Consider the following 57,519-nt stretch of genomic DNA (forward strand, 5'->3'; position numbering starts at 1 on the left):
TCCTCAATCACAGACCTGAATCCTTACAACTGAGGAAAGGTTTATTGAGGATACTTTTAACAATGAACCGGGCGGTCGTCTTTATAAAACAGGTGACTTAGCTCGTTATCTTCCCGACGGTAATATTGCCATTATTGGGCGCAGTGATTACCAAGTCAAAATTCAGGGACACCGAATTGAATTAAAAGATGTTGAAGCAGCCTGCTTCGATAATCCTGCGGTGAAGGATGTGGTCGTGGTTGTTAGTAATGATGCTCATGGACACGATTACTTAGTTGCTTATGTGGTGTTGTATTCACAAGCATTAAAGCAGAGTTCAGCAGGCTTCCGAGCAATGCTAAAAGAAAAATTGCCTGAGTACATGATTCCTGCGCTTGTGGTCTTTATGGATGCTTTGCCATTAACACCTAATTGTAAAATAGATCGGCAGGCACTACCGACACCAACTCTTGATAATGTTGAAACAATTGTTGCTCCACGCACGGAAATAGAGAAACAATTGGTTGAAATTTGGACTGCTGTTTTAGGAGTGCAAATTGGTATCCATCAAAACTTTTTTGAGTCAGGCGGCAATTCATTACGCGCCGCCTTATTACTAAATCGACTATCGCAAGCTTTCCCAGTAGAATTGTCTTTAGATTGCCTGTTTAAATCTCCGACAATTGCTGGATTAGCTGAAGTAATTGAGGCTGTGCGGTCTTCGGGATCTACGGCAATTTTTGAAACAAATAGTGCTGACTTATCGGCTGATGCAGTCTTAGATGAAACTATTCACCCATTCACAATTACCAGATTTAGACCGAAGCACATTTTCTTGACAGGGGCAACGGGTTTTGTTGGTGCTTTTCTATTGCACGAATTGTTGCTGCATCATCCCCAAGCGACTATTTATTGTTTAGTTCGTGCGGATAATTTGGAAACCGCGACCTCTCGACTGCGTAGCACTCTGCAAAATTACGAAATTTGGGAAAAAGAATTTAGTAGGAGAATTATCCCCATAATTGGAGATTTATCAAAGCCATTTTTGGGACTATCGACACCAAATTTTAGTGAATTAGCAGATATCGTTGAAGTGATTTATCACTGTGGTGCTTATGTCAATTTGGTTTATCCCTACACGGCGTTACGGGATGCCAATGTGGGTGGGACAAAGGAGATATTGCGTCTAGCCACCATGACTAAAATTACACCTGTCCACTATATTTCTACTCTGGATATCTTTCAAGCGTCGAACTATGATGGTATGAAATTAATTGCTGAAACAGACGATTTACTTAGCGCTGAAGGATATTCCGATGGTTATGCTCAAAGTAAATGGGTGGCTGAAAAATTAGTTATGGCTGCCCGCAATCGCGGTTTACCAGTTTCCATCTATCGTTTGGGAATGGTGACAGGTCATAGCAAAACAGGTGCTTTTCAACTCAGTAATACGATTTGTTTGATAATCAAGGGGTTGATTCAATTAGGGTATGGCCCTGAATTAGATATCAAGATGAATCTCGCTCCTGTGGATTATATAGTTCAGGCGGTGCGGTATTTATCGCATCAACCAGAGTCTTTTAACAAGACATTTCATGTATTAAGTCCCCATGTATTAACAATGAACGAACTTATCTTGAATCTTAATACCCTTGGTTATGTCCTCCCTTCTATTCCTTACCCGCAGTGGCAGGCAAAACTACTGAATATGTCTCCCGATAATGCTTTAACTCCCATGGTTTCTCTCTTTATGAAAAAAATAAATAATAGCCAAAAAACTTTTATCGAAACCACATCTTTTGTATGTCAAAAATTTGATGACCGCAACACTCAGGATGGACTGGTAGCTACTGATATTATCTGTCCTCCCATTAATCATTCTGTATTAAATGCTTATTTATCCTACTTCCGTCGTCAAGGTTTTCTGTGATCTATTACCACTCAATGATTTGTGCAAATATTGTAGGTAGTGATCGGTGCATACCCCATTAATGGCAAAAAATACGGGGCAGTTACCATACAAAAATCTCACAATTAATTGAGAGTATTAGAGAATAAAGAGAATAAAAGTTTGACATAGTTTGATGGAAATTTACTAAAATACAAAAAATGAAAATACATTGGTTCCAAAAAATAAAATTATCTGACTCTATCATCTCCCAAAATCGTAACAAAAAAAATAGACCCCAAGAATCCCTGACCAAACAAACACTCTTGAAGATAGCTTTTGGCATGGGGATGGTTGTTATCGCATCCACCGCTATTAGCTACTTCCAAATAATCTCAAGGATTACTGCTAATTCACTCACGCAGTTAGAGCAATACATCAAATTACGCTCCAAACGCGAAAGAGCAATATTTACCTTAGCTGAAGATAACCATAAGTTGCTCAAACAAGCTTTATTAGATCAACTAAAAGCAGAAGCAGATAGCGATCCAAAAGTGGAATTTGATCAAAACTTTGTCAAATATCCAGATGGCTCAATTCGCAATCGGCCTGAACTATTTCAAATCGACAAAACTGGGGGCCTTTTCCTCGGAAAAAATGTTAATGTTGATACTGAGATGCAGCGAAGAATAGTGGCTTTATATAAAACAATAAATGCTTATGGCCCAGCATGGCGCAATCGCTTTGCTAACACCTATACGCAAATTCCTGAGAATGGTATGATTATGTATATGCACCAGTATCCCTGGTCGCTAAAAGCACCTTCTAGTGAATCGTTCCGCGTCACAGATGACGAGTCATTCCAAATTACCCGCCCTATCTACGATCCAGAACGCAAAACAGTCTGGACAGGCATTTATTACGACCAAGTAGCTGTAGCTTGGATGGCATCCTGTGTGACACCATTAGATGTGGATGGCAAGCATATTGCTACACTAGGCCATGATATTTTAATAGATGATTTGCAGAAACGCACTATTAATGAAGGACTGAAAGGCACATACAATATGATTTTTCGAGCCGATGGGCGGCTAGTAGCTCACCCAGAACTTATGCAAAATATTCAAAAGGGAAATGGGCAATTCTCCATCGCCCAATCAGGAGATGCTCATCTGCGGCGAATTTATGAATTAGTCAAGACTCATAAACAGGACAATATGATTATTGACAATCCTGACTATGATGAATACTTGGGTGTTACTAGAATTGATGAGCCAAATTGGTACTTGGTCACAGTTTTCCCTAAATCTCTACTCACCCAAGAAGCCTTGGCTACTGCTCGTATGATTCTAGTGCTAGGGCTAGGTGCATTACTGATTGAAATTATTATTGTGTTCTTAATTTTAGGGAGAGAAATTTCTGCACCCCTCAATAAATTAATGGCAGCAACTGAGAGTATAGCTGCTGGAAATCTTGATGTTCAAGTTAATGTAAACCGCCAAAATGAATTGGGCCGTTTGGGATATTTATTTAACAAAATGGCTCAGCAAGTCCGCGAATCTTTTGCTGCGCTTGCGAAAACTAATGAGGAATTGGAACTGCGAGTTGAAGACAGAACTGTAGAGCTTAAACACGCGAAAGAAGTGGCGGATACTGCTAACCGTGCTAAGAGTGAGTTTCTAGCTAATATGAGCCACGAACTGCGGACACCTCTCAATGGTATCTTAGGGTATGCCCAAATTCTCCAGCGCTCGAAACACATAGTTGAGTCAGATCAAAAAGGAATTAATATTATTAACCAATGTGGCTCCCACCTCCTGACTCTGATTAACGATATCCTTGATTTTTCTAAAATCGAGGCCGAGAAAATGGAAATATATGCTACAGATTTTCATTTTCCCGCTTTTCTGCAAGCAGTAGTTGAAATTTGTCGGATCAGGGCTGATCAAAAGGGAATTGATTTTATCTATACCATCGAAGGTGAACTCCCACTTGGGATTTTTGCGGATGAAAAACGATTGCGACAGGTATTGATTAACTTATTAGGCAATGCTATTAAGTTTACGGAACAAGGTAGCGTGAAATTTATAATTAAATCAAAACTCTTGGAAGATGAGTTTAGGGAAGTACCTTTATATCGAATTATATTCCAAGTTGAAGATACAGGAATTGGGATATCGAGCAATCATGTTAAAAATATATTTTTGCCCTTTGAGCAGTCTGGTACTATAAAAAAGCAATCCGAAGGGACTGGACTAGGATTAGCTATCAGCAAAAAGATTGTTGATATGATGGGCAGTACATTGGAAGTTGAAAGTGAATTAGGAAAAGGTAGTGTTTTCTGGTTTGAGATAGATTTACCCCAAGCTAAGGAATGGGCAAAAACTTCTAAAAGTTCTGAGCAGGGTGTTATTATTGGTTTTAACGGCGATCAGCCCAAAGTTCTAGTAGTAGATGACCATTGGGAAAACCGTTCTGTTATTGTTAATTTACTCAGCCCTATTGGGTTTATACTTTTTGAGGCTGAAAATGGTCAAGAAGGACTAGATAAAATTGCTGAGGTTCAGCCAAATCTGGTTATTACGGATATTGTTATGCCGATTATGGATGGCTATGAAATGGTGAAAAGTTTGCGAAAATTAGCATCATCTGCTAATTTATCAGTTATCGTATCTTCAGCCAGTGTATTCGAGTCAGATATGCAAAAAAGTATAGAGATTGGAGCTAATGAATTTTTGCCCAAACCTATCGAAGCTGATAGCCTCTTAAATACGATCAAATCTCTCCTGAAATTAGAATGGATATATGAAGATAAGTTACAACCGCAAACCACAAGAGAATTGACAAAACAAGTGGTTGAGATTGTGCCACCTTCCCATGATGACTTGCTAATCTTGTATAATCTTAGTCGTAAGGGATTGATTAACGATTTACTACAAGAGTTGACGAGGATTGAACGTATAGACAAGCAGTTTATCCCTTTTATTCAAAATCTGCGCGAATTGGCTAAAGCTTTCAAGCTTAAACAGGTGCGAACTTACATAGAGAAATACCTAAATACTCCCTAACCCCAAAAATGTTGTAAATTTATGTATCCCATCCCCAGTAAATTATGTATGACTGAAAACTTAGACAATCAATCTATTTTGATTGTAGATGATAATCCCAATAACCTAGAAGTTCTAGCCCACATATTGACCGACGTGGGTTATCAAGTTTCCGTTGCTATTGATGGTGAAACGGCGCTTGAACAAGTAGAATATCACCCGCCCGAACTAATTTTATTAGATATAATGATGCCGCCCGGTATTGATGGCTTTGAGACTTGCCGGCGATTGAAAGCTAATCCCTTAACCTGCGAAATTCCAATAATTTTTTTAAGTGCTTTATCAGATTCACATAATAAAGTCAATGGATTATCTGTGGGAGGCGTAGATTATATTTCTAAACCTTTCCAAAGTGAAGAAGTTTTAGCGAGAATTAGAATTCATTTAAAATTATATAATTTAACTAAAAAGCTCGAACAACAGAAGCAACTCCTAGAAGAAAAAGTTGAATTACGGACTGTGGAATTATTAGCAGCTAAAGAAGCCGCCGAAGCCGCAAACATTGCCAAAAGCCAGTTTCTCGCCAACATGAGCCATGAACTTCGTACCCCTCTCAATGCGATTATTGGCTATAGCGAAATGTTGCAAGAAGAAGCCGAAGATTTAGAGCAAAAATTTTTTATCCCAGATCTGAAAAAAATTCACGGTGCAGGCACACATTTACTTGGACTAATTAACGACATTCTTGATTTGTCCAAAATTGAATCTGGGAAGGTTGAACTTTACTTAGAAACCGTTAATATCTCAGATTTAATTAGGGAAGTCATCATGATGATTAAGCCACTGGTGGAGAAGAATGCTAATATATTGGTAGTTAACTATGAAGACAATTTGGGAGATATGAAAACCGACTTAACTAAGGTACGTCAGAGCTTATTTAATGTGCTTAGTAACGCCAGCAAATTTACCAAAAAAGGTCAAATTACTATTAAGGTAGAAAAAAAATATAGAAAATCTGGAATAGCCGAGGGAGAAGAACTGAAATCAGCCATTCCCTATATTTTATTTAAGATAAGTGATACTGGCGTTGGTATAGCTCCAGAACGAATAGAAAAACTGTTTCAACCATTTACCCAGGCTGATGCTTCAACTACACGACAGTATGGGGGTACTGGATTAGGGTTAGCAATTACTAGAAATTTGTCTCGGATTATGGGTGGAGATACGTTGGTTGAAAGCGAGGTTGGTAAGGGTTCTACTTTTACTATTATACTGCCAGCAGAAGTGATACTCCCAAAGTAAAACGAGTGTTCATACTTTCACTGTAAAAAACAATTTTTAGAAAAGTGCGTACTTGATATCCCGCCATTCTTATGACCATCAGCGATTTTTAAGAAATCGGGCACAACAGCAAGGTGCGTGTCAAAGTCCATTCCAGCAGAAACGTTTTGAATAATTTTAATAATTTTCTAGCAGGCCCCGAATTAGACTGATTAAGGTCTTTTGTTCTGAGATGAACTGTTGGTGAGGAGCGTAGCGAACCACTAAGAGTAAAAATCCTCTATGCTAGAGTAAGCTGCTAAATGCCATAGCTCTCGCTTTTGACTGCTTGGTTGTGGCAATCGTTGCGAAATTTATGAGGATTTATCAAATTTTTAAAACGAATTTTATTGATTGTTACCGTCTTGTGATAGCTGAGAGATTGGTTAATTCTTGCCTGTTTAACTCGTTCTCCAGCTAGGAGTCCAGAACACAAACAGGACGGGAAAAAACTACCCTGGCTTTCATCCCACCGCTAAGATGAGTACAGTTATAGCGGGACACTTCCCGCCGAGTAAGTTAAATAGGAAGAGAATTGTATGTTGTCGAAAAGAATTTTACCTTGTCTGGATGTGAAAGCCGGTCGCGTGGTCAAAGGTGTCAATTTTGTCAACCTTAAGGATGCTGGCGATCCGGTAGAAATGGCTCAGGTTTACAATGATGCGGGTGCTGACGAGTTGGTGTTTCTGGATATTACAGCGACTCACGAAGACCGGAATATTATGATCGATGTGGTGTACCGAACGGCCGATCGCGTATTTATCCCTTTGACGGTGGGCGGCGGTATCCAATCCTTAGACACAATTAAAAGTTTATTGAGGGCGGGCGCAGACAAGGTGAGTATTAATTCGGCGGCGGTGCGCGATCCGAGTTTAATTGACAAAGCCAGCGATCGATTTGGTAATCAGTGCATTGTAGTGGCGATCGACGCTCGCAAACGGAAAGACGCAGATAATCCTGGTTGGGACGTGTACGTGCGCGGAGGGCGAGAAAATACCGGAAAAGATGCGATCGCCTGGGCAAAGGAAGCCGAACAGCGCGGCGCCGGCGAAATTCTGGTGACAAGCATGGACTCGGACGGCACTCAAGCAGGTTACGATTTGGAATTAACTCGAAGCATTGCCGAAATGGTCGAAATTCCCGTCATTGCTTCCGGTGGCGCCGGCAACTGTCACCACATCTACGAAGCCGTGACTGAGGGCAAAGCAGAAGCAGCCCTGCTGGCTTCCCTGCTGCATTACGGGCAACTCAGTGTAGGAGAAATTAAAACTTATCTAGCAAAATATCAAGTTCCCGTGCGACAGCAGCAGCCATTGGTTATTAGTCATTAGTCAGTGGATAGTCGGGCGCATCTCATATCTTGTATCTTGCAATATTTTCAACAAACCCCTCTGCGGGTTCACTCAAGCGCCCTCTCACATTGCAAACAGGCTAAATAAACCCGCCCCCACGCCACGATAAAACCAGTTACTGAGATTGATACCGCTATGTGAGGCGCATCCGAAGGCACTTATAGAGAATTTTTTTGATTCTACACAAGTGCCTTCTACATAAAGGTCTTGGGGCGACCGACGCCAGTCATCTAGAAATATTCCCTGAGAAGGATTTCAAATACCAGCTTTTTCAGCTAAATATTATATATTAGCTCAGTTTGAAAGAAAGCAACGGTTGCTTTTATCAAAATTGAGTTAAAGATTGTGCAGAATATGAGTGAGCTTCAGCCTGTTAACAATCTTAGCGATCAAAACTTCTAAAAACGGAGAAATTTTGTATGTCTTTTATCAGCTTTAACTTCCCTGCCAAGCGTTTAGTCCGCACTTTAATAGCTGTTTGTTTTTGTGCCTTGATGTTTGTTTCTAATGCTTTCCCTGCTTTTGCAGTTACTAGCAGCCCCACCAAAGGTGAAGACCAACTTTTAGGAATTGAAAAAGAATCTCAAGAAGCTGTACTGAAAAAACCAATGTCCTTGGAAGAAACTCAAGAAAAAGCCAGCAAAGGACCCAACGAAGTTCAGGGAGACGCTGACATTGAAAAAATGAAAAATCCTTCCAATACACAAGCTACATCCTTTGAGCAACAAGTCAAAAAAGCTGTCAACAAAATTAAAGACTAACTCAGCGCGCAGTAGTCAGCGGACACTTGTCAGTATAAAAGATTAGGGACACGGCGCGGTGCCGTGTCCCTAGATTTTTTTTGTAGAGACACCGCACCGCGCCACATTCTTGGAAAGGCAGTATCCAATCTAAATTTAGCTTGAGTTTTCAGAATTGCTCTTAGATGGAATAAAAAAGTGGAAAGGACTTGGCATCTTTCGGCTTTACGAACACTCTTTGCTGGGGCTGCAAGTTCAAACTATCGAATCTTTCTCTAGTCAAATTAGCGTTTACTACTTGACCGTCATCTAAGGTTAATTCTACCTGAATTTCCCATCCCAAATGAATCAAGCGACTGATTCTTGCAGGCACTGTTGCGCTATTTTCTGTAGTTTCAATTACTACGTCGTGAGGGCGCAAGAAAATCTCTGGGTTGGCTGAGTCAAAGCCGTTGTCTTGAAACATTCTTGAACTGCTGGGCAATACATTGACGGGACCGATAAAACTCATTACGAAAGCACTAGCGGGATGGTCGTAAATTTCTGCGGGTGTGCCGACTTGTTCGATTTTACCTTTATTCATTACTGTAATTCGATCGGCAACTTCCATCGCTTCTTCTTGATCATGCGTCACAAAGACTGTGGTAACGTGTACTTCGTCGTGCAGTCGCCGCAACCAAGCACGCAAGTCTTTGCGAACTTTGGCATCGAGAGCTCCAAAAGGTTCGTCTAGCAGTAACACTTTCGGTTCCACAGCCAGGGCTCTGGCGAGGGCCACCCGCTGTCGCTGGCCTCCTGAAAGTTGCGACGGGTATCTATCGCCCAATCCTGCCAATTGCACTAAATTCAACAATTCTTCTACCCGGGATTTGACTTTCGCGGGTGGTGTTTTCTGAATTTGCATCCCGAAAGCGATGTTTTTTCGCACTGTCATGTGCTTGAATAGCGCGTAGTGCTGAAACACGAACCCAATTTTGCGGTCTTGGACGCTAGTATTGGTCGCATCTTGGCCTGTCAGCCAGATTTTGCCGGAGTCGGGCATTTCTAAACCCGCAATCAGTCGCAGCAGTGTAGACTTGCCGGAACCAGACGGGCCAAGCAATGCGACTAGGGAACCAGATTCAATTTCTAAGCTGACTCGATCGAGTGCTTGGAAACTGCCAAACTGTTTTGATACGTTTTCTACAACTATGCCCATAGGAAGTTCGGCAACGAAGCCGTGTACAAGATTTAACAGATTTAACGGATGGATGTTGAGCTTCGAGGTTCGAGCTTCGAGGGAAAAATGTTAATCTCCGGTTTGGGGATGGGTTAAAGTAAGTTTTTTATAGCACGATCGCACATCAGTTTGTTAATTTTAGGGTTTTGGCGATCGGTCAAACAGCCGAAAATTAACAAAAATGCACCTCCAAAACAAAACAACACAATTCTTTGCCACCAAAGTTGGCGTTTGGTACTACAATGCAGCAAAAGTTCAAGCGTTTTTGACTTCAAAGGCTGAGGGGATAAAGGAAAATGGGAGATGTTGGACGTGTGCCTGTAGGAATTATCGGCGCTTCAGGGTACGGCGGCGTGCAACTTGTGCGACTGCTGGCAGATCACCCAGCGGCTGAAGTAGTCTATTTGGGCGGGGATAGCAGTGCGGGAAAACCTTTTTCCAGCCTTTATCCGCATCTGACTAACTGCATTGATTTGACAGTCGAGGCGATCGACCTCGACAAAATAGCGGCAAAATGTGAAGTTGTGTTTCTGTCCCTGCCGAACGGTTTAGCTTGCAAAATGGCACCGACGCTGATAGAAAAAGGCTGCAAAGTCTTAGATTTGTCGGCTGACTACAGATTTGAAAACCTGGAAACTTACAAAGCTTGGTACGGCGGGGATCGATCAGACGCTGAACTGGCTGCAACGGCTGTTTACGGTTTGCCAGAATTGTATCGCGATCGAATTAAAGATGCTCAGTTAGTAGGCTGTGCCGGCTGCTACGTCACTGCTAGTTTGTTAGCCCTGGCACCTTTGCTCAAACAAGGCCTCATTGTGCCAGAAACAGCAATTATCGACGCCAAATCCGGTGCTTCGGGAGGGGGCCGCAAAGCCGAAGTTAATCTCTTGTTGGCTGAAGCAGAGGGTTCTCTGGGCGCTTACGGCGTTGGCCGCCACCGCCACACACCAGAAATCGAGCAAATTTGCAGCGATTTAGCGGGACACGATATTAAAGTTCAGTTTACTCCCCACCTCATTCCGATGGTGCGGGGAATTCTGGCGACTGTGTACGCAACTTTGCGTGATCCAGGTTTGGTGCGGGAAGATTTAATCACAATTTTCAGCGCTTTTTACCGCAATTGTCCTTGGGTAAAAGTGTTGCCTGCTGGAGTTTATCCGCAAACAAAATGGGCTTGCGGCACGAATCTTTGTTATATCGGCATCGAAGTCGATCCGCGTACTGACAGGGTGATTGTGCTATCGGCGATCGACAATTTAATTAAGGGACAAGCCGGTCAAGGCATCCAGTGCATGAACTTGATGATGGGTTGGGAAGAAACTTTGGGTTTGCCACAATTGGCTTTCTATCCTTAATTGGTAATTGGGCATTGGGCATTGGGCATTGGGCATTGGGCATTGGTGATGAAAATTAAAAACTAACCGATTACCGATTACCAATTACCCATTCCCAATTACCGATTACCAATTACCCATTCCCAATTACCGATTACCAAGTGTTATTTTGGCCCGTAACCGATCGACCCAGCATAAATTGCCCGATCGCCCAATTGGTCCTCAATCCGTAACAAACGGTTGTATTTAGCCACCCGTTCGCTGCGACACAAAGAACCAGTCTTGATTTGACCGGCGCGAGTCGCTACCGCTAAATCTGCAATTGTGGTATCTTCAGTTTCACCGGAACGGTGGCTGATGACCGCTCGATAGCTGTTCCGTTTGCCGAGGTCGATCGTATCCAAAGTCTCTGTCAAAGAACCAATTTGATTCAGCTTAATCAAAATCGAATTGCTAGCTTTCAAATCAATTCCTTTTTGCAGCCGCGTGCGATTAGTAACAAATAAATCGTCACCCACCAATTGAACCTTGCTGCCCATTTTCTGCGTCAGCGCTACCCAACTTTCCCAATCGTCTTCATGCAAACCATCTTCAATGGAAACAATGGGATATTGACTCACCAAACCATCCAAATAATCGATTAATTCTGCCGGCGAATGAGCCACACCGTCGTAAGTATACTGCCCATCTTTGTAAAATTCGCTAGCAGCAACATCCAAAGCTAAAGCAACTTGTTCACCCGGTTTGTAGCCAGCTTTTTCAATAGCTGCAATCAACAAATCCAAAGCTGCTTGATTGGATTTAAGATTAGGCGCAAAACCCCCTTCATCACCCACACCAGTCAGCAAACCCTCAGCTTTTAAGACTTTACTCAAGGATTCAAATACCTCTGCACCCCAGCGTAAAGCTTCTTTAAAAGAAGGCGCGCCCACAGGGACAATCATAAATTCTTGAATGTCCACATTATTGTTAGCGTGAGATCCCCCGTTGATCACGTTCATCAGTGGTACGGGCAAAACGTTTGCCAAGGGCCCGCCCAAGTACCGGTAAAGGGGGAGCCCTAAAGTTTCGGCTGCCGCCTTTGCTGTGGCTAAGGAGACTCCGAGAATGGCATTTGCGCCGAGGTGGGATTTGTTCGGGGAACCGTCCAAGTCAATCATGGTTTTGTCTACCAGCGCTTGGTCGATCGCATCTAGATTAGCCAAAGCGGGGGCAATTTTGTGCTCGACGTTATCGACGGCTTTTAGGACTCCTTTGCCGCCGTAACGTTTGTTGTCGCCATCGCGGAGTTCGTGGGCTTCAAAAGAGCCTGTAGAGGCGCCGCTGGGGACTTGGGCGAGTCCTACAACACCGTTGGCTAGGTAAACTTCAGCTTCAATGGTGGGGCGGCCGCGGGAGTCGAGGATTTCTCTGGCTTGAATAGATTCGATCGCAGTGTCTAGCATATTAATTATTCCCGACTTAACTCAAGGTTTCATGACAATTAGCAGTCTCTGGGTTTTCCCACGCTGACTGCTGACGGGTAATAGAGTACGCGATCCCCAGAATTATTGGTATACAGTTCAAAATATTTGCGGATTTGGACGCGCAGATTGGTGTCAATAACCTAGGCTTGTTGAATAAAGACCTCCGGCAACTTTGACAATAATTGGATTGTTTTAACCCCTGATTCCCGCATATTTCTTAATTGGAACCTTTGTTAAAATCAGAATATCAACAAAGTCAATCAAAAAAGGAGAAAATTAGGATGTTAGAAACAAATCTCGGAGAAATTAGAGCATTAGCTGAAAATTCAGACCCAATTATTGCTGATCCCCCAAACACCAAATTACTCACAGGGCCATTGCCAAATCCAGCCAGCGACCCCAACTTTTTTGACTTAACTCCCACTGACGACGTATTTCAATTAGCAAATGGAATTCTGCGGAATACTCCCGGAGGTTTGCGGGCCTTAGCTGGCAACGATTTTGTCAGAGGTTCCGGTGGTGCGGAACTGATGAACGGTAACAGTGGCACAGATACTTTAATCGGAGGTTGTGGCAGCGATACTATTCGCGGCGGCCAAGATTTTGACATTGTTTATGGAGAATGTGGCAGCGATTTTGTCAGCGGAGATCAAGGTGATGACTACGTTTATGGAGGCACAGCCAATGACTTTATTCGCGGCGGTAAAGGGAATGATGCTTTAGTAGGAGAGAGTGGAAATGATACTCTAATCGGTGATGCTGGAATTGATAGACTTTGGGGAAGTGAAGGCGCAGATATGTTTGTCCTCCGCACAGAAGTGGGAGCAACTTCGGGGGAAATTGGTTCGCTTCAACCGCCTCCTAGTGGAAATTTTGATGTAGAGGAAGTGCCCGCAGATTTTATTCTCGATTACAATCCGGCTGAAGGTGATGTAATTGGATTGGCGGGAGGATTGACGGGAAATGATATTGCTTTGAGCGAAAGGTTTTTAACAATTGGTGATGCCAGAGCTTACGACAGTAGCGGGCCTTATCCTCCGGGAACCCCTCAAACTCTGGAGTTTAGACTGTTGAATACTAAGGCGACGGTGATTAGAGAAGCTAGCACCGGCAATATCTTGGGTTTGGTGAAGGATGTTTCGCCGGATCAACTTCAGTTTATATCTGTATCGGAGGGGGCGCTCTAGGATAATTACCAACTGGTGGGCAAGGCTAATCTGTATAGCACGGAGGGGCGGAACGAAACGCCCATCCGACAACAACAAGGCTCTCAATCCTCGTTCCCAGGCTCAGCCTGGGAAGACATATCAGCGAGGCTCTGCCTCCCGATTCCTGACATAAATTAAACAATATTTAAGATTCCCAAAAATCCGCCAGATCATATCCCAGTTTGATTGTTTTAACCCATGATTACCGCATATATCTTAATTGGAACCTTTGTTAAAATCAGAATCTCAACAACGTCAATCAAAGCAGGAGAAAATTAGGATGTTAGAAACAAATATCGGAGAAATTAGAGCATTAGCTGAAAATTCAGACCCTATTATTGCTGATCCCCCAAACATCACATTACTCACAGGGCCATTGCCCAACCCAGGCAGCGACCCCAACTTTTTTGACTTAACTCCCAATAACGACGCATTTCAATTAGCAAATGGAATTCTCCGCAATACCCCCGGAGGTTTGCGCGCCTTAGTTGGTAACGATTTTGTCAGAGGTTCAGGTGGTGCGGAACTGATGAACGGTAACAGGGGCAAAGATACTTTAATCGGAGGTTGTGGCAGCGATACTATTCGTGGCGGTCAAGATTTTGACAAACTTTACGGAGAATGCGGCAGCGACATTCTCAGCGGCAATCAAGGCAATGACTACGCCTACGGAGGAACGGCAAATGACTTTGTTAGAGGCGGTCAAGGAAATGACAATTTAGTAGGAAACAGCGGCAACGATACTCTGATTGGTGATGCGGGAATTGACAAACTTTGGGGAAGTGAAGGTGCAGATTTATTTGTCCTCCGCAGAGAAGTGGGAGCAACTTCGGGGGAAATTGGTTCGATAGAGCCGGATTTTAATCTAGATAGAGTGCCGGCAGATTTTATTCTAGACTACAATACGGCTGAAGGTGATGTAATGGGATTGGCGTCTGGATTGACGCTAAATGATATTGTTTTGAGCGAAAGGTTGTTGAAGGTTGCTGATGCTAGAGATTTCGATAGCAGTGGCCCTTTGCCTCCGGGACAGGATCGAACTCTGGATTTTAGAGTGCTGAATACTAAGGCGACGGTGATTCGAGAAGCTAGCACCGGAAATATTCTGGGTTTGGTGAAAGATGTGTCGCCGACTCAACTTCAGTTTATATCTGTATCCGATGGGACGATCGCCCTTGGATAATCATCGTAGGTTTGTAGTAAGGACTAAAGTCCTGAGAGAAAATCTAAAGTCCTGACTACAAACCATTTCATTCGTTTCCAAATTCTGCATTTCAAGACCAAAAATCCGCCACATCATATCCCATTTCGGTGAGCATTTGTCGCAGCAGAGGTAAGCTCAAACCAATCACATTTGTGTGACATCCTTCGATTTGTTCCACAAAAAAGCCGCCTTTACCTTCCAGTGCAAAACAGCCTGCACAGGCGAGGGGCTCTCCGGTAGCGACGTAAGCCGCTATTTGGCGCGAGGTAACTTCCGCAAAATAAACTTTTGTAACTTGGCAGCGAATGACCGATCGCGACCTAGCCTGATCAAAGTCATCGAATCTAGTATCAATTAAAGCATGACCCGTATAGAGTTCGCCCACCTTACCGCGCATTTTCTGCCAGCGCGAGATTGCTTCTTCCGCATCCTTGGGTTTGCCGTGAATTTCGCCATCTATGAGCAAAATTGAATCACATCCCAACACCAAACACGATTTGGGATTGGAGATTTGCGGGTGAGAATTAGCCAGTAAAAACTTAGCTACAGCCTCAGCTTTTCCCTCTGCTAAAACCTGCACTAAATTAGTGGCATCTTTCATTTGTATTTGCCCTTCATCAAAGTCGCTGGGGCAAATCACAGCTTGAATGCCGGCATTTTCTAGCAGGCGGCGGCGCGCTGGAGAAGCTGAAGCTAATACAAAAGTTGGAATTTTCATAAGTTAAGAAGTTCAGTTGACAGTTGACAGTTGACAGTTGACAGTTGACAGTTGTCAGTTGTCAGTCAACTGTGGTGAGGTTTCCAGCGAAGAGTCAACAGTCAACAGCGAACAGTCAACAGTCAACTGTCAACAATCCCCCATGCACCATGCCCAATTCCCAATTCCCAATTCCCTAATAAACAGAGAAAGATTTAACAACTTTCTCAAAAGCTTCTTTTACCTTGGGCCAGCGTTCTTCGGTAGTGGAAACGTTAAGCGTAAAAAGTTTGCCACGGCTGACGGCTACACTCGCTAAGTTGTGGCGTTCTTGGTTTGGCAACTTAACGGCGTATTCTAAAATGTAATAGTTTTTCGATCGCGATTCACGAGCTTCTGCATTGACTAATTCAGCTTCGCGGCCCGAATCAGCCGGGGCGATCGCACTTTTGCTGAGCTTGTATCCCACATCCGTCGGCGTTCCCAAATCCGCCAGAGTTTTGTCCTTCGCGACTGGACTGATTACCACGCTGACGTTCTCGGTTTGCTGAATCAAATCGCGGAACACCACATCGGGCCCGTTAGAAACCGCGATCGGCAGCCAGCCGTTAGGATAGAGAAATTGATAGCCGTCGCCAGTATCAACGTAGCTTTTGAGTCCGGTGACTTTAGACACACAACCGGTTAATGTGAGGCTTAGAACCACCAGAAGTATTGCCGCAATTCGTTTGAGCATTCTTTTTACGGGTAGGGTAAAACAAAAATATTTAATTTTAATTGTCTCACCAAACCTTGCCCCTAAAAATAGTTAAGCTATGGATCGCTGTTTGTGTAACGCCAGCCATCCATAGCCATATAGTTTAATTGTTAACAAAATCATTACAGGTGAGTCAGCCAGCTAATCAGCCCGTGCTTGGTCGAAACTTCTAAAGCCAAGAGAGAAACAAAGCCAATCATGGCAAGGCGGCCGTTTAAGCGTTCTGCGTAGGGGGTAAAGCCGGTGCGGGGTTCGTCATCGATGTATACTGTCGGCTCGATCGCAAAATTGTTCATTTTGCCTTGGTCGTCCAGCATTAAGCCTCGGTTAGTCATCTTTTTTTTCCTAAATGGTTTTTAGTGTACTGTAAATAAATGTAACAGACTTGTGAAGATATGTAAAGGATTGTGAGAAATTTTTTTAAAAGACCTCGCTCTGACACCAGTTTTAAAAAAAATGCAACTGTAGGCAAGCTCTAAACCCTTATATAGTCAGTCTTTCCCAAGTCTAAAATCTAAAATCTAAAATCTAACAATGGTATGACTGTGGGTAGACTCTGGGCCCCGGAGGGGGGAGGATAGAGTGGAGAGGCACAAAAGTCGATGGTGTATGGCAAATCCAGTCTGGGTTTGACGAAAATTGTGGAACGGAGGAAAAATTTATGCGGGCCAGTCTGGAAATGCGGTGGTTTTATAGCGGTGCACTGCCAAAATCGCTCAATCAATGGTTTGGAAGCGAGAGTCTCGGCGCGTATCTTTCGCCTCCTGAAGAACGGGAAGACATATATTTGCTAGTACCTAACTGCGACTACTTGGGAGTGAAGCTGCGTGGGAAAACCTTGGAGGTAAAGTGGCGTCAGGCAGAGTTAGGGACGATGCAGTTCGCCAATCGCTGGGAAGGCAAAGCCGAAAAGTGGCTGAAGTGGGTTTGTGCGGACACCATGGCGCCGATACCGGCGGATATTGTGGCGACAGGAAAGTGGGTGGGAGTCAAGAAAAAGCGAGCGCAACGTCTTTATCAAGTTTCGGCCCCTGGTGTCCTGATATCTGTGCCTGTCGAAGCCCCAATTCCCCAAGGTTGCAGCGTAGAACTTACTCAGTTGAACATTAACGGCAGCGCGTGGTGGACTTTGGGATTTGAAGCGTTTGGCAGCGAAAGTTGTTTAACAGAAAGCCTGCAAACAGTTGCTAGTTGGACTAGCAAGAGTTATCAGGCCCAAAAGTTGAAAGCTGAGGATTCTTCTGCTTATCCGATTTGGCTGGGCAGCAAGTAATATCAAATCCGGCAATAATACCTCCTGTATTCTTTAGTCCTCCTATGCTGGGACGAGAAGCAAGTGTAGACGCAGTTTCAACCGCCGAGTCTGGCCGTCCTGGGCGCAACTGGCATATATGGTAAGGTGCTCTACTACCGGTAATCTTCAATAATCTTTCAATAACGAAGTCTGAGGCACCTGAGATGTGGCACCATTTTCAATTAGGTTTTTTACGGGCGGGCAGGATGCCCACCCCACAAGAAAACTCACTCTTTGTGGAACACGCATCTTGCCTGTTCTTGAGAATGGTGCAAGATGCACCCTAAAAATTGATCGTCCTGTGACAGTTAGCCTTAGTCTGATCTAATCGAGGGGGTTTCTAACTATTCCCCCTCTCTCCCATTCACCCCCTCTCCTCTTCTTCCCACTCGGTCAGCACTTCTGAGAATTTGACAAGCCAAAATCGCAGCCCCAAATCCATTATCAATATTCACCACACCCACACCAGCGGCACAAGAATTGAGCATAGTTAAAAGAGGAGCAATCCCGCCAAAACTCGCGCCGTAACCTACACTCGTCGGCACAGCAATCACCGGACAATCTGCCAAACCCGCAACCACACTCGCCAAAGCACCTTCCATGCCCGCAACCGCAATCAACACATCAGCACCGGCAATGACGTGCCGGTTGCTCAGCAAACGGTGAATGCCGGCAACTCCGACATCCCACAAACGTCGCACCTGAAAACCGCAAAGTTCCGCAGTAATTGCCGCCTCTTCCGCTACAGGCAAATCCGCCGTTCCCGCACTGATAATAGTCACAGTACCCGGATGCTGCGGAGTTGGGGAATTAGGAGAAATTGCACAAATTCGAGCCTTTTGGTAGTAGCACAAATCGGGTATTTTTTGTTGCAATTGCTCGAAAACTTCCGGTTCGATTCGCGTCGCCATCACCGCAGAATTTCGCCCGCGCATCGCCTCGATAATCTCAACAATTTGGTCGGGCGTTTTCCCCGGGCCCCAAATTACTTCAGGAAAACCCGTTCTTAAAGTACGGTGGTGGTCAATTTTGGCAAAATCGCCGACTTGTTCAAAGTCAAAATGCTTTAATTTATCCAAAGCTGCGATGGGGCTAATATCGCCGGCAGCCACAGATTCGAGTAACTTCTGTAAAATTTTAGGTTCCATTAATTAATGACTGACTAATGACTAATAACTGCTGACTATTCTGTTATTTGCAACTCGTACAAATTCCAAAAAGCACCGCCCAGAGCACTGTAGCGAATTCCCGAAACGCGATCGCGCACCGCCTCAAAAGTCAGCGGATTTACCATATAAACAAAAGGAACTTGTTCCGCTATAATCCGCTGCGTTTCTCCATAAAGCTCCTTGCGTTTCGCCTCATCAAGCTCCTGAGAAGCCTTCACATAAAGGTCATCGATTTTCTGCTCCCAGTCGTACACTTCCCAACCTTTAATCGGGGGTTCTCCGGATTGCGGGCCCTGGTTGAAACTGTGCAAAGTGCCATTGACTGACCAAATATTGTAGCCGCTGTGCGGTTCAGTACCTCCCGTAAAACCACCGAGGTAAGTATCCCAATTCCGCGTCAATCGCAGTTTTTCCACATAAGTGTTAAAACTGAGAAACTGCGTATCAATTTGCATCCCCAGTTTGCCTAAATCTTGCTTAATTTGCGTTCCCATTTGTTCCCGAACTTTTTTACCGGCCGCCATCAACAAAGTAAATCGTACCTTGTTGCCTTCAGCATCCAACAATTCGTTGTTACTATTATACTTGAAACCAGCACTTAACAGTAACTCTTTGGCTTTTTGTCGATCGTAACTGTAAGTTTTCAATCCCTGTTCTGGGGACAGGTAGAACGGGCTTTGCGCCGGAATTGGGGAATGCAGTGGCGCGCCAAGTCCGCGATAGATATTGTTAGTCATCGCCTCGCGGTTGATGCCATAGGCGATCGCCTGCCGAAATTCCTTACTCGCGAACCACCGAGACTTAATTGGGTCTACAAACGGCTGATTTTGAGCATTGCGCCCCTTATTCAGATTGAAACACACAAAGACGCTGCCAGTATCCGGGCCGCCGTTGAAGACCGTATATTTGCCGCGTTTTTCCTCCCGTTTCAGCAGGGGAAACACTTCCGGTTCCACGTTCAGAGTATCCAAATCGCCCGATCGAAAATTCAGCAGTTGATTGTCAGTATTTTCGATAATTTGCCAAACAATTTGCTGGATGTAAGGCTGGACATTTCCCTCAGCATCTTTGCGCCAAAAATACGGATTTCTTTCCAAAACCACGCGCTGATTGGGAGTGTAGCTCAGCATTCGATATTGACCATTCCCCACAATTTTTTTAGGGTCAGTATCCGTCCCCCAAGTAGTCAGGAATTTAGGCTGACCATCGGCATCTGTATTTTCGACAGCTTCCTGTAAAATATGAGCTGGTAAAATTGGGATTCCCCCAGCATATCTAATAAATGGAGCAAAGGGTTCTGCAACGGAAAATTCAACGCGGCGGCTGTCTATTTTTTTTACTTTTGGGAATTGGCGACTCATCCCAACCCTCAGATTATCTTTCAAACCGCTAGGAATTTTATCATTGAAATAAATCTTTTCATAGCTGAAGATAATGTCATCAGTAGTCATCTGTTCGCCGTCCGACCATTTCAAACCCTCTCGCAGGGTGAAGACAATCTTTTTGCCATCTTTAGAAACTTCCCAGGACTCGGCTAAACCGGGTTCTAACTCCGAGGTCAAGCCGTTTTCGTTAATCAATCCCTCGTACATATAGCCAAAAACGCTGTATGCAGATTGGTTTAGCGGGTAGTTAAAGGTACCCGGGCCGCTGGGGGTAGGAACGATGAGTCTGTCTACTAAGTTAGTTGATCGCACGGGACTACAAGCTGAGAGAGCGATCGCTGCAATTGCAGCCAGGAGAACAGCCAGCCAGCGGCGCTTTGAATGTAAAATAGGGAAATTTTTCATAATAATTTACTGTACCACCTGCGTGCAATTATGACTGAGATTGTAGCCAACCTAGAAAGTTTTTAGTGACAGAGAAATACTTTGTAATCCGGGCTTCTCGCAAAACATCTTGAACTTCCGGTAGACCAAATTCTTTGACGTTACCGCTGAGAAATACTTTTGTTTCTGTAGAATGCGAGCGTGCATGACTGAGGATACAGTGTAGAATCAAATTGTCTGTTGGGTCTTTTTCGATCAAAGTTTCGTTTAAGCTTGCTTCGACAATTTCTGGATTTAATGCAATCATTTCTGCATTTCTAGACATCCTACTTATCGCTTCACGCCAGCGAAATTTCATTTCATCTATTCGTTCTACATAGTAGAGTAATGACTCTTCTAAGTGAAAAAATAGAGATGCAGCCTGTTCAGATGTTACATCTCGCTTTGTTTCGCTAATTTGGCGGTTTAGCTGTTCCTTAAAATATTTTCGTCGCTTCAACTCGTCCTCGAAAGCTGACAAAGCCTCCATGTAACAAATGGTGGGTATGACCAACTGAACAGATGAGGACAAATCTCTGAGCAACATAATTGCTTCAGCCTCACGCCCTGTAGTAATACTCATCAGAAAGGTTGTCTCGATATATATAATTGCCACCTAATTCAACTCCTGATTTTGTTGTACCACCTGCGAGTAACGGGAGCAAACCGATGGCTGCTATCTCCTCTGATGCTGGCGGAATTTGGGATTTCCAGTTATAATCTAAGTCATGCAGCCACGACTGAATCACCCCCTCATTGGTACTTTCAGAGATCCATTTACTGCCAAAACTCGGCATATAATAGCGACATATTTCACCAGTATTGAGAGTGCAAACAGCCTCCGATAAATTCACACCATCCCATTTAAAAATCAGAATTTGTTCCGCGTCAATAAACATAGCATAGGGAACGATCGCGTTTTTTTCAGACAGCTTAGCTAACGTAGCTTTCAGCAAATCGAGCGCGCGATCGACAATTTTCTGTTTTGCGTCTGCTTCTTGAGCTTGAATAATTTTAACCTCAATTAGCACGACTATGCGATCGTCCTTATCCAACGCGATGACATCCGCGTCTACAGGAAATTGTAATTCCCAGGTGTCAGTGTCCATGATTTCAGGCTTCCTAGCGATTTTGGATTAAAGAATTGTAGAGTTCTATTTTTTGCCCAGCAAAACTACAGCGTAGGCTGCAATTCCTTCTTCTCTCCCCACGGGGCCTAACTTTTCGTTGGTAGTAGCTTTGATGCCGATTTGGTCGGGTTTTAATTGTAGGACAGTAGAAAGCTGAAACCGCATTTGCTCAATATGCGGTTTCAGCTTTGGACGTTCTGCCACCACCACCGAATCAATATTGCCGATTTCCCAGCCTTTATCTAATATTAACTGATTCACTTGTGCCAGCAATACGAGACTATCAGCACCTTTCCATTTCGGGTCAGTTGGCGGGAAATAAAGACCGATATCTCCTAAGCTGAGAGCTCCGAGCATCGCATCCATGATAGCGTGGGTAAGTACGTCGGCGTCGCTGTGTCCTAATAAGCCTAATTCGTGGGGAATGTGCACGCCGCCGAGGATGAGGGGGCGTTCGGGAACTAAGCAGTGAATGTCGTAGCCGTTGCCGATGCGGATGTTCATGTAAAATTTAGGTTTTGGAAGTATACCAAAAGACAATTATTTCATATTTGCGGGGAGATAGGTGAAAAAGTATGGTCTTGATTTACGGACTCTGTGGGAATTGTGACCAAGACGTACTGATGTTGGTTGGTCAATCAGTTTTTGACAAAAAAAGTTGTCTGGTATCTATCTTATAGCTGCTCTCATTGTGAGCAGGCAATCGAGTTAGAGAATAATGATGCTATGCCTAACGAAATGAGAGAAGAGATTTTAGCAAAAGCAACGACTGGGAACTTGATTGTATGGGAAAAAGAACCAGGTGCAACAGTTGTAACAAAAATTATGCGTGAGGCTATGTCGTTGTTCTTAGCTGAAGCTATGAAGCTAAAAAAGAAGATGCCTGGTTCTGTTTTGATCGGAACTCAATCTGAGACATATCGACTAAAACAGCTTTTAGCTGCTGAAGGTTTGAAAGCTTCAATCAGCAGAAGTGTTACAACAATCGGCGTTGTCGCTCAAATTGGGTTCTGAGTTTGCCCCCTAAATCATATGGGATAACTTCTTCTTTCTCCCTTCTCCTATTCTCCCCTTTCCTCCAACCACCGATCGTACAAATCCAGCCGGCGCGATCGAGTTCTTTCAATTTGCTGTTGCTTGCGCCAGCGAGCAATTTCTGCGTGATTACCAGACAGCAACACGTCGGGCACCTTCAATCCCCGAAAATCCGCCGGTCGAGTGTACTGCGGATAATCCAAAAGTCCGTCCTCAAAACTCTCAAACTTTAGGGAATCTTCCTTCGCCACAGTTCCTCGCAGCAATCGCAAAACCCCATTAATCAAAGCCAAAGCCGGAATTTCGCCCCCCGTGAGCACAAAATCCCCCAAAGACACCTCGCGAGTGACCAAATGCAGAACTCGATCGTCCACACCTTCATAATGACCGCAAATCAACACCAACTGATCGCGATCGGCCGCCAACTCCCGAAACATCGCCTGCTGCATCGGTTCCCCCTGGGGAGTCAGCAAAATCACCTCGCGCCGCGGCAAAACCGGCAGCGACTCCACCGCAGCAAAAATCGGTTCCGGTTTCATCAGCATCCCCACTCCGCCCCCGTAAGGCTCATCATCGACTCGCTGGTGTTTGTCTGTGGTAAAATCGCGGGGATTGACAAAATTCACCTCAGCAATCTTTTTAGCTAAGGCTTTGCCCATCAGTCCCGACTCTAGGGGAGCCCGGAAAAATTCTGGAAATAGGGTAACAACGTCAAATCGCACGATTATTGGAATTTCATTGATACATCACCTCTAGTTTGACCTTTAGAGGGAGTTCAGTTTTCAGTAATTGCTTTATTCTTTATAATTTCTTATAATTTCTGAAAATTTTGGCAAGTTAAATTCTCTTCCTGTGTCGGCGGGCCGATTTTGTACAAAAATAATCTGTTTTTCATGACACCGACTGCAAGTAAACTCGCCCCAAACAACTGCGGGATAGTGCGATCGGCGATCGCACCTCACTGGCACAAACAAAAATTTATTCTTAAAAAGCCCTATTGTACCCACAGCAACGGCAAAATTGAATTTCACATCCAACAGAGGAAGACACACCATGCAGCAGTTGACATCTCAAGCCCTTGAACACAATATTCCCCAGCGCACAAAAACCTCGATTATGGTCATCGGGGGAGCCGAAGACAAAGTTCACGGGCGAGAGATTCTGAACACCTTTTTTTGCCGTGCTGGGGGTGCAAACGCTCGGCTGGCGATCGTTCCGTGCGCTTCGCGAGATCCCGAAGGAATTAGCAACCGCTACCGCACAATATTTGACGAAATGGGCGTTAGCGCCGTCAAAGTAGTGGACATCCGCGAACGCGAACAAGGCGAAAACCCCGTCTGGAAAGATTACTTAGAAGACTGTACGGGCGTATTCATAACAGGCGGCGACCAACTGCGGCTCTGTGGACTGCTGGCGGACACCCCGCTGATGGAAAAGATTCGCAAAGAAACTCTCGAAGGCAAGATTACGCTCGCTGGCACCAGCGCAGGTGCTGCGGTGATGGGATATCACATGATTGCAGGCGGTGGGAGTGGCGCGTCACCAAACCGCTCTTTAGTAGACATGGCAAACGGACTTAACATTATTCCTGAGATCATCGTAGACCAGCATTTTCACAACCGCAACCGCATGGCTCGCTTGCTGTCGGCTGTGGCTTGCCATCCTGATCGCCTCGCTATTGGTATTGACGAAGACACCTGCGCCTTGTTTGAGGGAGACGATACTATGAAAATTCTTGGTAAAGGCACTGTGACTATTGTTGATTCTAGGGAAAATTTTTATACCAATGAGTCTATGGTAGGAGCGACAGAACCCTTAAGTCTGTTCAATATGCGCTTGCACGTTCTGTGTCACGGAGATTGCTACAATATGCCCCTCGGCAAACCAATGCCATCAGGAGCCTGTTCCGAGTCTGGCTGGCCCCCCGAATGCCGCACAGCCAACTAACGTAGAACATCTCTTGTCATTGATTCGGCAGAAATTAGGCGACATTCCGGCCGAATCATGGATACAAAAATAGAATAGATTCCGAAGCAGCCACGGTCTGACCCCAGGCCGAACCACAGAAAATTCTAGCTTCGGGCTTTGAGTTTTGGCTAGCCATTGGCCTGTACTTGTTTTTAGCCGATCGTACGGGCATGAATTTTCAATTGGGTAGCCCATAACTGGAAATTCACTCCCAAACTGTTCGCAGCGAACAGTCGATCGAGCAATCTAGATCGAAATTGAATAAATGCTCCAATTATCTATAAGATTTCGCGCCCCATACCCCTCTAACTGCCATGAAAATACTTAAAATCCAGACCTTACGCGGCCCCAACTACTGGAGCATCCGACGCCAAAAACTCGTCCTGATGCGTCTGGATTTAGAGGAGTGGGCAGATAAAACCACAGCGGAAATTCCTGGCTTCTACGAAGGGTTGATCGCCGCTCTTCCGAGTTTGAACGACCATCACTGTTCTCCAGGCCATCAGGGAGGATTCCTGCAACGGGTCAGAGAAGGGACAATGATGGGACACGTAATCGAACACGTCGCCCTAGAACTTCAGGAAATGGCAGGAATGCCGGTCGGGTTCGGTCGCACCCGCGAGACTGCGACCCCAGGCATTTACCAAGTAGTAATCGAGTATCAACACGAACAAGCAGGTCGCTATGCAGCCCGGGCGGGGGTGCGGATGTGCCAAAGCATTGCCGAGACAGGCACTTATCCAGCAGCAGAATTAGTCCAAGATTTGAGAGACCTGAGAGAGTTTGCTGCGTCGGCAGCCCTAGGGCCGAGCACGGAAACACTGATTAAGGAAGCAGAAGCGCGCGGCATTCCTTGGATACCTTTGAGCGCCCGGTTTATGATTCAACTCGGCTACGGGGTTCACCAAAAGCGGATTCAGGCAACTCTGAGCAACCGCACGGGAGTTTTGGGAGTAGAACTTGCCTGTGACAAGGAAGGTACCAAAAATATCCTCGCCAGCGCCGGTGTACCGGTTCCCAGAGGGACGGTGATTCATTATTTGGATGAACTGCGCGGGGCGATCGAAGATGTCGGCGGTTATCCGATCGTCCTCAAACCCCTAGACGGCAACCACGGCCGCGGCATTACGATCGACATCAATTCCTGGGAAGCAGCAGAAGAAGCCTACGACTTAGCCAGCGCGGCATCAAAAACAAAAAGCGTGATAGTCGAGCGCTATTACGTCGGCCGCGACCACAGAGTATTGGTAGTCAACGGGCAAGTCATAGCAGTTGCAGAACGAGTCCCCGCTAACGTCGTGGGTAACGGCAAGTTTACAGTAGAACAGCTTATTGAAGAAGTAAACCGCGACCCGCAGCGAGGAGACGGACACGACAACGTGCTCACCCGGATCACGATCGACAAATTGTCCCTGGATTTGCTGCAAAAACAAGGATACGCGATGGACTCCGTAGTGCCCGCCGGCGAAAGAGTATTTTTGCGCGCGACAGCAAACTTGAGTACCGGTGGAATTGCAGTCGATCGCACCGACGAAATCCACCCAGAAAACGTCTGGCTGTTTTCCAGAGTCGCCAAAATTATCGGTTTGGACATCGCCGGCATTGACGTAGTAACTCCCGACATTTCCCAACCCCTGCGCGATGTCAACGGCGTCATCGTCGAAGTCAACGCAGCACCGGGTTTCAGAATGCACGTCGCCCCCAGTCAGGGTTTGCCCCGCAACGTCGCCGGCGCCGTCTTCGATATGCTTTTCCCCTCGCCTCAACCCAGCCGGGTGCCGATTTTAGCGGTAACCGGAACCAACGGCAAAACGACAACCACTCGCCTGCTTGCCCACATTGTCAAGCAGACCGGTCAGATTACTGGCTATACGACTACCGACGGCACTTACATCGGCGATTATTTGGTCGAAAGCGGAGACAATACCGGGCCGCAGAGTGCTCAGTTGATTTTGTCTGACCCGACGGTGGAAGTAGCGGTGCTGGAAACGGCTAGAGGCGGAATTTTGCGATCGGGCCTCGGCTTCGATCAGTGCGATGTTGGCGTCGTCTTGAACGTCGCGGCAGATCACTTGGGAATTGGCGACATCGACACCGTGGAACAACTAGCCAAACTCAAGAGCGTTCTCGTCGAGTCGGTAATGCCCAAAGGCTATGCAGTTTTAAATGCAGATGACCCGCTAGTATCACAAATGGCGCAGCGTGTCAAGGCTCAAATTGCATATTTTTCGATGAACCCGGACAACGAACTGGTTGCCAAACATACCGCTGCGGGCGGGCTGGCAGCGATTTACGAAAATGGGTATTTGTCAATCTTGAAAGGCGATTGGACGCTGCGAATTGAACAGGCTGTGAACGTGCCGCTGACGATGGGCGGGCGGGCGCCGTTTATGATTGCTAATGCTTTAGCAGCTTGTTTGGCGGCTTTTGCCCAAGGATTGAAAATAGAAGATATTCGATCGGCTTTGTCAAGCTTCCAAGCATCCGTCGGTCAAACTCCCGGAAGGATGAATTTGTTTAAATTGGGCAACTATCACGCTTTGCTGGACTACGCCCACAACCCCCACAGCTACAAAGCTTTGGGCAGTTTCGTGCTGAATTGGCCGGGATTGCGGATCGGGGTAGTCGGTGCCCCTGGAGACCGGCGAGATGAAGATTTTGTCACGCTGGGCAAACTTTCGGCCGAGATGTTCGATCGTATTATTGTGAAGGAAGATATTGACAGGCGCGGGCGAGAACCCGGTGCTGTGGCCAAGTTAATTTGCCAGGGGATTGCAGAGGCGATTTCTGCAGGAACCGCAAAGAAATCTCAAGTTGAATACGAGTTGATTCTCGACGAAACAACGGCTGTTAACAAGGCTTTAGATGAGGCGCCGGCCGCCAGTTTGGTAGTGATTTTACCTGAAAGTGTCAACAAAGCTTTGAGTTTAATTGAAGCCCGGAAACCGATTAAGGAATCTGTGGAAGTTCAAAATGGTTTAGATCGATCGAAGTCACAGGAAAGTTTAAAACCGACTGTGGTGAATCAAGGCTAAACTCTGAAGTTTGATTTCATTATTAATAGGTTGGGTTAACGAAAGGAAACCCAACCTTTTTGCTTTATAAAACCGCCGTATTATCTTTCAATATTTTCTCTGTCACCTCAATCAGTTCGCACACAGAATTTTGCGTAAGTTGTGTAGTTTTAAACCCATGAGCAATAGCGTTACGCAAAGAAAGCGCATTCATTAATAACTGATATTCGGATTTAGAAATCACGCCCTCAACCGTCAGTTTTTTCACTAAATACAGCGGTTCTAATCTTTGCAAACTTAGCTCTTCTTTATGGGCAACAATCCTCAAAGTTGCCTCAACTAAAGACCAAGAATATAGCATTGCTGACTCTAGATGTTGTGTTACAAGTTGCTTGGCGACTTGCAAACCCAACTCTATTTCATGCTCTTGAAAAGAATCCTCAGCTTTGGAAATATCGACTGCATCCTCCGAGTTAGTCATCACTAACTCAAACCTCCAGCCGGGATTTTCTGCTACTGCTTGGGCTAAATTACGTAGATATGTAGTAGAGGGTGACTTGAGTGAAGCGCGTGACTTGACTGCAATAACCACCGATTCTTCGCCCCGGCGCACTATCAGATCCGGGCGATAGCTTTTAAGGAAGTCCGGTAAATCTTCAGAGTTTGGATGAAATGAAATTTCATAACCTTTCTCACGATACTCCTCTGCTAGTTTCAGCAGTTGCTCTCTTTCTATGTTTGCAGTTGGGGTTGCGATCATGTCAGTACCTCTTTGTCAGGAGCATCAATTACGACAATGTGCAAGAATTCATTACCACGGGCAAATCCTTCCGCTAGAATCGAGGTCATATTTTCTACTTTAAAGTTAGTTGATAAATTCCTCTTGCGGACTAGAACATCAGTTACTTGATTGTCATCGACATAGGCTAGCCCGATAATTGCATCTTGAATTGGCTTTACTATGTTGTCTACATCGATTTTAACAGAATCGTAGAAATAAGTTATCTGAAGCATCACTAGGCCAGTAGCTGTTTTCTGCTCCGAAGACCAGTATTTTTCAGCCTCTTGCCTCACTGTCACTTTCCAAGCTTTAAGAAGAGCTCGCCTACGAGCTTGTTGTGATAAGTAGTTAAGCAAAATTAATTACATAATTATCTCCAAATTCTTTAAGAATTTTTTCGACAGATGAAACAAGAGATTGCCAGCTAGAATAGGCATCTATTTCCAGCCATTTATATTTGATAAACCGCCACAAAATCTCTATTAAATTCAATTCCGGTGAATAAGTCGGCAATTCAAATATACTTAAGCCGCGTTCTTTCCATTCTTCAAGTTTATCGAAAATGGCATTGCTAGTATGAATAGAAGCTTGATCTACCACAATAAATGTTGGCCGCTCCACCACAGCAAAGAAAGTATCGATACAGGCTATGATTACATCAGAATTAATAGTCTGCTCTGAAACATAAGCATGAAGCGTGTTTTGCCGATTCATGATTCCCAAGACATTTAAACGCTTAGTTCTACGACTATCAATTGACAAATATTCGCCAATATCTTGCCATCCATAAGGGACACAAGGGATGCCACAAAATCCGGATTCATCCAAATAGTATAAATCAATTTTTTCCTCATCTTCTAGGTGTTTTAATTCTGACAATTTTTCTTTTTTTTCCTTGTAGTCTATGGGGTCTGGCTTGCCGCCAACACCTCGACGCATCCTATGCCAAGTCATACAAAGTTTTTTAAGTATTCTCTTAATAGTCTCCGTACTGATATTAATATCCCATTCTTTTTTGATTTTTTGCACTACTTGCTTTAATTGTCTTGGCTCCAATTTTACCCAGTCTCTAATTTGAGCTGATTGTGCGGAATCAAAAGTTGTTTTTCTGCCTCTACCTGGTTTATTGTATAATCCGAGCATTCCCTCATATTCCCATCGATTCAACCAGTTATACATAGTCTTATAACTAACTTGAAAAATTTTCATCAAGTTTTCATTTTTGACACCTTGTGAAACTAAGATTAAAAAATGCGATCTTTGGCGCACTTGATGATGTCTGCTTTCGCGATAAATTCGGTTTAGCAATTTCAAGGAAAGTGGATTAATATCTCGAAGTAAAAACATATTAAATCTATTTAAATACAACTTACTATTTTAGTATATCATATTAGTTATTTATGTAATTAATTTTGTTTAACTACTTACTGGTGGGCCATCTACTATGAACTCAAATCTCGCCAAAGTGTTTCTAAATAGAAGATTCTGGATTATTTTACCTCTTAACTGCTGCCCACTGGGTAATCGGTGCCTGGAGTTTCCAACCACAATCGCAAGATAAATCGCCAATTCAAACCGATCGAAGTATAGAATCAGGAAAAAGCAAGCAGCAGGATTGAAGCATGAATGAAGCCGATCGCACGCGTGTGGAAACATTCATTACGCGCTGGGCAGGTTCTAGCGGTAACGAACGGGCAAACTACCAGTTGTTTTTTGCCGAAATGTGCGATGCCCTGGGAGTCGATCGCCCTTTTGATAAAGGCAGAATTCCCAACGATCCCTACTGCTTTGATAAAGATGTCAAAATCTTTCACCCCAGCGGGAAAGTGACTCCGGGGTTTGTTGATTTTTACAAAGCCGAGCATTTTTTAATAGAGGCAAAACAGGGCGGAACAACGGGTAAAAAAGGAACGGCCAAGCGGGGGACAAATACCTATTTGCGAGAGATGGAAAAAGCGTTTGTGCAGGCGATCGCCTATACCCGCAGTCTCAGCAGCAAACCGCCGTTTTTGTTAACTTGCGATATTGGCGACCATTTTGAATTGTGGATGGGTTTTAGCGGCGATTACGGCGGCTATGGGGCGCGGCGAGAAATCGGGCTAATCGAGTTGCAGAAAGCCGATGTTTTCGATTTGTTTGTCGATATTTTTAGCAATCCGCAACAGCGCAATCCAGAGAAGATTGCGGCGCGGGTGACGCGGGAAGTAGCGGCGGATTTGGCAGAGTTGGCGAAGCGGATGGAGGCGAATGTCGATCCGCAGCAAGTCGCCCAGTTTTTGATGCGCTGTATTTTCACCATGTTTGCTGAGGATGTGGGGTTACTCAAAGAACATTTGTTTACGCAGGCGCTGGAAACGCGGTGGATTCTCAATCCGAAGACTTTTAAGCCGGAAGTAGAGGCGCTGTGGGAGGCGATGAATGAGGGGACGAGTTTTGGTTTTCATGGCAAACTGTTGCGGTTTAATGGCGGATTGTTTGCGGAGTCGCAGGCGTTTGCGCTGACAAAGGCGCAGTTGGAGGTATTGTTGCAGGCGGCGAAGCGGGATTGGTGCAATGTGGAACCGGCGATTTTTGGGACGTTGTTGGAAAGGGCGCTGGATTCAAGGGAACGGAGTAAGTTGGGGGCTCATTATACGCCGCGATCGTATGTGGAACGGTTGGTAAAACCTGTGGTGATGGAGCCTTTGGGCGATCGCTGGATTGCGGTACAAGCGGAGGTTAAACAGTTGCTGAACGCCGGAGAATCGGAACCGACTGCAAATCAAAGGAAAAAGGCGACATTAGTTTTAGAGGCATTTCTGACGGAGTTACAACAGGTAAAGATTCTCGATCCGGCGTGCGGATCGGGTAATTTCCTGTATGTAACGTTGGATTTGTTGAAGGGGTTGGAATCGGAGGTGTTGCGGCGCTTGGAGGATGTCACCGGATCGGCGCAGTTGCGGTTAGATATTGCTCAAGTTAATCCGAGTCAGTTTTTGGGAATTGAGATCAATCCTAGGGCGGCGGCGATCGCGGATTTGGTGATTTGGATTGGGTATTTGCAGTGGCATTTTCGGCGGTTTGGCGATATTCCGCCGATCGAACCGGTGTTGCGGGAGTACAACAATATTGAATGCCGGGATGCAGTGTTGGCCGATGACGGGAGGGAACCGGATGTGGATGCGGCGGGGAAGGTGAGAACTCGCTGGGGCGGACGGATGATGAAAAGTCCGGTGACGGGGGAAGATATTCCCGATGGGACAAACCAAGTGACGATTTATCGGTATTTGAATCCGAGGGCGGCAGAGTGGCAGGAAGCCGATTATATTGTGTCGAATCCGCCGTTTATTGGCAATGCGAGAATGCGGGAACGGTTAGGAGATGGATATGCAGAAACGTTGCGGAAAGTCTATACAGATGTGCCCGATACAGTTGATTTTGTGATGTATTGGTGGCACAAAGCTGCCACTCTGGTTCGCCAAGGACACATCAGGAGATTTGGTTTAATTACAACCAATAGCATTCGACAGGTTTGGCAAAGAAAGATAATTGATGTTCACTTACAAGCTTCTAAAAATCCACTCAACCTATTTTTTGCGATTGCCGATCATCCTTGGGATCAGGAAGGTGCCGCCGTACGCATTGCCATGACAGCCGCTGAACTCAAAACTTGTCATCATGCCACAGCCCAAATCGGATATGTCTTGCATGAAACGGAAGTGGGAATACCTGAAGAGATCGCCCAGAATCTGAGGATTAACTTGATTCATGTCGATCGAATACTCAGCAATTTAGATTCAGGTGCTAACGTGAGCAGCACTCAGAAACTTAGAGCAAATCAAAATTTATCTTCCAAAGGCATGATGTTAGCTAGTCAAGGGTTTATAATCAATCAGCAACAGCTAAAACTTCTGGGTTATTCAACGAGTCTACCATCAGTTATTAAACATTATCGCAATGGACGAGATTTGATCCAATCTAAATCAGATCTTTTCATAATTGATCTATTTGGACTAACAGAACTAGAGGTCAGATCTCGATATCAAGACATTTATCAATGGATACTTGAAAGGGTAAAACCGGAGAGAAGCACGAATAACCGAAAGGCATATAGAGATAATTGGTGGATTTTTGCTGAGGCGCGAGCCAAAATTAGACCTGCCATCAATACACTAGAACGGTACATTGCTACACCACGAACGACAAAGCACAGATTTTTCACATTTTTAGAGATAGATGTTTTTCCAGAAAGTGAAGTGATTATGATTGCACTTGGAGATGCTTATCACTTGGGTGTTCTCTCCAGTCAAATTCATGCAAAGTGGTGTTTAGCAAATGGTGGGTCAATGGGTGTTTATATTGGTAATATCCGATACAACAACTCCGTTTGCTTCGACCCCTTCCCCTTCCCCGACCCCACCGACACCCAAAAACAAACCATCCGAGAACTCGGAGAACGCCTCGATAGCCACCGCAAACGAGTCCAAGCCACTCACCCCGAAGTCACCATCACCGCGATGTACAACCTCCTCGAAAAACTCCGCCAAAGCGAACCCCTCAACGACAAAGACAAAGCCTTCAACCAAAAAGCCCTAGTCTCCACCCTCAAACAAATCCACGACGAACTCGATGCCGCCGTATTTGCCGCCTATGGTTGGGAATCCACCCTCACCGACGACCAAATCCTGGAAAACCTCGTCACCCTCAACGCCCAACGCGCCGAGGAAGAACGCAACGGACTGATTCGCTGGCTACGTCCCGACTACCAAGCCCCCGGCGAAACCTACGTGCAACCATCCCTTGCAGGTATCACCACGGAAACCGAAACCTCTATCGCCCCCACGGAACAACAACCCTTCCCCAAAACCCTCAAAGAGCAACTTTCCGCCATCCGCGACTTATTCCGCACCCAAAGCGGCGAATGGACAGCCGCCCAAGTCACCGCCCACTTCAAAGCAGCCAGCCGCAAACAAAAAGTCATTCTCGACTGTCTGGAAAGCCTGGAAGATTTGGGGATTTTGCTCAGTCATACTGAAAATGGGATGACTTTCTGGCATCTCGCAGAAGTTGGAAATGCCGGATAAGCTTGGCTTGGCAATTGTTATGTCCAATCCTCCAAAACCAGTCCTGGGACTTGTGCAAAATCTTGTCGATTTCGCGTCACTAAAATTGAGTTATTAACCAAAGCAATGGACGCAATCCGCAAATCTTGTGTCCCAATTCGTATTCCCTGACGGCGCAGCGCCAAATATTGCTCGCAAGCTGACTCGGTAAAATCCAGAACTAGAAAATCGTTGAGAAATTTAACAGCCGATCTCAAACCCACATAAGCCCAAGTTAAGCGTTGCTTCTGTCCGGGTTGCGAAGCTTGACGAATTGCATTGAACCAGCCCTGAATCAATTCCTCAACATTGATGACAGTAATAGCAACATCGCTAATATGGAGAGTTTCAAAACGTTGCAATATGAGTGGATTAGAGTGTTGCAAGAGTGTGAGATGGTCGGTATCGAGAATATATTGATTCATAGGGTCTCAGACTCAGGAAAATCGATATCAGCATTTCGATCTTGGCGATAGGTCTGAACATATTCCGTGACTTCATTCAACAACGGGTTACATCTCAAAAGAGGTGAAACATTCAACATCGGACGCGCCTCATACCAAGCAATCCGATCGTCTATTTCTGGCTGATTGTCCAGATAAAAGCTAATCGCATCAAACACTTGAGCTGCCGTCACGAGTTGCAGTAACTTCTGTGGAATTTCTTCAGGCTTTATTCCTGATTTCCAAAACACCACAATATCCCGTACCGTAACTTGAGTGTCTGCAATAATCGGTTCCCCCTGCAAAACTTCAGGATTGCGGGTGACATAGCGAGAAAGGCTTGTAGATGATAGCGAACTGGTCATAACGACCTCATAAGACAATGTAAACCTGCCTTCATCTTAGCGTAGTGGACAGAAGATGCCTATTTAGTCAGCCACGAGGAAATGTTTGATGCTTATGCTGTTCAAAGATTATGGGCATAAACTAGATTATTATCGCCAATGGCATTGACCCGATCGATTGTAAAAGAGTAAAATAAATTATAGAGTTACGCCCAAAAAGTTTCCATGCCTCCCGAAGAAATCCTCCTACAATACTGGCGCGAACTTGCCCCCGCCGATCGCGCAAAAGTCCTTCAGTTTACCCAAGCTCTAGCGCTCAAATCTTCACCTGAATTTACCCCCAAAACACAACTCGGTCAAACCCTGTGGAAACTTCGCCAACGGGCGATCGCCAACGGTATGAAACTGCTCAATGAAGTGGAGTTAGAGCAAGAAATTGCCGATCGTCGAGGTGGCTACGTTGTCTGGTAAACTAACTTATCTGGATCTCTATTCCATCTGCAAATATTCCAAAACGAGCAACCGCAAATAGTCTAGCATTCGGATATACGATCGCATTTGAAGATAGCCCGATCGCGTTTCAGCATAAAACTCAGCAATCGCAGAACGATCGAACACCCTAAGCTGATGTAAATTTGCGATCGCTTCCTCCCGGTTATCAACTCCCGCGCTAGCCTCAATCTGACTAGCATAACCGCGAATGCTAACTGTCACTAACTCAAGCTCCTCCAAAAACGATAAATCTTCTTCGGAACCAAGATACCTCTGAGATATCTCTTTGCGCTCGGATTTAGTGTTTTGATAATCAACCGTTAATTGTGCCAAAAGTAGGACAATAATATCTTTATTTATCATAGCTTTCTAGGCAAGAATCGGCTTTTAGGTTTTAACTACCGCCCACTGAGTCACCGGTGCAAGCGGTTTCCAACCCTGAAAAGAACCGATCGCCCCTACTCGCTGAATCGCAATTCTAATTAGTTCCCCGCCATAACGATCGTGCCATTGCAAAACTTTAAACTCGCTCTCAACTGTCACGGCATTAACAACTAATCGGCCGCCCTCACCTAAAGCATTCCAGCAAGTTTCCAGCACAGCTTCTGCAGTGACACCGCCGCCTATGAAAATAGCATTCGGTTGAGGCAAATTTGTCAGGGCTTCCGGCGCTTCTCCCGCAACGATTTCGAGTTCGGGAACGCCGAAATTCGAGGCATTTTCAGCGATGTATTGCAATCGAGTCGGATGGCGTTCGATCGCGATCGCCCTGCATCGGGGATGACTCCGCATCCATTCGATCGCGATCGAGCCGCAGCCCGCACCCACATCCCAAAGCAACTCTCCGGGAATCGGTGCTAACGCTGACAGAGTAACGGCTCTAACCTCTCGCTTGGTAAGTTGTCCGTCGTGGTGATATGCAACATCCGGCAAACCCGCAGTTCGGGGGAGGATAAGAGTTTGTCGATCGGCTGCAACTGCGATCGCGATCGTATTCAAATCAGCCAAATCCGATTCATTCCAGGCTGCTGCTACCCCCTCCAGCCGCCGTTCCGAGTTCCCTCCCATCCGCTCGAACACGGTCATCAAACTGCTGCCAAACCCCCGCTGCGTTAACAATTGGGCAACTTGGGTCGGCGTGTGTCTGTCAGCGCTCAACACCAGCAAGCGCGCGCCGGGGAAGAAAGCAAGTGCGATCGATGCGATCGGGCGATTTGTCAAACTGAAAGTCTCAACTTGGGCCAGCGGCCAACCCAAACGGGCGCAAGCAAGACTAAAAGCCGATGCCGCAGGAATCACAGTCATTTCCGAAATGGGAATTTTGCGCGACAGCGTGACGCCGATGCCGTGACACATCGGATCGCCGCTTGCGAGCACGCACACAGACTGTCCCCGGCGGCGGAGGATGTCGTCAACTGTTGTCTGCAAAGGCGATGCCCAAACCAATTTTTCGCGGGTGTCGTCGGTTGGTAGCATTGCTAGGTGACGGGCGCCACCAACAACGACTTGAGATTGAGAGAGGAGGGTAGAGGCGATCGGGCCGAGCCCCGAAAGTCCATCTTCGCCAATCCCCACCACCGAAAGCCATTTGTGCATTGCGCGCTTACCAAAATAATTGGGTTTAAAGCCCCGTCCTTGTAGGACCGCTTTCTGTGCTATACTTACGCTAACACGACAGGCGTAACTATGTTGGTATTTGAGGCAAAACTTGAGGGAACGCAGCAGCAGTACGAGAGGCTAGACGAAGCCATCCGCACTGCTCGCTTTGTTCGCAATAGTTGTCTCAGATACTGGCTCGACAACTTGGGAATCGGCAAGTACGAGTTAAGTGCCTACTGCGCTGTCCTGGCCAAAGAATTTCCCTGGGCCGCTAAACTCAACTCGCAAGCGCGTCAGGCTTCTGCTGAAAGAGCTTGGTCTGCAATTGCGCGGTTCTACGACAACTGCAAAAAAAGCAAACCAGGGAAAAAAGGCTTTCCGCGCTTTAAGAAACATCAGACCCACGGCTCTGTTGAATATAAAACAACAGGTTATAAATTATCGTTCGATAGACGTACTATCACTTTCACTGATGGTTTTGAAGCCGGAAGCTTTAAGCTGTGGGGAACTCGCGACCTACACTTCTATCAATTAAAGCAGATTAAGCGAGTCCGGGTAGTTCGTAGGGCTGACGGTTACTATGTGCAGTTTTTGATAGACCAAGAGAGGTTAGAAAAGAGAACACCAACTGGTAAAACACTAGGTTTGGACGTTGGTTTGACTCACTTCTACACAGATTCAGACGGTCAAACAATTGAGAATCCGCGTCATCTGAGAAAGTCCGAGAAAGCTCTCAAACGACTGAATCGGCGTCTTTCGAGAACAAAAAAAGGCTCCAAAAATAAAGCCAAAGCAAGAAACCGATTAAGTAGAAAGCACCTCAAAGTAAGTAGACAACGTAAAGATTTTGCCGTGAAATTGGCAAGATGCGTAATCCAGTCTAGCGACTTGGTTGCCTATGAAGATTTGCAGGTGCGAAATATGGTCAAAAATAGAAAGCTAGCTAAATCTATTTCTGATGCTGCATGGTCTAATTTCCGGCAATGGTTGGAATATTTTGGCAAAGTGTTTGGAGTGGTAACAGTCGCTGTGCCTCCGCACTACACTTCGCAAAATTGTTCTAACTGTGGAGAAGTTGTTAAAAAGTCTTTGAGTCAAAGAACGCACCGCTGTCAGCACTGCGGTGTTGTACTCTTACGTGACTCGAATGCAGCAATCAACATACTTGAGTTAGGACTTCGTACCGTGGGGCACACGGAAACGTTAAACGCCTCTGGAGACATCGACCGCTGCATTGGTGAGGTAACTCCTCAATGTAAGTCGAGTCGTGGAAAGAGGAAGCCTAAACAGTGATGTTTAGAATCCCCGACCGTTTACGCCGGGGAGGATGTCAATACTTATCGATTCTAAAGAATAATATCGGATTTCCATCCATAATTCTTTCTTCTACTTGCCTCATCCCGAGTCTTTCTGCGACTTTTTGCGACTCAATGTTTGGGCGATCGCAACTTGCGACAAGATAGTTAAAGCCCAGTTCATCAAAACCATAATCCAATATTTTGGTTGATGCTTCAGTAGCGTAACCTTTTTTAAGTGCTTTCGGCAGCAGTGCGTAAACTAACTGGGGCTGTTCTTCTTCAAAAAAATACCACAAACCAACAAATCCAATAGTTTCTCGATCGCTCTTAGTTTCGATAAACCACATACCGAATTGCTTTTGGACAAACAGCTTTTTGTTTTCGGCAAGCATTTCTTCAACCTTTTGTAGCGACCAGATTTCGCCGTCGCACAGATATCTCCTCACATAGGCATCGATAAAAATTTTATGAAGCGTGTTGAGGTCGCTCTCCACAATCGGTTTCAAAACTAATCTCTCGGTTTCAAATATCATGGGGATTATTTATGTTGAATTCAAGGGCGATCGCACTTATCAATATTAGTCGAGGACGCACGGGTGGTCAGAAACCGGGTTTTTTATGAAAAGATGGGTTGCAGCCCCTAGATTCGGTAAAAAAGCCGGTTTCTTTGATAGGAGTGCGATCGCGAACTGTTTATTTTTGTAGTTGCGGTGTCTTCGCCGGCGGGTCCATGGGTCCATGACTGTCTGAAAAATATTTTTCCCCAAACAAAAAACAAAAAGCGCCCCTATTTCTAGGAGCGCTTTTTGTTAATCAAAAACTAAAACTTAGCCGTTGATAGAAGGAGCAACCATTGCTACTGGGGTGACTTCACTAGCAGCCAAGTCGAGAGGGAAGTTGTGAGCATTGCGCTCGTGCATTACTTCCATACCCAAGTTAGCGCGGTTGATGACATCAGCCCAAGTGTTGATAACGCGACCTTGAGAGTCGATAATCGATTGGTTGAAGTTGAAACCGTTCAAGTTGAAAGCCATCGTGGAGATACCCAAAGCGGTAAACCAGATGCCGACTACTGGCCATGCACCTAACAAGAAGTGCAAGGAACGGCTGTTGTTGAATGAAGCGTATTGGAAAATCAAACGACCGAAGTAGCCGTGGGCTGCGACGATGTTGTAGGTTTCTTCTTCTTGACCGAATTTGTAACCGTAGTTTTGCGATTCGGTTTCGGTTGTTTCACGAACCAAGGAAGAAGTAACGAGAGAACCGTGCATGGCGGAGAACAAAGAACCACCGAAGACACCAGCAACTCCCAACATGTGGAACGGGTGCATCAGGATGTTGTGCTCGGCTTGGAACACGATCATGAAGTTGAATGTGCCGGAGATACCCAAGGGCATACCGTCAGAGAATGAACCTTGTCCAATTGGGTAGATCAAGAATACTGCGGTTGCTGCTGCAACTGGTGCAGAGTAAGCGACGCAGATCCAAGGACGCATACCTAAGCGGTAGGACAGTTCCCATTCACGACCCATGTAGCAAAATACACCGATCAGGAAGTGGAAAATTACCAATTGGTAAGGGCCGCCGTTGTACAACCACTCATCGAGGGAAGCTGCTTCCCAGATTGGGTAGAAGTGAAGACCAATGGCGTTGGAGGAGGGAACAACTGCACCTGTGATGATGTTGTTACCGTACATTAAGGAACCTGCTACTGGTTCGCGGATGCCGTCGATGTCCACTGGAGGGGCAGCGATGAAGGCGATGATGTAGCAGATGGTGGCGCTCAGGAGGGTAGGAATCATCAAGACGCCAAACCAACCTACATAAATGCGGTTGTCTGTGCTTGTGACCCACTCACAAAAGCGTTCCCAGACATTGGCGCTTTCGCGTTGCTGTAAGGTTGTTGTCATTTGTTTATGATTGCTTTATTTGGTTTTCAATGTTCGTGACGGCTTTGTGTTCCGCCATGTAAATAAACATAAAGCTTTTATTTCAGTTTGTAAAGGCCTTTTAAGAACAGTTTTTCTTATAGGTGTCATAAATTATGCTTTTTAAAAGCCATAAGGCTTGCTGTATAAGGAGTTTAAAAGCAGAATGCAGAATTTGTGGACGATCGCCCACAAATGAAGAATACTCATAATCTACCTGGGCAACGAGATTCCGGACTTGCGTCAGTGTTAAGATAGATGAACGGTTGCGATCGCCAACCGCAAAACTCGCACTGCACAGATATATGTTGTTGCGTAAGTCCGATCGATAAAAGTCCCAAGGAATGTCCCGCACCGTCACCTACAGCCCTGCTTATACTCTGGTTCCCACTTACGAGTGTTTTAACCGCTGCACCTATTGCAATTTTCGGGCAGAACCCCTGCTAAGTCCTTGGCTGACGCTACCAGAAGCCGAAAAACAGCTCAAGTTCCTGCAAACTCAAGGTGTAATTGAAATTCTGATCCTCAGCGGCGAGGTACACCCTCACAGTCAACGGCGAAAAGCTTGGTTGCAGCGGATTTACGATTTGTGCGAACTCGCACTTGCTCTGGGATTTTTGCCGCATACTAATGTGGGGCCGCTCAGCTTTGAGGAGATGGCACAGTTAAAAGAGGTAAATGTATCGATGGGGCTGATGCTAGAACAGCTTGCGCCACATTTGTTACAAACTGTTCACCGGCACGCACCGAGTAAAGTGCCGGCGCTGCGGCTGCAACAGTTAGAATGGGCTGGGGAATTGAAGATTCCGTTTACAACTGGTTTGCTGCTGGGAATTGGGGAAAGTGAGGCCGATTGGGTGGAGACATTAGAGGCGATCGCCCGGATTCATTTGCGTTACAATCACATTCAAGAAGTTATCCTCCAGCCACACAGTCCGGGAAATCAGCAAAGTTGGGACGGTGAAGTTTTTGATGCTACAAAAATGCCCGAAGTAATTGCGATCGCCCGCAGCATTTTACCATTTGAAATCAGGCTGCAAATTCCCCCGAATTTAGTTGCACAGCCAGACATATTGCTGGCTTGTTTAGACGCAGGTGCTAGAGATTTAGGAGGAATTGGGCCACGGGATGAAGTTAATCCCGATTATCCTCACCTGCAACACCAAACTTTAACAGAAATTTTAGCAACATCGGGATGGCAACTTGTGCAGCGTTTGCCTGTTTATCCTCAGTACGATAAGTGGCTGCCGCAGACATTGCAAACTGCTGTTCAACAATGGAGAGTTAGTCATTAGAAATTCTTATTTCTTAAGTGCCCCTCTGCTGCGACTTCGTTTGTGTAGAATCCGTTTCAACCGCCGAGTAATAAAAATAAACTATTGAGATTTTAAATCAAAGAACCGCCACCATCAATCCAGACTTCAGTACCTGTGATGAAGCTGGAGGAATGTGATACCAGAAATAACACTAATTGGGCGACTTCTTCGCTAGAACCGGCGGTATTATCAGTCAAAGGAATCATATCTTGAATGGAATCAGGGGCAACTGGAATGCGATCGAGATGGCGCTTAACAGTGCTTTCCTCAATGGCAGTCAGCACCCCGCCCGGACAGATCACATTGACTCTAATTTGGCAGGCTGCGAGTTCTAGCGCCAGCATTTTGGCAAAGGCTACTTGGGCAGCTTTTGAACAAGCGTAGGCCGTGGCACCAACTTTCCTGAAACTTCTGGTGCCATTAATCGAGGATGTAATTACAATTGAACCTCCTTGTTTTTTCAGATGAGGAACAGCATACTTAACAGCCAAAAATGTTCCTCTGAGGTTGGTGTTAATTGTCCGATCCCACTCATCTGGTTCTATCTCCTCTATCGGCGACCATACACCGTTAATACCCGCATTTGCAAACAAAATATCTATTCTTTGATATTCATCAAAAATTGTTTGAAACGCTTTTTGCATTTGCTGAGAATCTCCAACATCTGCGGCAATAGCCAGCCCGCAGCCTCCTTCCTTGACCAACTGGCGGACGGTTTCTTGCCCCGTTTCCAAAATGTGATCGATAATAGCAACTTTTGCGCCTTCCTTGGCCATTAAAATTGCTGCTGCATGACCAATTCCCGAGCCACCGCCGGTAATAACGGCAACTTTTTCTGAAAGTTTCATATTTTTTTAGATTAATATTTTTTCGCGCGATCGCAGATCATAAAAATAATACTAGAAGGAGCAGTTTTGTCCTCACTACAAACAAGTTTCCGTCATCAAAATCATGAAAGTTAAAAGTGGTTTAAGGTACTAATTATAGCGGTAAGGTGTGCAGTGCACACCCTACTTTAGGCAGAGGATTACGTCAATTTTAACGTAGTCCTTACGGCTGCGGCACCCAGACCGAAACAGAACCGGCGTTACACCGAAAATCAGCCCAACCATCATCATTAGTTGTGATTGGTTCTTTGATGTGTTCGGTGATGTCAATATAAGTTCGATTCGGTTGTCCGACTTCCATAAACTTGGTGCCATCGCCTCCGTTACTGAGTACCACAGCCATGCCGCCCGGATGTTCTTCATCTCCGAGTCGCGTCCAGCCAAGGGTATTGGCGTGGTCGAAGTAATCGTACTGATTGCCGTAGGAATAAGTTTGGCGCGCGAACAAGAATTTATCGAGAATAAACTGATGTTTGTCTAACCAAATCTCGTATTCGTTGCCATCGTTTGCTGTATCCTTATAGTTAGCGCCGTAATAATCCGGGTAAAAAATGCACGGATATCCTTCGCTTCGCAGCAAGATTAAAGCATAGGCAAGAGGTTTAAACCAAGCCTCGACAACAGATTCTAGGGATTGTAATGGTTGAGAATCATGGTTGTCAACCAAGGTAACAGCGAGGGTTGGTTGCTGTTGGACGAGGGTGTTATCAAAAATTGTTCGCAAGTCGTAGCTATTGCCGGCTTTGCTAGCAGCGTGGAAGTTGTAATGGAGGGGGGCGTCAAATAAGGAGACTTTACCATCCGTTGCTTGGATGAAGTAGTGCAAAGCTTCCACTTCGTAAGACCAATATTCACCGACGGCAAATAGGTCGCGTTGGGCATAGTGGCGAACGTGTTCCAACCATTCTTGGAAAAATTCTGCTTTAACGTGTTTGACGGCATCGAAGCGAAAGCCGTCAACGTTTGTTGTATCGACATACCACTCACCCCAGTATTTTAACTCCCCGCTGACTTCTGGGTTGTCCATATCTAAATCGCAACCCATGAGGTAGTCAAAATTACCTTTTTCTAAGTCTACTCCTCCATCGAATTCTTTGCCTTTTAGCAAGTAAACGGCATGGGTTTCTGTGTTGTAAACATTGTAATCAATGGCGTCAAAATGCCACCAATGCCACTCCATACTAGAATATTTTTTGTCGCGTCCGGGGAAGGTAAAATGCGTCCAAGCTTTGATTTTTTGATATTCGCCTACGGTGTCATTCCGGTTGTCGGGATTGAAGGGTGTGGCTTCGGCTTCTTCTTCTGCATCGGCACCTAATTTGTGGTTGAAGACAACATCGGCATAAATCCGAATTCCTGCATCTTGGGCAGCTTTAATCGCGGCCAAATACTCATCTTTTGTGCCGTATTTCGTGCGTACCGACCCTTTTTGGTCGAACTCGCCTAAATCGAATAAGTCGTAGACGCCGTAACCTACATCCATACCGCCGCCAGTTCCTTTATAGGCGGGTGGCAACCACAGGGATGTAACCCCTATTTTGGCTAAATCTTTTGCAGATTTCGCTAGCTGATTCCACAGGCTGCCGTCGTCGGGGCTGTACCAGTGGAAATACTGCATCATCACGCCATTGAGTTGAGACATATATTTAGTTTTTCCTGTTTTTTTAAATTGCGATCGACATTTATGTTCGTAGCTCGCTAGTTTACGTATGTCTGCAATCTATGGTTAATAAATATCATAAAAGATGGGGCTGCTAAAAAAAATCTATCTGTTGATGTATTGACAACAGAATGTAAATTTGATACTAATTTTAGGCAGACTAAAAAATATTAATTTGGTGGCGACTTTGCAGCAACTCGCTCAACTCTGGTGTTCCAAGTACCGTCGATCGCCAATTCAAGCAATCTAAATCCCGGGGGGATTTCATCAAGGATAATCGGATGACTTTTCGGTAAAAGTTGGATGCAGGTGCTGGGTGTCCCCAAGTAGGTAACTGAGCCCCGCTGTTGTTGAAATTCTTGGTGAATGTGGCCGCAAAGAACGATTTTGATTTGAGGATATCGATCGACAATTGCTAAAAATTCATCGGCATTCTGCAGCATCATTCCATCCATTATTTCAGAGTCGATCGGCAAAGGATGATGGTGCAAGGCAATGATAACAGGTCGATCGCCCGTTTCTTGCAGTTGAGAGTCGAGCCAATGCAAGCTTTCTGGAGAAAGCCGCCCGCCGTCGCATCCGGCTTCCACACTCGAAAGTAATAGAAATTGCCAGTTTCCTAGCATCCATGATTTTTCTGGGGAAAGAGGCGACTGATTTAAGATTTCTGCCATGACTGGGATGTTGTCGTGGTTCCCAGGTATCCAGTAGGCGGGAATTCCGAGGGGGGCGATGAGGGAGACGAGGCGCTGGTATGATTCGGGTGTTTCGTCTTGCGACAAGTCGCCTGTGAGTAGGAGTAAGTCGGGCGGCGGCTGTATCTGTTGCAGGCGATCGAGAACTGCTTGGAGGGTGCGGGTTGTTGAGAGGCCTTTCCATTCTCGATCGATCTCTGCAAACAAGTGGGTGTCGGTGATTTGGGCGACGAGTAGGGGAGAAACTGGTGTCATGGCTGGTGTTGCGGGCGATCGATGTAATTCTAGAATAGCCTCGGATGGGTTTTGGAGGTGTGGGAAAAAAGGGCGATTCCCTACGGGATAGCTGCGCTTTACGAAATTTTTGACAGGTATGTTAAAATTTTCGAGATTTGGTGTACTATAAGAAAACGTCAAATTTCAGACGTGACGGCGGCATAGCCAAGTGGTAAGGCAGAGGTCTGCAAAACCTCCACCCCCAGTTCAAATCTGGGTGCCGCCTTAATTTTTAGTATTTTCTGTATCGCTAAAACGCTTAAATGGCAAGGTTTTGAACGTTATTACAAATTGTAAACCATGTTTAATCGTGCATAATGAATCGCAGAAAGTAATGCAAATTTAATGCAATGCAAATTTCGGCAAAGCTCAACCAAGCTAACGGCCGGTTGAAGGCAAGCAAAATCGGCGTCAGTATCCTCCAGCGGGGCGATCGCCTTTACCTTCAGGCTAGCTTGCCACCTCGACCAGGCTCCGGCAAGTCGTCTCTTTCTCAGCAGCAAATTGCTTTGAAGATTCAGGCAAATCCTGCCGGTGTATCGCTGGCAGAAAAGGAAGCTCGCAAGCTGGGATATCTTCGGGATGCTAAGGAATTTAGCTGGGATTTGTACGATCACAAAGTTCCACAGACATCAGAGACGATCGGCGATTGGCTTGGGAAGTTTGAGCAAAGCAAGCGAGCTGCTGTTTCGGCCACCACTTGGCAAACGGACTATTCTCGCCCATTTAATCAGTTGCCTGCCGATCAGGTTCTTTCTGTCGATGTGTTCCTTGATGTGATCGCCAAAACGACACCAAACACCAGGCAACGCCGCCGATTTTGCTTGGCATTCCGCCAGCTTGCGGAATTTGCTGGCATTGAAATTGACTTGAACGCGCTGATCGGGAATTACTCGCCAACAAAAGTGCAACCCCGACAGCTTCCCTCTGATGAAGAGATAGCAAGAATTTTTGAACAGATCGAGAATCCCCAATGGCAGTGGGTTTATGGGGTTCTTGCGACCTACGGCCTGCGCGACCACGAAGCTTTCTACCTTGACCTGAGCAAGTTTCCGATCGCTCAGGTGTTGGAGGGTAAAACCGGGTATCGGCAATGCTGGCCGCTACGCCCCGAATGGGCAGAACAATGGGACTTAGCAACTATTAAGCGACCTTCCGTCACTGGCGCGTGTCACGCGGATTACGGCGCTCGCGTTTGTAAATTCTTTGCGAGATCGCCTGCTGATTTCTGTGCTTACGACTTGCGTCACGCCTGGGCGATTCGGGCTATGAGTTTTGGGCTAGATGCGTCGCTAGCCGCTAAACAAATGGGTCATTCTCTGGCGACTCATACCCAGACCTATCATTTGGCACTCAACGAGCGAGAACAGCAGCGAGCTTATGATCGCTTGTTACTGCTGCATGGTGGCGAAAAACCTTAATAATTTTAGTTACTCCTCAATATGAAATATCTGACTTTTTAATGAGTTGCTACTATTGGGACTTAAAACAGCGGAGTAACTATTTGGAGGTTCGTGCCACGTCGGTTTTTCATCCCAAATTTCTTCTTCCTCGAAAAGCTCTGGTCTGTGTTCGTAATACCACTCCCTCGCTTCCGGCCACCATTTCCATGCCTGCCAAAACCCGTGAGGGATGATAGATCGCACTACGTAAAGTCCTTTCTCTTTTGGGACGTGATCGTATTTCCTGTGCCACTGTAATTGGCAAGGTGCAGCGTATTTGTACTTGCAGAAAAACCATGTCTTTTCTGTGGGAATTTTAACGTGGCGACTATGCCAACAAAGAGGTATGTCTTCTGCGGCTGCAAATCCTTTTTTGTCCCAGTCTAGCCAATCAAGAACCTTGCAATAACGATCATCCTCAAAGCGCTGGTAATGGAGTTCGAGTGGTAAGGCTTCCGCTTGAATTTGCAGGGGGTCGTGCCATCCAAGCACTGTATCGCCGTACTTCCGGCTGGAGCTTTCCAGCCAAAAATACCCGGCTACATAAGTGTATCTTTGCTCAATCCACTGGGCGTGTTTTGGTAGGTTGACCGTTAGCAAAATTTCTTCAATCGTTTTTTTAATAGTATTAGCAGGTTCCTCCTTCTCCCACTGATTAACTATCTTGGTTAGCTGTGCTTTTCCGACAGTTTCGTTGTAGGTTTCTGAAACTACTTTTTCTATTGCTGTCTTAAATTTTTCTTGGCTAGTTAATGTTTTTTTCATGGTTTTATCCATCTGAATTGATTTGCCCATACTTGCTGGGCAACTTTAGTTAATGCTGAGATATGATCGTTTTTGATTTTCCTTGTCCTGGTTATTTACTCTCCCTTTTTCCCCGCTCTGGCTCTCCCTCTTTCTTGAAAAAAGAAGAGTCTGATAAAATAAACTTATTGTCTAAAATTTTTGGCGAGCTGTTTTCAGAGAATAAGTTGCCCTTATTAATTGCAGCCTGAATGCGGGCCCTCCGTCGCCTAGCGGACACAAGGCGATGATCTAAACCGTAGACATTACAGTGAGGTTTCCACCATTCCCCACCCATCAAAAATAAGCCGTCCTCTACACACAAGTGTGATGGCATATTTTGAAGGAGTGGCAGGCGTTCTACAAGCTGCTTTTTGAGAATGGGGGGCAACTCCTGACGAAACTTTCGTATCGGAGTTGCCGCCAATCTGTAGTCATTTGATAAATGGCGGCTCACGGTCGTAGTAGATAACCCGCGACTGTTTGCGATCGCCTTCTGACTTCCGCCGTAAAAGCGGAAACCCGATTCACAGAATATGAACCGCTCGCTTTTTCCCAGTACCCGCGCCAGTTTTTCGCAGGTGTGCAGAGCTAGCGGCGCAATTAACTGCGTCGGTTGCCCAGGGTCGGAGCCCTGGGCTTGTATTTGCCGCATCTCTTCTTGCCGTTGCCGGTGAAAAGATGCGCGTTGCAAATGTTGTGCCTCTACCTCTGTGGCGATAATGGGGAGATTGGCTAAATCGTCAATCTCGACGGCGGCGATCGGGCCGAGCTTCTCTATGTTGGTGAGAGCGATCGCTCTTTCGAGGCTGGAATAGAAAACTGTAATCCAGTTGCCGCGCTGTAGGTAATTGCGGATCAACCCTGAATTTTTGGCGGCACACAATAATTTTCGGACGTGGCCGGCGCTGCGATTTAAAATTCTGGCTGCTGCCGTGAGGGAAAATTTACCGATTCCGCATCCTTTTGGTTTGCCGTCGGCGCTGCGGCGCGATAAATCGAAGCGGCGCGCTAGCATCCAGACTGCTATCTGGCGGCCAAAATGGGCGAACAATCGTACAGGAAAGCGCACCAAATCCAGCTTGTCAGCACCGGCATACTCGCTGTGCCAGTTCTCGCAAAGCTCTATCAGCCATTCTGGGGCTGGTAGTGGTGGATTTGTTAGCGGATTGTTGATCCAAGTGTAGGCTTGGCCGCTGGGATGGATACTTGGCGGCAGTACGCTTTGAGTTCCGAGCCAGCGAAATTCTAAACATTCCTCTTTGCCCTCGCTGCCCCATACACCTGTACCAATTCGCAGAGTGCGGATGCGGTGCCAATCTGCTTCGGGTACTGAAAAAAGACACTGTTTCCTAGCGGCGCGGCCGCTAGTCCACGCGGTTGTTTTTGCAAAATCTATCAGGCTGTTTTCCCCCGCCAGCTTGGCTAACAGTTTGGCGGCAGATTCCCCGTCAATGTCGATCGCCAGTAACCCTTTGCCAAGTTTCAAGCCTAAACCAGTAGCTTTGCCGCTCTCTAATTCTGCGAGCGCGGCAAGGCGATCGAGATTCGTTTCTGTCCACTTTTTTCTATAAGGCCGTTTGCCGGTGACGGGTTCTAAAATCCAATCGGCGGGGAGTGTTAGTAGGGATTCGCTGGCGGTTAGTGTAGTCATAGCTAGCGAATTTCGGGCCCTTTATCTAAGATTTTTTGGATGGCTGGTAAATTCCACCGGTAAGTAGCGCGCATCGAATTGGTGCGGCGAATATCGCGAAAATGCTTGCCTTGTTTAAAAGTGCCGTCGGTTTTCAAGTGGTAAAGATGCCGTATGCTAATGCCTAATGCTGTGGTGGCGTCGGAGCTGGAAACCCAGTCCTTTGAGAGCGACAGCCCTGCATTTTTGCTTGCAAACTCTTTCTTCATGATTCGCCCTCATCTGTTTTTAGGAAGCGGAGAAGATGAACGCTCTCCGACGTTTCAATTGAATCTGCATCCCATTTCACCCATACCTCGGGCATCCCACCAACAGACATGGTGAGGTTTGCTATGACGCCGATTTTTTGTGCGTCTCGGTGATGGTTAACAAGCATTCCGATTTGAAGGTGCTGGAAAAGTTCTAGATTTTTAATTGACTGTCTGACATTCTTAATTTCTTTTTCTTTAAGCAGTCGGTTCTCTCTTTTGGTTTTTTTAGAATTGGGGTCTTTAACGTCCAATGTCTCAACCAATTTGTCTGCTTTCTCTAACAATTGCTCTAAACTTTCCTGAATCTTTCCAACAAGAGAATCTTTGCTCGCGCTGTGGGCAATTTTTGGGGGTACCGGGAAATTTTTGTTAAGCCAGTCTATATGCCAGGTTGGGTTTAGTTCATCAGGGATGTTTTCTGGTGGCAAAACTTTTTCAGGAAATAGCGATAACTGACCGGGACAGAAATCTTCGACTTGGTTGATAATTCCTTTTGTCCAGTCGATGATTGCTTCTTCGTTATCTAAATCAATATCGAAATCAACTTCGGTGCACCGCGCAAACATCTCCTCTTTCTCGTTAGCAATGTCTATTGCTATTACTCCACCATTTGGGGCATGAAAAAATATTTTCCATCCTCGCCAGTGACCTTTATAAAATCCCTCTAATTCGTAGGGGACAGGTGTAAAGCCATTGTTTGCTAGTAATTGCTTCCAAGAATCCGTCTGTGCTGCGGTGTCCCCTGGGCTTGAAATTTCGGAGGTATTTTCTAGTAAGATGTCCGTCTGTGCTGCGGTGTCCCCTGGGCTTGAAATTTCGAGTGCATCCACTATTGACTGAATTGCTGCTTCTGCTTCCAACAATTGCGCTCTTAGCTCGCTATTTTCTATCCTTAGTCCGACTGCTTCTGAATGGGATTTGCTGACGTTTATTTTTCCCAAAAAAGCCTCTTTTTGTTCCGGGCTCATTTTGCTGGTGGTGGCTACTACTAGAGCGGCCAAATCGTCCTCGGTCAGGAGTGCATCTGCCAGCGCAGCGATATTTTTTTGTCTCCACTTTTCCAACCAATCCGAGGGGCTGGGGCATTTAGATTGTGGTTGAAGGGTTAAATCTGGGCATCCAAACGAGTGAATTTCGTTTGCCTTGGCGTTGTAATACCAGCTTGACAGTGGGTTCCAGCTTCCAACCCAAATTAAATCGGTAGCTTGGGCTTGAGTTTCATTAACTATTTCGATGCGTTCTAATTCGGCGTAAGGTATCTCTAATTTATGTTTTCCTTCGACCAGGACTGACGCTTGCTTGTCGTTAGTTCTTGCTACTATCTCTCCCGTCTTGCCTCTGTTATTGTTAGAGGAAAATATCCTAACTTTATCTCCAATGTTGATGGTATCCATCATTGCCGGAAAGTTGGGTCTTTCGGCTGCTGGGACGATTTTCAATGCGCTAACATCCCAAGCGATGGGCTTCGAGTTGCCGTTATAAAATTCTACGTGTACTCCCTCTTTATTTATTTTGCGGATGATACCGCGCTCTCCTCTGGTGCTACCTTCCAGTAATTCGACTTCTGCTCCTATTCTGAATCCTATCGTTTCAAGAATCTGCTTGGTCTGTTCAACTTTTTTGGGGTTGAGTTTGTTGATAGCTGCTTGTAAGTGAGTTATTGTCGCCTTGGTTTTGCCTTCGTTGTTAGCCAGCTTGTTAGCGTAGGCGATCGCTTCGATTTGTTGGCGCGGCGTTTCCAAAACTTTTAACTCCCGGAGATAGGTTCCGGGCATTTTTAGGGATTTGATTGGAGAATCTGAAGCGGCCAGTTCGGCTGTGATGCCTTCCTCTATCTTGGCTTCTTCGATTAATTGGTACACTCTGGCTTTGCCTTTGCCGAATTCGGTAAGGCAATAGCTTTCGAGCGATTGATATCCAAGGGCTAAGAATCCTTTCCGCTCTCGAACTTCGAGCAGCATTTTGCCCAAGCTGTCGAAGTTAGCGCGAATGTCGTTTGTTATTTCTTCGGCCTCTTTGCGACCCATTTGGGCCGTAAGTTTTGGTCTATCGGTTGTTGCGATTGTCATGGCTGTCCAGTGTTAAATAACGGAGCTCAACTCTTGAGTGTCTTTGTTTCCAAAGGACTAAAGCTAGTTGTTTCTTTTGACAAATTTCGACGATCGTCCCGACTCTCCATTGATCCCTTATCCGCCTTACTCTGTCGCCGACTTTGAAAGGCTGTTGAGCATTTATCATGGTTTGATGCTCCAAAAATCGCCGATTCTGTGAACTTGTCCTGCTGCCTGCAATTCGCGGAGGCGACACAATACTGTTGCGCTAGCGATGTACTCTTCTGACATCAAACAGGAGATTTTGAAAGCTGTTTTGGGGCCCGTGCTTAGGAGTTTGAGAATTTTTTCTCTTCTGGTTTGGTTGATATTTGTCTCGTGAAGGAAGGCTCGGCTTCTGTTCATATTTGTTAGGGGTGGGAGAGGCGATCGCGCACTGCACGCGATTTATTGTGATTTGTTATTCGTTGGTGTCTTGGAATTCTGAAAGGATTTCGATCGCAATTTCAATTAGTGTGTCCGGCGGCAAAGAACGTATCCATGTTGTCGCCGCCTTAAGTTCATATTCAAACTCTCCTAGGGGTTGAAGTTTGACGTATTCGACTGGCCCTTCAGTGATTGCCTGGTGGCAAGCTATTACAACTACGGCAAGCTTTCTAAACCAGGTTATTTCCTTGAGTAAGGCTCTAAGTTGTGATAGTGATGCGCGCTGTTCGATGATTTTCTCTGCGAGTTCGTTGCCTTCGGGGTTGTAAGTTGGGTCGATTTGCATTTTGTGTTCGGGGGGAGTAGGGAAGGCGATCGCTGGGTTGAGAAGTGCGATCGCCGAGAACGAATGATTGAGATAAGGCTGTTCGGATCGGTCTAATGCTTCAGAGGCATCTCCTCTTCTGGTTGGCTGGAAAATTTAGCGGCCGCTGCCTCGGAATGGGTTTGGTTTGAAAGTTTTTGAGCACATATGCAGGTGAGGGGTTACAACCCTGTGTGATGGAACCCTTCTTGTGGGCAGGTGCAACCTGGGTTACAAGAAGGAAAAGCTCTCGACCGAACCAACGGCAAGCGCACGCTGAAGCCCGCAGGACTTACACAGCTATCCACTTGGTGTTATTCGTTTTTGAGGGAACTTTATATTTGATGTAGGCAGGCCGTGGACGCTAATCACCGGCCTGCTGTTTTTGTTGTTTCTGGGTACTGGCTTTTAGAAACTTGTCTACTAGGACTTGCTTTTAAAAGCTAGTTCTTTTATACTATGGCAAGTGAAGTAAAAAATCAAGCAAATCTTGTAACCCCTGTGTGGCTTCGTAAAAGGGCTAAAAAAACTCAAAGGCAAATTGCTGTAGAGCTAGATACTACTGAGTCTGTTGTTAGTAAATGGGAACGCGGTATTGTCGTGCCTCACCCTGCTTTGACCGATATTCCTCGGTATTGTCAAGCTTACGATTGCAGTATTGAAGAGCTTGTCGAAGCGTTTAGCAATATTCACAATGGGCAACAAGCTTTACAGGTAGCTGGACTGAACATTGAAAACTAAATAGTTCAGCCTCCCCGGCTGTTAAGTCGGAGAGGCTGATATCTAAGCCATCGGTGTGGTGGGACAATATTGATATCCCGTCAAATTATCCCACCATGAACACGTGGCCAAAGTGGCTTCCTTATCCTATCTCATGGATACGAGCCTTCGGACTTACTTATGCTCTCACTGTTCAGGTCAAGTCCCAACCTCTCGAATACGGTGAGAGCGTTGTTGGTGTCCTTATTGGAGTCTGGCTTTTCACACCGTTCTTGTTTACCTTCTTTCATTGGGCAATAACATCTGCCACAAGGCTTTTACTGAAATATCTACCAGCACATCCTAGGCTTGCTCCGGTTCGTCAGTACCTAACTGATCGTTCTGGGTTGGAGCGATCGCACTGGCAAGAAGGACTGAATGCTCTCATTGTCAGTTTTGTAGCATTTGTTGTTACGATCTTCGTTCTTTCCCAAGTGTTGCAGATACCCAGAGCTGACGCCGATGACTTTGAGTCAATGATACTCAGACAAAATCTTATCCAATTGGGACGAGAAATGATCCCGATTGGGATGTTCTTAGTATCGGCTTACATTTACCAGTACGATTTGTGGGCGAGGCATCGGCGCGCAGCTAAATTAGCGGCTAAAGCCAAAGCTCAGGAGTCGACACAAAAGCGATCACATACCCGTAAAGTAGCCGCTCCCAATCCCGCAGACCAAGAACTTAACAAGCTCAGAGCCGAATCTGGTATGAGCCGGATGAAAACTGCCAAACCGGCAGAGCCAACCCCTGAACTTCCCGAATGGTACGTTTTTCGCAGTGGCAACGCTGAAGGGCCGTACACCAAGTTACAGCTCCTCGATGTCCAGAAAGTTACAGCCCGAACCAAGGTGCGGCGCGGTGAAGCAGAGTGGCAGCGCGCCGGTGAAATCCCCGAACTTGCGGCATATCTCACCGAAAAATAGATAAGATTTTCCACTTGGCCAGAGCGAAAATAATCCCCCTCGACAGACAAAAGTCTAATTTATTGGACTTTTGGCTACAAGCCTTACTCCGTAAGGGTTATAGGCTTTTAGATTTGGGCTGAACTCAACCTCTACTTGCTGTCCTATGGAAAGAGACTGGTTTTATATCAGTGCGCTAGATGTGATGATTGACCTAAATTGGGTTTACGCGGTTCAGTGGAATCGAAAAACCAAAGGAACTGCACTGGTCACACGGCTTTATTGTTCTACGCGCGTCGCTGCGGACTCAGAAAGTGGTGAAGTTCACAATGATGTATGGGATCTCGTGTCAGATTCCGATCGGAAAAACTTGGCGGATAGGTTCGGCAGTGAGGGTTTGCCCATTAAAGTTAAGTTCAGATCGAGCTGATTTTCCACTTGGCCAGAGCGAAAATAATCCCCGTAAATCCCAGAGTGTCCAAAATTTCGGGCACTTTTGGTTTTACGGGGATTGGATTTTAGGTTTTAGGTTAGGAGATTATGGAAGCAAAAATAGAAAACGATAATAAGGATGAGGAGCTTAGCGAATGTGCTGCAGATTTGCGTCACGTCCAGTTTGTTCTTAATCGCCTTACTGCCCGTGTCAACGAAGATAATCCTTCTCTTTGTGACACCCTTTTTCTGGCCGCCCAAATGATTGGTTTTGTTCTCCTTCTAGTTGAGAAGGCGATCGCTTTGAGAAACAGATAGAAAATCTTGAACTATGGCACTTAAACTTAAGAAGTATGAGCAAGCTCTCGCCATTCTCCCAGGATGCAAGGGTTTAGACCGTTCCGTGTTGTACGACAATCTCAAGAGCCTCGGCTATCGGTGGAGTGTTGGCGATCGTAAATGGAGTTTGTAAATGGAAGAGTTTACCTTTAACCAAAAGCTGAAAATTCGCGACTATTTTGACGATCCGAATTATCCACAGCCTCACGGCGAGGTCATGGCAACGCAATTACTGGCGGCAATGATTGCCTCTGGTCGGTATGGACTCGAAGAATACCCTAGGCTTGTTGAAGCGGCTATCCGGCTGACAGGTGTTTGTGTGACTCGGTTCAATGCCCACATGGGTGAATTGCGCGAACTAAGAGACGATAACAACCCAAAGCCCTCAGCCTCAGAGAACGATCTGAATTCTAACCCCAACTCTGAGGCTTATTACAATCCCATTCCCTTCTAGTTTTCGACGGCGGCACCTGCCTTAGTGGCGCGGCAGTCCAAGCAGATGGGCTTTTCTATCCTTGCTGTGCGATCGCGCTTGCCCTCAAGTGCGATCGCTATTTTTATGTCTTTTTGGATGCCTTGAGGCTTTGTGTAGTCGTCCGGATAAAATCTTTCATGTCTCCATCTTTATCGAGTCCTAATACATTCTGCAAAATCATTGCATTTACCTGTCCTTGCCTGATTAATGATTCTCGTTTATCAGTAAACTGTTGCCTGATAACTGACTCAGCATTATTTGCTCTAGGCTTAATTCTTGTTCCTGATGTATTTTTTGCCATAATTTACAATTGTCTTAATGCTTCAATTATTGATATACTATCAGGTTTAAACTTCCATGTGCTGATAGGAATTTTAGACGGTTGCAGCATTGTCGCCAAAACGCTTTCTACCTGATTGTCTGTTTTGGCTGCATTTATATCAATTAACTTTTTGTCCTTCTTCCCAAAGCCTTTGTGGGCTTCATGAATGGTAAAGCATATCGGGACATCCTCAGTATCTAACTCAGGAGTAATACCTATACATTCGGATAAAAATTGAATCATTCTAGTTTGTTCGGCATTAACTTTCATCAATTGCGCCAACTGCATTATTATGGCTATCTCTACTTTCTGAGTGCTATTGCCGTCAGACATTGACTCTGCCATCATTTCATACATTTGACCAGCCCAAGCTGTAGCGTTAGCTGATTGCCACGGTGTACCGTTAGGTGCTGATGTTGGATTAATAATTAATCCATTAGCAAGCATCCGAAATAATGCTTCTTGTAGGGCATAATAATCTTCACATTCAGTGTTACCTGTTGCACCGGGAGCAAGAAATTGATTTGCAACTTTAAATTTTTTTTTCATCTTGGCAATTCCAAGATATTTATACATTTCGTTTACTTTGTCACAACATTCATTCATAGGTTTAATAATTGGCGGCGTGTTTGGTAGTTGAATGTTTACAATTACTGGCGCTGGAGGCTCACAGCTTACTAATTCTATAGTATATTTTTGAATTAATTCCCAATTCATCCATTGCCAAAAACTATCTTCGCCATAATTAGGAAACATCCACCAATAAACTAAACTACTAGGGTCAACTATGTCACCTACTTTATAACCATTTGAACCTCCATAGGGACTAATTATTACCATACGTCGGTAATATGTTTCATTCTGTTGACTAACAAGCCCAAGCGAAGAAATGTATCGAACAGCAGAGTAGATTTCTATTCTATTAATTAAGTGAGCTAAAGCATAAGCACCATTAATTCCCGCTCGCCTATAACGTGTTCCGGTTGCGGGCGATACAGTGCTAGAATCAATTTGAGATTGAGTGATATTAAAACAATATTCGGGTTTACTTTCCGAAGGGTTAACAGAAGGAGAGCGTAAATTACCTGTTTGCGGGGGAGTGACTTTGTAAATAGTAAAGCCGTTCCCGCTGTCATAGTAATAATTTCCATCAGCACCAATAAAAGTTCTTCGTAAATAATAAGAGCCGGGGGTAAGGGTAGAATTAGGCATTGCTGTTACCGTTGGTTCCCATCCAGCAGGCATTTTATTGTTAGTTAAAGGTGGTGGCGGTGGTGGCGGTGGTATTGGTATTTGCTGCTCTGGATCGGGCTCAAAAGTTACACACAATTCCCCACCTGGTACGCCATAACAGAGAGATAAAGTTTTTTTACCGTCGGGAGCGACGGTAACTTCTATTTTTGCTCCCGCAACACTTATTGACCCTGTAATCCCTTTTTCATCATCTATGCTTGCAGAGCCACCAAATCCAGCAATATTAACTCCTGCTTCAGCACCGCGAATTGACATTTTTCCCTGTTCGTCGTAACCAATTTTACCTCCAATATTTACTCCTAATTTTCCTTTTGGGGAACCTACGTTAAGCCCTACTCCAAGAGTTTTGTTAGTTGCATCAGCTTCGACTGTCAACCCTTGTTGAGCTATTAAATTATCTATACCTACAGTTAATGTACCAGTTGCTTTAATTCCTCCCGCACTACCAATTTCACGTTCTGCGGATATATTCAATCCTTGTAATGGGTTGATAGCTTCAGTAGGTTTTTTACCCGCATTAAAACTATTTCCTTCAGATGGCTTTGCAAGGTTCGGCTGTAGTTTTCTGGGGTTTGAGGGCATATCAAATTAATTAATACGTTTTCCACTCCAAAAGACGGTACTTGCTCCGCCTTCACCATATACTGTCGTCCCAGGTGAACAATAACAATATATTTCTAAATAATCATTAGCCTGTAGGGAAAACTCAGGTATGTTTTGATTTAAACTAAAATCTCCTGCATTAGCCACAACATCAATTACCCTAGAAAGTCCCCCAACTTCTCCACCGTTTTTCCATACAGAAACTAACACTCTGCTGTTAGTCGTGAGCCTAAAAGTAATATATATGCAAATTTGCCACACTTCAGATGTTAAAGCGACTAGCCTTGAATTAGTGGGATTGTATTGATTGTTTAAATCTATCATTTCTGCATTCAAAATTATTTTAGTCCATGCTCCGCCAGGGATAGACTGATTTGCAAAAACAGAAGCCCTAAAATTATAGGCAGCCGTATTAATCCCACTACCACCTTTTACAACAGGCAAAACCCCTGTGACATCATCACTATCTAAATTGATTTGACTAAGTTCTATATTTGTACCATTTCCGCTCAAAAATCTATTTTTTGTTACAGCACCAACCAAATTGTTTAATGCCGTTTGTCTAGATTGCAAGTCACTTAAATTTAATGATGCAGTTAATTTGGCTGCAAGGCTGTTGATAACAGTGTTAGCAAAATTGGGGTCATTGCCAAGCGCGTTTGATAATTCAATTAAAGTATTTAAATTATCTGGTGCTGTACCTACCCAATCAATAATTGCTTGGTCAATTCCTTGGTTTGTCGCAAGCAAGGCTAGTTCTAATGCTGTAATTCGAGCATTAAAAATATCCATATTGTTTTTTTTTCCAATTGTAATCGTTACCCCTAATTCAATCCCAACAAAATCATTGGTTTTCAACAATCCATTGCCGTAGTCTACAAGTTGAACAGCAATGCTATCATTTTGTTCTAGTATTCTTACAGCGTTTTTAGCTAAATAAGGCTGCACTAAATCAAAATAATCTTCTCTTTCTCTATTAACTAATATTATT

Annotated in this window: 55 protein-coding genes and 1 tRNA gene (1 of these 56 only partly in view); 24 read left to right on the forward strand and 32 right to left on the reverse strand. The window is 45.3% G+C overall.

Features of this window, described 5'->3' with window-relative positions:
* Positions 1–175: 175 nt before the first annotated feature.
* From QUA77_RS14115 to QUA77_RS14135, 5 genes are all read left to right on the forward strand, one after another.
* Entirely contained in the window at positions 176–1,909 is a 1,734-nt protein-coding gene (locus tag QUA77_RS14115; protein ID WP_333450757.1) for a thioester reductase domain-containing protein, read from the forward strand.
* Between the two features lie 179 nt (positions 1,910–2,088).
* Positions 2,089–4,935 (forward strand): ATP-binding protein, encoded by a 2,847-nt coding sequence (locus QUA77_RS14120; RefSeq protein WP_333450678.1) that lies wholly within the window; start codon positions 2,089–2,091, stop codon positions 4,933–4,935.
* Between the two features lie 48 nt (positions 4,936–4,983).
* Positions 4,984–6,216 carry a hybrid sensor histidine kinase/response regulator gene (locus QUA77_RS14125; protein ID WP_333450680.1) on the forward strand — a complete coding sequence of 411 codons (1,233 nt, stop codon included), beginning with the start codon at positions 4,984–4,986 and terminating at the stop codon, positions 6,214–6,216.
* 557 nt (positions 6,217–6,773) lie between these two features.
* A complete protein-coding gene (gene hisF, locus QUA77_RS14130) occupies positions 6,774–7,565 on the forward strand; it encodes an imidazole glycerol phosphate synthase subunit HisF (protein ID WP_333041100.1) in 792 nt (263 codons plus the stop codon).
* A gap of 440 nt (positions 7,566–8,005) precedes the next feature.
* Complete coding sequence (locus QUA77_RS14135; RefSeq protein ID WP_333041098.1) at positions 8,006–8,347, forward strand: low temperature-induced protein; 342 nt, start codon at positions 8,006–8,008, stop codon at positions 8,345–8,347.
* A 160-nt stretch (positions 8,348–8,507) separates the two neighbouring features.
* Here QUA77_RS14135 and QUA77_RS14140 read toward each other — a convergent pair whose 3' ends face one another.
* The gene (locus tag QUA77_RS14140) at positions 8,508–9,524 is read right to left on the reverse strand and encodes a sulfate/molybdate ABC transporter ATP-binding protein (RefSeq protein ID WP_333041096.1); all 1,017 of its coding nucleotides are present in this window, start codon (positions 9,522–9,524) and stop codon (positions 8,508–8,510) included.
* Positions 9,525–9,841: 317 nt separating this feature from the next.
* Between QUA77_RS14140 and argC the strand changes: the two genes are divergently transcribed.
* Positions 9,842–10,900: an N-acetyl-gamma-glutamyl-phosphate reductase gene (gene argC, locus QUA77_RS14145; protein ID WP_333041095.1), complete on the forward strand. Its 1,059-nt coding sequence runs from the start codon at positions 9,842–9,844 to the stop codon at positions 10,898–10,900.
* A gap of 143 nt (positions 10,901–11,043) precedes the next feature.
* On the opposite strand, the gene eno is transcribed toward argC, so the two are convergent.
* Entirely contained in the window at positions 11,044–12,324 is a 1,281-nt protein-coding gene (eno, locus tag QUA77_RS14150) for a phosphopyruvate hydratase (protein WP_445302078.1), read from the reverse strand.
* A gap of 302 nt (positions 12,325–12,626) precedes the next feature.
* Here eno and QUA77_RS14155 point away from each other — a divergent pair, with 302 nt between their 5' ends.
* Both QUA77_RS14155 and QUA77_RS14160 read left to right on the forward strand, forming a co-directional pair.
* Positions 12,627–13,532, forward strand: a complete 906-nt coding sequence (locus QUA77_RS14155) for a calcium-binding protein (protein ID WP_333450682.1) — start codon at positions 12,627–12,629, stop codon at positions 13,530–13,532.
* Between the two features lie 301 nt (positions 13,533–13,833).
* Positions 13,834–14,736: a calcium-binding protein gene (locus QUA77_RS14160; RefSeq protein ID WP_333450685.1), complete on the forward strand. Its 903-nt coding sequence runs from the start codon at positions 13,834–13,836 to the stop codon at positions 14,734–14,736.
* A gap of 91 nt (positions 14,737–14,827) precedes the next feature.
* On the opposite strand, the gene QUA77_RS14165 is transcribed toward QUA77_RS14160, so the two are convergent.
* The 3 genes from QUA77_RS14165 to QUA77_RS14175 all read right to left on the reverse strand — a co-directional run bounded on the left by QUA77_RS14165 (position 14,828) and on the right by QUA77_RS14175 (position 16,546).
* The gene (locus tag QUA77_RS14165; protein ID WP_333450687.1) at positions 14,828–15,475 is read right to left on the reverse strand and encodes a nucleoside triphosphate pyrophosphatase; all 648 of its coding nucleotides are present in this window, start codon (positions 15,473–15,475) and stop codon (positions 14,828–14,830) included.
* A gap of 175 nt (positions 15,476–15,650) precedes the next feature.
* Positions 15,651–16,190 (reverse strand): photosystem II reaction center PsbP, encoded by a 540-nt coding sequence (gene psbP, locus QUA77_RS14170; protein WP_333041087.1) that lies wholly within the window; start codon positions 16,188–16,190, stop codon positions 15,651–15,653.
* Between the two features lie 143 nt (positions 16,191–16,333).
* On the reverse strand, positions 16,334–16,546 hold the full coding sequence (locus QUA77_RS14175; protein WP_193973911.1) for a chlorophyll a/b-binding protein: 213 nt from the start codon (positions 16,544–16,546) through the stop codon (positions 16,334–16,336).
* Positions 16,547–16,872: 326 nt separating this feature from the next.
* On the opposite strand from QUA77_RS14175, the gene QUA77_RS14180 reads away from it, so the two are divergent.
* On the forward strand, positions 16,873–17,484 hold the full coding sequence (locus QUA77_RS14180; RefSeq protein ID WP_333041085.1) for a hypothetical protein: 612 nt from the start codon (positions 16,873–16,875) through the stop codon (positions 17,482–17,484).
* Positions 17,485–17,849: 365 nt separating this feature from the next.
* On the opposite strand, the gene larB is transcribed toward QUA77_RS14180, so the two are convergent.
* The 5 genes from larB to ispF are packed head-to-tail and all read right to left on the reverse strand — an operon-like array spanning position 17,850 to position 22,116.
* On the reverse strand, positions 17,850–18,653 hold the full coding sequence (gene larB, locus QUA77_RS14185) for a nickel pincer cofactor biosynthesis protein LarB (protein WP_333450689.1): 804 nt from the start codon (positions 18,651–18,653) through the stop codon (positions 17,850–17,852).
* A 35-nt stretch (positions 18,654–18,688) separates the two neighbouring features.
* Entirely contained in the window at positions 18,689–20,464 is a 1,776-nt protein-coding gene (locus tag QUA77_RS14190) for an ABC transporter substrate-binding protein (protein WP_333450691.1), read from the reverse strand.
* A gap of 28 nt (positions 20,465–20,492) precedes the next feature.
* Positions 20,493–21,065: a PIN domain-containing protein gene (locus QUA77_RS14195; RefSeq protein ID WP_333450693.1), complete on the reverse strand. Its 573-nt coding sequence runs from the start codon at positions 21,063–21,065 to the stop codon at positions 20,493–20,495.
* On the reverse strand, positions 21,043–21,591 hold the full coding sequence (locus tag QUA77_RS14200; protein ID WP_333450695.1) for a hypothetical protein: 549 nt from the start codon (positions 21,589–21,591) through the stop codon (positions 21,043–21,045). The genes QUA77_RS14195 and QUA77_RS14200 overlap by 23 nt, the downstream gene beginning before the upstream one ends.
* A gap of 45 nt (positions 21,592–21,636) precedes the next feature.
* Positions 21,637–22,116 (reverse strand): 2-C-methyl-D-erythritol 2,4-cyclodiphosphate synthase, encoded by a 480-nt coding sequence (gene ispF, locus QUA77_RS14205; protein ID WP_333450697.1) that lies wholly within the window; start codon positions 22,114–22,116, stop codon positions 21,637–21,639.
* A gap of 222 nt (positions 22,117–22,338) precedes the next feature.
* Here ispF and QUA77_RS14210 point away from each other — a divergent pair, with 222 nt between their 5' ends.
* Positions 22,339–22,626 (forward strand): hypothetical protein, encoded by a 288-nt coding sequence (locus tag QUA77_RS14210; RefSeq protein WP_333450699.1) that lies wholly within the window; start codon positions 22,339–22,341, stop codon positions 22,624–22,626.
* Positions 22,627–22,673: 47 nt separating this feature from the next.
* Here QUA77_RS14210 and trmD read toward each other — a convergent pair whose 3' ends face one another.
* Positions 22,674–23,369, reverse strand: a complete 696-nt coding sequence (trmD, locus tag QUA77_RS14215) for a tRNA (guanosine(37)-N1)-methyltransferase TrmD (protein ID WP_333450701.1) — start codon at positions 23,367–23,369, stop codon at positions 22,674–22,676.
* Between the two features lie 171 nt (positions 23,370–23,540).
* On the opposite strand from trmD, the gene QUA77_RS14220 reads away from it, so the two are divergent.
* The 3 genes from QUA77_RS14220 (at position 23,541) to cphA (ending at position 27,650) form a co-directional block, all read left to right on the forward strand.
* The gene (locus QUA77_RS14220; RefSeq protein ID WP_333450704.1) at positions 23,541–23,729 is read left to right on the forward strand and encodes a hypothetical protein; all 189 of its coding nucleotides are present in this window, start codon (positions 23,541–23,543) and stop codon (positions 23,727–23,729) included.
* Positions 23,701–24,594 (forward strand): cyanophycinase, encoded by an 894-nt coding sequence (locus tag QUA77_RS14225; RefSeq protein ID WP_333041076.1) that lies wholly within the window; start codon positions 23,701–23,703, stop codon positions 24,592–24,594. The genes QUA77_RS14220 and QUA77_RS14225 overlap by 29 nt, the downstream gene beginning before the upstream one ends.
* Before the next feature lie 335 nt (positions 24,595–24,929).
* Positions 24,930–27,650, forward strand: coding sequence for a cyanophycin synthetase (gene cphA, locus QUA77_RS14230; protein WP_333450706.1), 2,721 nt, complete (start codon positions 24,930–24,932; stop codon positions 27,648–27,650).
* A 64-nt stretch (positions 27,651–27,714) separates the two neighbouring features.
* On the opposite strand, the gene QUA77_RS14235 is transcribed toward cphA, so the two are convergent.
* From QUA77_RS14235 to QUA77_RS14245, 3 genes are read right to left on the reverse strand one after another with little or no spacing between them, the layout of a single operon-like run.
* On the reverse strand, positions 27,715–28,389 hold the full coding sequence (locus QUA77_RS14235) for a hypothetical protein (RefSeq protein ID WP_333450708.1): 675 nt from the start codon (positions 28,387–28,389) through the stop codon (positions 27,715–27,717).
* A complete protein-coding gene (locus QUA77_RS14240; protein WP_333450710.1) occupies positions 28,386–28,766 on the reverse strand; it encodes a RusA family crossover junction endodeoxyribonuclease in 381 nt (126 codons plus the stop codon). Before QUA77_RS14240 ends, QUA77_RS14235 begins: the two co-directional genes overlap by 4 nt.
* On the reverse strand, positions 28,759–29,757 hold the full coding sequence (locus QUA77_RS14245; RefSeq protein ID WP_333450712.1) for an IS630 family transposase: 999 nt from the start codon (positions 29,755–29,757) through the stop codon (positions 28,759–28,761). Before QUA77_RS14245 ends, QUA77_RS14240 begins: the two co-directional genes overlap by 8 nt.
* Positions 29,758–30,032: 275 nt before the next feature.
* Between QUA77_RS14245 and QUA77_RS14250 the strand changes: the two genes are divergently transcribed.
* Entirely contained in the window at positions 30,033–33,473 is a 3,441-nt protein-coding gene (locus QUA77_RS14250) for a DNA methyltransferase (protein ID WP_333450714.1), read from the forward strand.
* A 17-nt stretch (positions 33,474–33,490) separates the two neighbouring features.
* On the opposite strand, the gene QUA77_RS14255 is transcribed toward QUA77_RS14250, so the two are convergent.
* Both QUA77_RS14255 and QUA77_RS14260 read right to left on the reverse strand, forming a co-directional pair.
* Positions 33,491–33,916: a type II toxin-antitoxin system VapC family toxin gene (locus QUA77_RS14255; RefSeq protein WP_333245264.1), complete on the reverse strand. Its 426-nt coding sequence runs from the start codon at positions 33,914–33,916 to the stop codon at positions 33,491–33,493.
* The gene (locus QUA77_RS14260; RefSeq protein WP_333043041.1) at positions 33,913–34,299 is read right to left on the reverse strand and encodes a DUF433 domain-containing protein; all 387 of its coding nucleotides are present in this window, start codon (positions 34,297–34,299) and stop codon (positions 33,913–33,915) included. Before QUA77_RS14260 ends, QUA77_RS14255 begins: the two co-directional genes overlap by 4 nt.
* A 204-nt stretch (positions 34,300–34,503) precedes the next feature.
* Between QUA77_RS14260 and QUA77_RS14265 the strand changes: the two genes are divergently transcribed.
* Entirely contained in the window at positions 34,504–34,749 is a 246-nt protein-coding gene (locus QUA77_RS14265) for a hypothetical protein (RefSeq protein ID WP_333043043.1), read from the forward strand.
* Between the two features lie 18 nt (positions 34,750–34,767).
* On the opposite strand, the gene QUA77_RS14270 is transcribed toward QUA77_RS14265, so the two are convergent.
* Together QUA77_RS14270 and cbiE are read right to left on the reverse strand one after the other, a co-directional pair.
* Entirely contained in the window at positions 34,768–35,133 is a 366-nt protein-coding gene (locus QUA77_RS14270) for a hypothetical protein (protein WP_333043044.1), read from the reverse strand.
* A gap of 24 nt (positions 35,134–35,157) precedes the next feature.
* On the reverse strand, positions 35,158–36,366 hold the full coding sequence (gene cbiE / locus QUA77_RS14275) for a precorrin-6y C5,15-methyltransferase (decarboxylating) subunit CbiE (protein ID WP_333043046.1): 1,209 nt from the start codon (positions 36,364–36,366) through the stop codon (positions 35,158–35,160).
* A gap of 90 nt (positions 36,367–36,456) precedes the next feature.
* Here cbiE and QUA77_RS14280 point away from each other — a divergent pair, with 90 nt between their 5' ends.
* Positions 36,457–37,662: a transposase gene (locus QUA77_RS14280; RefSeq protein ID WP_333043048.1), complete on the forward strand. Its 1,206-nt coding sequence runs from the start codon at positions 36,457–36,459 to the stop codon at positions 37,660–37,662.
* 37 nt (positions 37,663–37,699) lie between these two features.
* On the opposite strand, the gene QUA77_RS14285 is transcribed toward QUA77_RS14280, so the two are convergent.
* Both QUA77_RS14285 and psbA read right to left on the reverse strand, forming a co-directional pair.
* The gene (locus QUA77_RS14285; RefSeq protein ID WP_333043050.1) at positions 37,700–38,200 is read right to left on the reverse strand and encodes a GNAT family N-acetyltransferase; all 501 of its coding nucleotides are present in this window, start codon (positions 38,198–38,200) and stop codon (positions 37,700–37,702) included.
* Between the two features lie 294 nt (positions 38,201–38,494).
* Complete coding sequence (gene psbA / locus QUA77_RS14290; protein ID WP_333148960.1) at positions 38,495–39,577, reverse strand: photosystem II q(b) protein; 1,083 nt, start codon at positions 39,575–39,577, stop codon at positions 38,495–38,497.
* A 362-nt stretch (positions 39,578–39,939) separates the two neighbouring features.
* Here psbA and cofG point away from each other — a divergent pair, with 362 nt between their 5' ends.
* Complete coding sequence (gene cofG, locus QUA77_RS14295; protein WP_333041469.1) at positions 39,940–40,890, forward strand: 7,8-didemethyl-8-hydroxy-5-deazariboflavin synthase subunit CofG; 951 nt, start codon at positions 39,940–39,942, stop codon at positions 40,888–40,890.
* 92 nt (positions 40,891–40,982) lie between these two features.
* On the opposite strand, the gene QUA77_RS14300 is transcribed toward cofG, so the two are convergent.
* The 3 genes from QUA77_RS14300 to cpdA form a co-directional block, all read right to left on the reverse strand.
* On the reverse strand, positions 40,983–41,759 hold the full coding sequence (locus tag QUA77_RS14300) for an SDR family NAD(P)-dependent oxidoreductase (RefSeq protein ID WP_333041470.1): 777 nt from the start codon (positions 41,757–41,759) through the stop codon (positions 40,983–40,985).
* Between the two features lie 202 nt (positions 41,760–41,961).
* A complete protein-coding gene (locus QUA77_RS14305; RefSeq protein ID WP_333041471.1) occupies positions 41,962–43,440 on the reverse strand; it encodes an alpha-amylase in 1,479 nt (492 codons plus the stop codon).
* Between the two features lie 188 nt (positions 43,441–43,628).
* Complete coding sequence (gene cpdA, locus QUA77_RS14310; RefSeq protein ID WP_333041472.1) at positions 43,629–44,570, reverse strand: 3',5'-cyclic-AMP phosphodiesterase; 942 nt, start codon at positions 44,568–44,570, stop codon at positions 43,629–43,631.
* A 14-nt stretch (positions 44,571–44,584) separates the two neighbouring features.
* Here cpdA and QUA77_RS14315 point away from each other — a divergent pair.
* A tRNA-Cys gene (locus QUA77_RS14315) sits at positions 44,585–44,655 on the forward strand.
* Positions 44,656–44,779: 124 nt separating this feature from the next.
* A complete protein-coding gene (locus tag QUA77_RS14320; protein ID WP_333450717.1) occupies positions 44,780–45,850 on the forward strand; it encodes a site-specific recombinase in 1,071 nt (356 codons plus the stop codon).
* A gap of 9 nt (positions 45,851–45,859) precedes the next feature.
* Here the strand turns inward: QUA77_RS14320 and QUA77_RS14325 are convergent, their stop codons facing one another.
* The 6 genes from QUA77_RS14325 to QUA77_RS14350 form a co-directional block, all read right to left on the reverse strand.
* Complete coding sequence (locus QUA77_RS14325) at positions 45,860–46,636, reverse strand: hypothetical protein (RefSeq protein WP_333450719.1); 777 nt, start codon at positions 46,634–46,636, stop codon at positions 45,860–45,862.
* Positions 46,637–46,727: 91 nt separating this feature from the next.
* A complete protein-coding gene (locus QUA77_RS14330; RefSeq protein ID WP_333450721.1) occupies positions 46,728–48,308 on the reverse strand; it encodes a bifunctional DNA primase/polymerase in 1,581 nt (526 codons plus the stop codon).
* Positions 48,309–48,310: 2 nt separating this feature from the next.
* On the reverse strand, positions 48,311–48,556 hold the full coding sequence (locus tag QUA77_RS14335; RefSeq protein ID WP_333450723.1) for a hypothetical protein: 246 nt from the start codon (positions 48,554–48,556) through the stop codon (positions 48,311–48,313).
* Positions 48,553–50,667, reverse strand: coding sequence for a hypothetical protein (locus QUA77_RS14340; protein ID WP_333450725.1), 2,115 nt, complete (start codon positions 50,665–50,667; stop codon positions 48,553–48,555). Before QUA77_RS14340 ends, QUA77_RS14335 begins: the two co-directional genes overlap by 4 nt.
* 165 nt (positions 50,668–50,832) lie before the next feature.
* Positions 50,833–51,054: a hypothetical protein gene (locus QUA77_RS14345; RefSeq protein ID WP_333450727.1), complete on the reverse strand. Its 222-nt coding sequence runs from the start codon at positions 51,052–51,054 to the stop codon at positions 50,833–50,835.
* Positions 51,055–51,109: 55 nt separating this feature from the next.
* Positions 51,110–51,421 carry a hypothetical protein gene (locus QUA77_RS14350; protein WP_333450728.1) on the reverse strand — a complete coding sequence of 104 codons (312 nt, stop codon included), beginning with the start codon at positions 51,419–51,421 and terminating at the stop codon, positions 51,110–51,112.
* A gap of 477 nt (positions 51,422–51,898) precedes the next feature.
* Between QUA77_RS14350 and QUA77_RS14355 the strand changes: the two genes are divergently transcribed.
* The 5 genes from QUA77_RS14355 to QUA77_RS14375 all read left to right on the forward strand — a co-directional run bounded on the left by QUA77_RS14355 (position 51,899) and on the right by QUA77_RS14375 (position 54,328).
* Positions 51,899–52,180 (forward strand): helix-turn-helix transcriptional regulator, encoded by a 282-nt coding sequence (locus QUA77_RS14355; protein WP_333450730.1) that lies wholly within the window; start codon positions 51,899–51,901, stop codon positions 52,178–52,180.
* A gap of 95 nt (positions 52,181–52,275) precedes the next feature.
* The gene (locus tag QUA77_RS14360) at positions 52,276–53,124 is read left to right on the forward strand and encodes a DUF4339 domain-containing protein (RefSeq protein ID WP_333450732.1); all 849 of its coding nucleotides are present in this window, start codon (positions 52,276–52,278) and stop codon (positions 53,122–53,124) included.
* Between the two features lie 519 nt (positions 53,125–53,643).
* Positions 53,644–53,853 (forward strand): hypothetical protein, encoded by a 210-nt coding sequence (locus QUA77_RS14365; protein WP_333450734.1) that lies wholly within the window; start codon positions 53,644–53,646, stop codon positions 53,851–53,853.
* Positions 53,854–53,866: 13 nt separating this feature from the next.
* The gene (locus QUA77_RS14370) at positions 53,867–54,007 is read left to right on the forward strand and encodes a hypothetical protein (protein ID WP_333450736.1); all 141 of its coding nucleotides are present in this window, start codon (positions 53,867–53,869) and stop codon (positions 54,005–54,007) included.
* Positions 54,008–54,328 carry a hypothetical protein gene (locus tag QUA77_RS14375; RefSeq protein WP_333450738.1) on the forward strand — a complete coding sequence of 107 codons (321 nt, stop codon included), beginning with the start codon at positions 54,008–54,010 and terminating at the stop codon, positions 54,326–54,328.
* 103 nt (positions 54,329–54,431) lie between these two features.
* On the opposite strand, the gene QUA77_RS14380 is transcribed toward QUA77_RS14375, so the two are convergent.
* The 3 genes in view from QUA77_RS14380 to QUA77_RS14390 are tightly spaced (at most 6 nt apart) and all read right to left on the reverse strand, a layout consistent with a single transcriptional unit that may run on beyond the window.
* The gene (locus tag QUA77_RS14380; protein WP_333450740.1) at positions 54,432–54,650 is read right to left on the reverse strand and encodes a hypothetical protein; all 219 of its coding nucleotides are present in this window, start codon (positions 54,648–54,650) and stop codon (positions 54,432–54,434) included.
* A 3-nt stretch (positions 54,651–54,653) separates the two neighbouring features.
* Positions 54,654–56,507 carry a hypothetical protein gene (locus tag QUA77_RS14385; protein WP_333450742.1) on the reverse strand — a complete coding sequence of 618 codons (1,854 nt, stop codon included), beginning with the start codon at positions 56,505–56,507 and terminating at the stop codon, positions 54,654–54,656.
* Between the two features lie 6 nt (positions 56,508–56,513).
* Positions 56,514–57,519, reverse strand: partial view of a hypothetical protein gene (locus QUA77_RS14390; RefSeq protein WP_333450744.1) — the 3' portion only. 314 nt of this gene lie beyond the right edge of the window; only the last 1,006 of its 1,320 coding nucleotides appear in the window; its start codon lies off the right edge, out of view — the gene reads right to left on this strand; its stop codon occupies positions 56,514–56,516.

Source organism: Microcoleus sp. K5-D4 (assembly GCF_036704575.1).
GTDB lineage: Bacteria > Cyanobacteriota > Cyanobacteriia > Cyanobacteriales > Microcoleaceae > Microcoleus.

Bases quoted from the DNA above. Each gene is read 5' to 3' on its own strand.
- QUA77_RS14120 (WP_333450678.1), top strand. From the start codon at position 2,089: ATGAAAATACATTGGTTCCAAAAAATAAAATTATCTGACTCTATCATC.
- QUA77_RS14125 (WP_333450680.1), top strand. From the start codon at position 4,984: ATGACTGAAAACTTAGACAATCAATCTATTTTGATTGTAGATGATAAT.
- hisF (WP_333041100.1), top strand. From the start codon at position 6,774: ATGTTGTCGAAAAGAATTTTACCTTGTCTGGATGTGAAAGCCGGTCGC.
- QUA77_RS14135 (WP_333041098.1), top strand. From the start codon at position 8,006: ATGTCTTTTATCAGCTTTAACTTCCCTGCCAAGCGTTTAGTCCGCACT.
- QUA77_RS14140 (WP_333041096.1), bottom strand. From the start codon at position 9,524: ATGGGCATAGTTGTAGAAAACGTATCAAAACAGTTTGGCAGTTTCCAA.
- argC (WP_333041095.1), top strand. From the start codon at position 9,842: ATGGGAGATGTTGGACGTGTGCCTGTAGGAATTATCGGCGCTTCAGGG.
- eno (WP_445302078.1), bottom strand. From the start codon at position 12,324: ATGCTAGACACTGCGATCGAATCTATTCAAGCCAGAGAAATCCTCGAC.
- QUA77_RS14155 (WP_333450682.1), top strand. From the start codon at position 12,627: ATGTTAGAAACAAATCTCGGAGAAATTAGAGCATTAGCTGAAAATTCA.
- QUA77_RS14160 (WP_333450685.1), top strand. From the start codon at position 13,834: ATGTTAGAAACAAATATCGGAGAAATTAGAGCATTAGCTGAAAATTCA.
- QUA77_RS14165 (WP_333450687.1), bottom strand. From the start codon at position 15,475: ATGAAAATTCCAACTTTTGTATTAGCTTCAGCTTCTCCAGCGCGCCGC.
- psbP (WP_333041087.1), bottom strand. From the start codon at position 16,190: ATGCTCAAACGAATTGCGGCAATACTTCTGGTGGTTCTAAGCCTCACA.
- QUA77_RS14175 (WP_193973911.1), bottom strand. From the start codon at position 16,546: ATGACTAACCGAGGCTTAATGCTGGACGACCAAGGCAAAATGAACAAT.
- QUA77_RS14180 (WP_333041085.1), top strand. From the start codon at position 16,873: ATGCGGGCCAGTCTGGAAATGCGGTGGTTTTATAGCGGTGCACTGCCA.
- larB (WP_333450689.1), bottom strand. From the start codon at position 18,653: ATGGAACCTAAAATTTTACAGAAGTTACTCGAATCTGTGGCTGCCGGC.
- QUA77_RS14190 (WP_333450691.1), bottom strand. From the start codon at position 20,464: ATGAAAAATTTCCCTATTTTACATTCAAAGCGCCGCTGGCTGGCTGTT.
- QUA77_RS14195 (WP_333450693.1), bottom strand. From the start codon at position 21,065: ATGAGTATTACTACAGGGCGTGAGGCTGAAGCAATTATGTTGCTCAGA.
- QUA77_RS14200 (WP_333450695.1), bottom strand. From the start codon at position 21,591: ATGGACACTGACACCTGGGAATTACAATTTCCTGTAGACGCGGATGTC.
- ispF (WP_333450697.1), bottom strand. From the start codon at position 22,116: ATGAACATCCGCATCGGCAACGGCTACGACATTCACTGCTTAGTTCCC.
- QUA77_RS14210 (WP_333450699.1), top strand. From the start codon at position 22,339: ATGCCTAACGAAATGAGAGAAGAGATTTTAGCAAAAGCAACGACTGGG.
- QUA77_RS14220 (WP_333450704.1), top strand. From the start codon at position 23,541: ATGACACCGACTGCAAGTAAACTCGCCCCAAACAACTGCGGGATAGTG.
- QUA77_RS14225 (WP_333041076.1), top strand. From the start codon at position 23,701: ATGCAGCAGTTGACATCTCAAGCCCTTGAACACAATATTCCCCAGCGC.
- cphA (WP_333450706.1), top strand. From the start codon at position 24,930: ATGAAAATACTTAAAATCCAGACCTTACGCGGCCCCAACTACTGGAGC.
- QUA77_RS14235 (WP_333450708.1), bottom strand. From the start codon at position 28,389: ATGATCGCAACCCCAACTGCAAACATAGAAAGAGAGCAACTGCTGAAA.
- QUA77_RS14245 (WP_333450712.1), bottom strand. From the start codon at position 29,757: ATGTTTTTACTTCGAGATATTAATCCACTTTCCTTGAAATTGCTAAAC.
- QUA77_RS14250 (WP_333450714.1), top strand. From the start codon at position 30,033: ATGAATGAAGCCGATCGCACGCGTGTGGAAACATTCATTACGCGCTGG.
- QUA77_RS14255 (WP_333245264.1), bottom strand. From the start codon at position 33,916: ATGAATCAATATATTCTCGATACCGACCATCTCACACTCTTGCAACAC.
- QUA77_RS14260 (WP_333043041.1), bottom strand. From the start codon at position 34,299: ATGACCAGTTCGCTATCATCTACAAGCCTTTCTCGCTATGTCACCCGC.
- QUA77_RS14265 (WP_333043043.1), top strand. From the start codon at position 34,504: ATGCCTCCCGAAGAAATCCTCCTACAATACTGGCGCGAACTTGCCCCC.
- QUA77_RS14270 (WP_333043044.1), bottom strand. From the start codon at position 35,133: ATGATAAATAAAGATATTATTGTCCTACTTTTGGCACAATTAACGGTT.
- cbiE (WP_333043046.1), bottom strand. From the start codon at position 36,366: ATGCACAAATGGCTTTCGGTGGTGGGGATTGGCGAAGATGGACTTTCG.
- QUA77_RS14280 (WP_333043048.1), top strand. From the start codon at position 36,457: ATGTTGGTATTTGAGGCAAAACTTGAGGGAACGCAGCAGCAGTACGAG.
- QUA77_RS14285 (WP_333043050.1), bottom strand. From the start codon at position 38,200: ATGATATTTGAAACCGAGAGATTAGTTTTGAAACCGATTGTGGAGAGC.
- psbA (WP_333148960.1), bottom strand. From the start codon at position 39,577: ATGACAACAACCTTACAGCAACGCGAAAGCGCCAATGTCTGGGAACGC.
- cofG (WP_333041469.1), top strand. From the start codon at position 39,940: ATGTCCCGCACCGTCACCTACAGCCCTGCTTATACTCTGGTTCCCACT.
- QUA77_RS14300 (WP_333041470.1), bottom strand. From the start codon at position 41,759: ATGAAACTTTCAGAAAAAGTTGCCGTTATTACCGGCGGTGGCTCGGGA.
- QUA77_RS14305 (WP_333041471.1), bottom strand. From the start codon at position 43,440: ATGTCTCAACTCAATGGCGTGATGATGCAGTATTTCCACTGGTACAGC.
- QUA77_RS14320 (WP_333450717.1), top strand. From the start codon at position 44,780: ATGCAAATTTCGGCAAAGCTCAACCAAGCTAACGGCCGGTTGAAGGCA.
- QUA77_RS14325 (WP_333450719.1), bottom strand. From the start codon at position 46,636: ATGAAAAAAACATTAACTAGCCAAGAAAAATTTAAGACAGCAATAGAA.
- QUA77_RS14330 (WP_333450721.1), bottom strand. From the start codon at position 48,308: ATGACTACACTAACCGCCAGCGAATCCCTACTAACACTCCCCGCCGAT.
- QUA77_RS14335 (WP_333450723.1), bottom strand. From the start codon at position 48,556: ATGAAGAAAGAGTTTGCAAGCAAAAATGCAGGGCTGTCGCTCTCAAAG.
- QUA77_RS14340 (WP_333450725.1), bottom strand. From the start codon at position 50,667: ATGACAATCGCAACAACCGATAGACCAAAACTTACGGCCCAAATGGGT.
- QUA77_RS14345 (WP_333450727.1), bottom strand. From the start codon at position 51,054: ATGAACAGAAGCCGAGCCTTCCTTCACGAGACAAATATCAACCAAACC.
- QUA77_RS14350 (WP_333450728.1), bottom strand. From the start codon at position 51,421: ATGCAAATCGACCCAACTTACAACCCCGAAGGCAACGAACTCGCAGAG.
- QUA77_RS14355 (WP_333450730.1), top strand. From the start codon at position 51,899: ATGGCAAGTGAAGTAAAAAATCAAGCAAATCTTGTAACCCCTGTGTGG.
- QUA77_RS14360 (WP_333450732.1), top strand. From the start codon at position 52,276: ATGAACACGTGGCCAAAGTGGCTTCCTTATCCTATCTCATGGATACGA.
- QUA77_RS14365 (WP_333450734.1), top strand. From the start codon at position 53,644: ATGGAAGCAAAAATAGAAAACGATAATAAGGATGAGGAGCTTAGCGAA.
- QUA77_RS14370 (WP_333450736.1), top strand. From the start codon at position 53,867: ATGGCACTTAAACTTAAGAAGTATGAGCAAGCTCTCGCCATTCTCCCA.
- QUA77_RS14375 (WP_333450738.1), top strand. From the start codon at position 54,008: ATGGAAGAGTTTACCTTTAACCAAAAGCTGAAAATTCGCGACTATTTT.
- QUA77_RS14380 (WP_333450740.1), bottom strand. From the start codon at position 54,650: ATGGCAAAAAATACATCAGGAACAAGAATTAAGCCTAGAGCAAATAAT.
- QUA77_RS14385 (WP_333450742.1), bottom strand. From the start codon at position 56,507: ATGCCCTCAAACCCCAGAAAACTACAGCCGAACCTTGCAAAGCCATCT.